We start from the raw sequence: 54,961 nt of genomic DNA on the forward strand, positions 1-54,961 counted from the left end.
AAGCCTCTCAGCGCCGATGGTACTGCAAGGGGGACCTTGTGGGAGAGTAGGACGCCGCCGGACTCAACGTTGCAACACCAGGGAACCCCTGACCATCACGTGGTCAGGGGTTTTCTGCGTTCCAGGGGCCCTTCGAGCTCGACGGGCGCTCCGTGGCACAGCGGCACGTAGCGTTTCGCGGCCCGGCGGCCCGGCGGCCCGGCGGCGCGGCGGCCCGGCGGCCCGGTGGCCCGGGGCGTTCGAGGTCTCGATCTCAGGGCAGGAGGCCGAGTTCCATCGCGCGGGTGACGGCTCGGGTGCGGTCGTTGACGCCGAGCTTCTCGAACACGTGCCCGAGGTGCGTCTTCACGGTGGTCTCGCTGAGGAACAGCGCACGGCCGATCGCGGGGTTCGAGTTGCCCTGTGCGACGAGCTGGAGGACGTCGAGTTCGCGGGGCGAGAGCGACGGACCCGAGGGTGCGGAGCCGGTGGTCCTGCGCACCAGGGCGGCGACGGCTGAGGGCGCGAGGGCGGTCTCTCCGCGGGCGGTGGCCCGGACACCGGCGAGGATCTCCGACTCGGGAGCGGCCTTGAGCAGGTAGCCCGCGGCGCCGGCCTCGATCGCGGCGAGGATCTGGTCGTCGGACTCGTACGTGGTGAGGATGAGGACGCGGATGCCGGGCTCCTGCGCGAGGATCTGCGCCGTGGCCACGTCGCCGTTCATGCTCGGCATCCGGAGGTCCATGAGCACGACGTCAGGGCGCTCGGCGAGTGTGACGGCAACGGCTGCGTCGCCGTCACTCGCCTGGCCCACGACCTCGACGTCGTCGGATTCCTGCAGCAGAGAGACGATGCCGCTGCGCACGATCGGGTGGTCGTCGGCGACGACGACGCGGATCACTGCGTGACTCCGGTCAGGGGCTGCACAGCACCGGTGCGATCCGGTGCGACGGTCGATGGGAGCGTCACGTCGACGACCGTGCCGTGCCCGGCCGCCGACGTGATGGTGCACGTCCCGCCGGCGAGGGCGAGTCGCTCGCGGAGCCCACGGAGTCCGTGGCCCGCGGTCGGTGAGCCCGTGTCGAAGCCGGAGCCGTCGTCGACGACGCGCAACCCGACCTGGTCGGGTGCCACGGTGAGGTCGACCTGCACCGAGTCGGCGTCGGCGTGCGTGCGGACGTTGGCCAGTGCCTCCTGACCGGTGCGGAGCAGCACCACCTGCGTGTCGCGGTCGAGCACGCATTCCGGAGCGGTGACCGCGACCGGGATGCCGGTCTCGCGGGTGAAGCGTTCACCGAGGCGGTGCAGGGCGGCAGCCAGTCCGTCGCCGGCGATGCCCGCGGAGCCGGCGGCGACGAGGGTGCGGGATTCCTCGAGGGCGGCGCGGGCGGACTCCTCGAGGATGGTCAGGCGTTCGTCGAGTCGGTCGACACGGTCGGCGGCGAGGTCGCCACGAGCACGTTCGGTGAGCATCACGATGCCCGCGAGGTTCTGGGCGACGGTGTCGTGCAGTTCGCGGGCGAGACGTTCGCGTTCGCTCGTCACGCCGGCGCGTCGGTGCGCCTCGGCGAGGGAGTCCTGCGTGGCGCGGAGCTCGTCGATGAGCTGCCGTCGTTCGTCGGAGAGCCGTGCGATGCGCGTGATCCACAGTCCGAGGGCGCAGGCTCCCGCGACACTGATCGACTCGACGAGAAGCGTGCCGACGAGACCGGACGGCCCCGAGGCGATCTGCAGGCCCACACCGGACGCGACGCCGATGAGGACGGAGACCGCGACGGCTGTGCGCACCCGTTCGACTTGGCACCAGGCAACCGGGAACAGGACACACTGGATGAAAGCGGTGCTGGGGACGACCGCGGGCAGGACGAGAGCGACGGCGACGAGCAGTGGGACGAAGCCCGCCGCCGCACGGGGCGTCTCGTACCCGCGCCACCCGTAGCCCACGTAGGCGATCGCGAGGACCCCGAGTGCCGCGAACGCCGGCCAACGAGTCGACCACGGGGTCCAGTCGAGCGCAGCGATCACCAACACGAGTGCGATCGTGACCCCGACCGCCACGTGCAGGCCCCAGTTACGGTGCGCTGTGGTCCGGTCCATCGCACCAGCATCCCATCGACCGGCAGCTGAGCGGACGTTCTCCACAGCCGGCATCAGGAGTCCTTGCGGTTCCACCGGAACGTCAGGAGACAAACGACGACGCCCACGACGAGCCACGCTGCCAGGATGAGTGCTGCCCATCCCAGGTGCCACGCGCCGCCCGGCTCTGCCGAAGCGAACTGCGACGGCAGGAACACCGACCGCATGCCCGACGCCATCCAGCGCAGCGGGAACGCGCCCGCGACGTCCTGCAGCCAGACGGGCAGCTGGGTGAAGGGCAGGTACACCCCGGAGATGAACTGCAGGACGAGCACCACGGGGACGATCGTCGCCGTGGCACGTCGGCCCTCGCGGGGGAGCGCCGAGATCGCGATGCCGAGGACACTGCTGACGGCGATGCCGAGGAGCACGATCCACGCGAACGTCCACCAGCGGCCACCGTCGGTGGGCAGGTCGACACCGAACACGAGCCGTGCGACCGCGAGGAGGATCGCGGTCTGCAGGATGCTCGTGACGAGGACCATCCCGATCTTGCCGGCGAAGTAGGACAGCACGGGGAGCGGGGTGCCGCCGAGGCGTTTGAGGGTGCCGTCGCTGCGCTCACCGGCGATGTCGACGCCGAGCGACTGCGTCCCGGAGAGCAGGATGCCCGTCGCGACCAGACCGGGGAGGTAGTAGGTGGCGTAGTCGACGCTCGCGCCTGGGCCGGGTCCGATCTCCGGCGCGCTGCTGAACGCGACCGAGAAGAGCGCGAGCATCACGATCGGGAAGAGGAACGTGAAGAACACCGAGTCGGGTGCGCGGAAGTAGGAGCGGATCTCGTAGCCGACGCGGTGCGCAGCGATCGTCGCGGTGTTCATCGGCTACCGACCAGTCCGAGGTAGACGTCCTCGAGGGACGGGCGGATGACTTCGAGTTCGTGCATGGCGTCCGGGTTGCTCCGGATGTGGGCGGCGGCGTCGTGCGTGCGCGTTTCGCGCAGGGTGCCGTCGTCGTCGCGCCACCGGACGACCGGGGTCCGTGCCTCGGCGCCGCCGATCTCGTCGATCGGAGCGATGTCGAGGAGCTGCCCGTCGGCGATCACCGCGGCTCGGTCGGCGAGGTGTGCGGCCTCGTCGAGGTAGTGCGTGGTGAGCAGGATCGTGGTGCCCTCGGCCTGTACCCGTCGGAGCAGGTCCCAGAACGTGCGTCGGGCCTCGGGGTCGAAGCCGGTCGTGGGCTCGTCGAGGAAGAGGACCTCCGGTCGGCCGATGATCCCGAGCGCCACGTCGACACGTCTGCGCTGGCCGCCGCTCAGTCGGCTGATGCGGGTGTTCCGCTGCGACTCCAGCCCCGTCGCGGCGAGGAGCTCGTCGACGCTGCGGTGCCGCGGGTAGAGGGTGGCGAAGTGCCGCAGCTGCTCCGCCACGGTGACGTTCGGCGACTCCGCACTGGTCTGCAGCACGATGCCGACGCGGGCGTTGTGGCTACGGCTCGCGTGCGCGGGATCGTGGCCGAGGATCCGGACGTCACCGCCGGTGCGGGAGCGGTACCCCTCGAGGACCTCGACCGTGGTCGTCTTGCCGGCGCCGTTCGGGCCGAGGAGGGCGAACGTCTCGCCGCGGGCGATCGTGAAGGACACGTCGTCGACGGCACGCTTGCCGGTGGCGTACTGCTTCTCGAGGTGGCTGACCTCGATGGCTGGGGTGTCGGACATGGGTCCAGCCTGACGCGCGGTGCAGTCCGGCGGTTCGACCGGTCCGGTGGACCCGCATCCTCCGATCGGAGGATGTGGCCGGTGAGGACGGTCGGACGGGAGGCGCGGGGCGGACTGGTGCCGTGCCTCCCGTCCGGCCCGTGGTCAGGACCCGACGGCCGACCGTAGGAAGGGCGCGGTCCTGCTGTCAGCGGAGGCGGCGACCTGGGCCGGCGTGCCGGCGGCGACGACGCGGCCGCCGTCGCCGCCCCCGGCCGGTCCCATGTCGACGACGTGGTCCGCCTGCGCGACCACCGACATCACGTGCTCGACCACGACCACCGTGTTGCCCGCGTCGGTGAGCTGCTGCAGCTGCGCGGTCAGGAGTTCGACGTCCGCGGGGTGCAGGCCGGTGGACGGCTCGTCGAGCAGGTACAGCGTGTGGCCCGAGCGTGCCCGCTGGAGTTCCGCGGCGAGCTTGATGCGCTGGGCCTCGCCTCCGGAGAGCTCCGGCGCGGGCTGGCCGAGCCGGAGGTAGCCGAGGCCGACGCTCCGGAGGGCGGTGAGCGCACGGGCCGCCGCCGGGAGGTCGGCGAGTGCCGCCGCCGCTTCGTCCACGGTCATGCCGAGGACGTCGGCGATGGTCGAACCCGCACGGCGGACATCGAGCGTCTCGGCGTTGTAGCGCGCACCGTGGCACTCCGGGCACGGCGCCCAGCTGCCAGGGAGGAAGAGGAGCTCCACGGAGACGGAGCCCTCGCCCTGGCAGACCTCGCAGCGGCCGCCCTCGACGTTGAAGGAGAACCTTCCGGCGGTCCAGCCGCGCTCCCTCGCGTCCGTCGTCGCCGCGAACGCCTGGCGGACCGCGTCGAACATGCCCGTGTAGGTCGCGAGGTTCGAGCGCGGAGTGCGGGCGATCGGCTTCTGGTCGACCTCGACGACGCGGGTGATGAGGGGGTGCTGGGCTGCGACGGCGGGGAGCACCCCGCCGACGAGGGACGACTTGCCCGAGCCGGAGACGCCCGTGACTGCGGTCATGACGCCGAGGGGCAGATCGAGGTCGAGGTGGTCGAGGTTGTGGAGGGTCGCGTCGCGGATCTCGAGCGTTCCGACCGACTCGCGCTGCTGGTGGACCGGGCGGTCTCCTGACGGCTGGAGGTAGCGGCGGGTGACGCTCTCCTCGACCTCCGCGAGTCCCTCCGGTGGTCCGCTGTAGAGGACGCGACCACCGCCGGAACCCGCGGCGGGGCCGACGTCGACGATCCAGTCCGCACCTCGGACGATGTCCATGTCGTGCTCGACCACGAAGACGCTGTTGCCGCCGGCGCGGAGGTCGTCGAGCACCCGCACGAGCGACTCGGTGTCCGCCGGGTGGAGGCCCGCGCTCGGCTCGTCGAGGACGTAGACCACGCCGAACAGCCCCGAGCGGAGCTGCGTCGCGATGCGGAGCCGCTGCGTCTCGCCGGGCGACAGGGTCGGCGTCGCACGGTCGAGCCCGAGGTAGCCGAGTCCGAGGTCGATCAACACGGCGATGCGGCTGCTGAGGTCGCGCGCGATCGTTCGCGCCACCTCGGACCGCTCGCCCGAGGTCACCGTGCTCTGCGCCGGGGTCGGGTCGGTCAGCTCAGCGACGGCGCGGAGGACCCCGGCGAGCTCGCTCAGCGGCAGGGCGTTGAACTCGGCGATGCTCAGCCCGCCGAACGTCACCGCGAGGGCCGCCCGCGTCAGACCGGACCCGCCGCACAGCTGGCACGGGCCGGACTCCACGAACCGCAGGGCCTTGTTCCGCTGCGTCTCGCTCTGCGAGTCCGCGAGGGTGTGCAGCGTGTACTGCCGGGCGCTCCAGAAGCGGCCCTTGTAGGGCTTCGCGACGCGGTCGCGCTTCGGGTGCACCTCGACGACCGGCTGCTCCTCGGTGAAGAGCAGCCAGTCGCGGTCGGCCCTCGGCAGGTCCTTCCACGGCCGGTCGATGTCGTAGCCGAGGACCGCCGTCACGTCGCGGAGGTTCTTGCCCTGCCAGGCACCCGGCCAGGCGGTGATCGCGCCCTCGCGGATGGACAGTGCGGGATCGTGGACCGCGGAAGCCTCGGTCACCTCGTGCGCGGTACCGAGACCGTGGCAGCGCGGGCACGCGCCCGCGACGGTGTTCCGCGAGAACGAGTCCGAGTAGAGCTGCGTCGCGCCCTCGGGGTACGTGCCGGCGCGCGAGTAGAGCATCCGGACCGAGTTGTTCAGCGTCGTCAGCGTGCCCACGGTCGAGCGGGAGCTCGGGGCGCCGTGCCGCTGCTGCAGGGCGACGGCCGGGGGCAGGCCCGTGATCTCGTCGACATCGGGCGTGCTGCCCTGCGCGATCAGCCGCCGGGCGTACGGGGCGATGGACTCGAGGAAGCGGCGCTGGGCCTCGGCGAAGACGGTACCGAACGCCAGGCTCGACTTGCCCGAGCCGGAGATGCCCGTGAAGGCGACGATGCGGTCGCGGGGGATGTCGACGTCCACGTCGCGGAGGTTGTGCTCGCGGGCGCCGCGGACGCGGATGAAGCCATCGGGGGTGGGTGTGCTGTCGGCGGGCTGGTCGTGCGTGGCGGGCATTCGTTCGAGCGTAGGCGGAGCGGCTGGGCGGCGTTCGCGGCTGGGCGGCGTTCGCGGCTGGGCGGCGTTCGCTGCTGGGCGGCGTTCGCTGTGGGGCGGCGTTCGCCGCGGGGCGGCGTTCGCCGCTGTCGGCGTTCGCCGCTGGCCGGCCTGGAGGCGCGGGGCCGGCCCGTCGTCCAACGGAACGCGGACTGTGGTTGCGCACAGCAACGATCGTGATATGTTGCCGGTGGGGGTCGTCGCGGAGGGCGCGACGACGGAAGGGGAACGATGGCCGCGCTGAATGTCTCGTACAGCACGCTCGACCAGGTCTCTGACGCGCTCGACCATGCGACGTCGACGTTCTCAGAGGACTCGATGCCGACCGACGGAGGATCCTTCGGCGCCGACGACGTCGCACAGGCGTTCGCCGCCTTCCGCACCTCGCAGCAGCGGTCCGCTGCGTGGCTGGCCGACACGAGCCGCACCCTCGCGCAGTACGCGCACGACACCAAGTCACAGGTCGCCGATGCAGACCTCGACCTCGCACGCAAGGCCGGGACGACGAAGTGACCGCCGACCCCTTCGCCGGTGACCCCCGCGCCGTCAAGAAGCTCTCGACCGCACTCGCCGACCACCAGGACGACATCCGCCGGGGCGCCACGAAGGTCGCGCGTACTGCCGACGACGCCGCGGACTGGACAGGTGCGTCGAAGGACCGCTTCGCCGCCACCGTCGGGACGATCCCGCCCGCCGCGCAGCGGATCATCGGTCGGCTCGACGCCGCGATCGACGTGCTCGACACCTACGCCGACGCGGTGCAGCAGATGCAGGACGAAGCCGAGCGGATCCGGGCGTCGCAGCTGACGACCGCGATCGACAGCGCGGCCAACGTCGTCGCGCTCTCCTCCGCGACGACCGCGGCGTCGGCGAAGGACGCCACGGAGGCCGACGGCCGCCGAGCGCAACGGCTGCAGTCCGACGCGGACGACCTCGCAGCCACCGCCGAGCGGCTGCAGGGGGAGTGGGACGCGCTCGTCGAACGACGGGCGGCCGCCGACCGAGCAGCGGCGTCGGGGCTGTCCGACACGGACGTCCTCGGCATCGCGCCCTCGTACGCCGGCTCGCTCGGGGCGATGAGCGACGCGGACTTCCTCGCCGCGGTCGCCGGGATGCCGCCCGAGGTGCTCGCGGCGCAGGACAAGTCGGTTGCCGACCGCCTCGCGTGGATGCCTCCCGAGACCGTGCAGGCGTGGTGGGACGGCCTCGGTGGCCGGGGGAGCGCCGGGGAGCACTCGGCGGCGCAGGACGCGTTGATCACGGCGTTGCCAGCGGTCATCGGGAACCTCAACGGGGTGCCGTACTGGGCGCGGGACCAGGCCAACCGGTTGGCGGCGCAGCGGGCGTACGCGCAGGCGGAGGATGCGCTGCGGACAGCGCGAGATCGGTACACGAAGTCGATCGGGACTGCCGGGCAGGGAGCAGCTGGTCACGCCCTCGGAGACGCGCTGGAGCGGCGCAACCAGCTCAAGAACTTCACTGCCGGAGCACGCACGACACTGCCTCTGGACGAGTCGACGCCGCGACAGATGGTGACCTTCCACGACGAGCAACCACCACTGGGTGCGTTCTCCGTCGGTGACCTCGACACCGCGGACGGCGTCAGCTTCGTCGTCCCGGGGATGGGTTCGTCGCTCGCTGACACGACGCAGTACCTGCGGGCTGCCGGGAACGTGGTCCTCACGCAGCAGCAGGGCGGGTCCGAGAACACCGCAGTGGTGTCGTGGCTCGGGTACGAAGCGCCGCCGAACGCCGCGACGACCGGCAACACGGGCGTGTTCGGCGAGTCGTACGCCGAGCGCGGCGCCGCCAAGCTCGCGGAGGACCTCCGAGGCTTCCACGCGACACGCCCAGACGCGCAGCTCGACGTCGTCGCGCACTCGTACGGTTCGACCATGGCCGCCATCACGCTCCACGACAACCCCGACCTCGGCGTGCACTCGTTCACCACGCTCGGGTCGGCGGGCATTCCACGGGACATCCCGAACGCCGCAGCGACCCACGCGGAGCACATGTACGCCGCGCAGGCCGCCGAGAAGGGCGACGTCGCCTTCATCGGCCGCAAGTACAGCATGCGGCTCGATCCGGCCGACGGATTCGACGGAGCAACACGGATCACTGCTTTCGGTGATCACGGCGTGAACATCCACGGCTTGCTGGCAGGGCCGGGGACGAACGATCGCGGGTACCTCGACCTCGGTACTCCGACGCTCGCCGGCGTGGCGAAGGCAACGGCGCCGTGAGCACGCAGCAGCGCAGTGCGCTCGTCATCACGATGGCGAGCGTGATCATCGTCGGCCTGACGGCCTGTGCAGGAGGGAGCCAATCGATGCAGACGCCGAAGGATGCTCAGACCCACGCTGTCCAGTTCCTCCGCGAGAGCGAGCAGATCGTGGACGTGCAGTGGCCCGAAACTCCGAAGCCCGTCGCCGAGCGTTGTGACGGCGGCGTCCGGTTCCAGTACACCGCCACCGTCAAGAGCGACAACGACGCGAAGGCCAATGCGCGAGCGTTGGCAGCTTTCTGGAAGTCCGAGGGGCTTTCGGTCTCTCCGTCCGAGACGGACTTCGGCAGCAGCGGCAACCGGCTGTACTCGGCGACGGCCGACCGCGACACCGGTCCCCGGGCCGCGTACCAGATCAGTGCGACGTCCCTCGTGGTCCAGGTGACGTCCACCTGCGCCGAGGGTTCGGTCGACGACCACGACGAGTGACGCTGATGAGGCGTCCGGCCGCGGCGCTCCTCATCTCGCGCCGAGTGGACCTGACGGACAACTTCGGTGCGACCGTTATGGAGACGGACGGAGCGGCAACGGTGAACCTGCACGATCTCGCTGCGAGACCAGGAACGGACGACCACGAGTACCTCGACGTCGGTACCAAGACACTGTCGGAGACGGCGAAGGTGACGCTGCCTTGATCCGCTTCGCTCAGAGAATTGCCGCGGTTGTGGTGGGAAGCGCATTGATCGCGATCACTGCGAGCGGATGTGGAGGACAAATGAACGCTGTGAAGCCGTCTGATGCGAAGCGGGAGGCGACGAGTCTGCTCCGCGCGACGATGCAGCAAGAGGAGCTCGCGTGGCCAGACGTTCCTGAATCAGTCGCAATGCGTTGTTCGGACGGTGGGGAGGGTGTTCGGTTCCAGTACCTCGTGCACGTCGAGCACTTCGAGGATGCGAGTGCGCTCGCTGCAAGGCTCGAGCAGTACTGGCAGGGGCGCGGTCTCGAGGTCAAGTCGTCGGAGGAAGACCTCGGCAGCAAGTACGGGACGGTGTACTCCGCGACAGCGCGTGCGGCTTCGGGCCCGTCCGGTGCGATCGAGGTTTCGCGAGTCGGCGTGAACTTGTACGTCGACTCACCGTGTGCCGAAGGTGACATCGCAGACTACGAATGAACGCCGCTCTTCCGCGAGCCCACGCAGTGCCTGCGCGCCGCCATCGCGCTCCACGAGCGCCTCGACCTCGGCATGCGTTCGCTCAGGATGCTCGAGTCCGAAGGCTCCCTCGAGCGCACAGGACGACGCCGCGACCCATGCTGAGCACTTGAACGACATTCAGGCCTTCGAGCGATCGAACATCGCTGACATCCTGCATCACGCCCGGAAGCGCCGCAGACTTGCCGTGTCGGCGATCCTGATGTCCGCCATCGCCGTGCTCGCCGGGTGCGCAGCAGGAGGGAAGACCATGACGCCTGGAGAAGCCCGACAGAGCGCGCTCGCGCTCCTCAGCCAGACGACGAAGACCGCAGATCTTGAGTGGTCGACGCCCGGCGATCCGACGGGCAAGAAGTGCTCGGATGGCGTCAGCTACCAGTACATGGTCCACGCGCCGATCGAGTCGAAGCAGCACGAGCTGGCTGATGGCCTGGCGGAGTACTGGCGCTCGAAAGGTCTCCACGTCGAGCGGAGTCAGCAGGACTTCGGCGAGTCGTACGGCGATGTGTACGCCGCGACGGCCAAGGCTGACGGACAACCCGGTGCTGCGTTCGAGATCACGAGGAGCAATGCCCTGGTCTACGTCAATTCGCAGTGCGTTGTAGGCGACCCCGACGACGAATGGCGAGCGATGTGAGGGAGTGCCGGGCCGCAGCAGTCGAGCTGTTGCGGAAGACGGAGGCGGCGGTCGACCTACCGTGGCCGGACACTCCGGAGCCGTCTGCCGAGGAATGCCCAGGTGGCGTCGGATTCAGCTACTTCGTGTCGATGAAGACCGCCACGGATGCTCGCTCGGTTGCACATACCTTCCAGCGTCTGTGGAGATCGGAGGGGCTGACGGTCGATCCGTCGAAGAATGACTTCGGCGGCGACGGTGGGATCCTGTACTCGGCGACAGCCGATGCCGTCGGAGCCGCGGGAGCCGCCTACCAGGTGAACACAAGGTCGGTCGTCGTGCGGATCACCTCGCCGTGCGCCGACGGGTCCGTGAACGACTACGGCGAGTGACGATGTTGCCATGGACCGCCCGAGCCGACCGGGCGAGATCGAAGATGCACAGGCGAGTGCCCTACCGTCTGCTCGCGCGAGGCGTCCCGGTGCTCCTCTCGGTCGCCGGCGTCGCCGCCCTCAGCGCATCCTCCTCCGCCGGGCCGACCCGTCCTGCTTCCGTCGACGCGGCCAAGGCGCAGGCGGTGTCGGAACTCCGGTCGGTCCTCGCGCTCGCGCCCTACACTTGGCCGCAGAACGTTCCATCGCCGGTGGCGAACGACTGCGAGGTCGACGGGCGCAAGGCAGTCCAGTTCAGCTACTTCGTCGAGGCGCTCCGGCCCGCCGACCCGGAAGCGCTCGTCGGCCAGACTGGAGCGCACTGGAAACGGGAGGGCTATGAGCTCTCGACAACCCGCACCGAGATGGACCCCGAGACCGGCACGGTGTCGGCAGTCGTCGCACGCGCCGACGTTAAGCCGCGTGCGTCGATCGCGGCTGCGAAGGTCCGGGCCCACGTCAGCGTTGACTCGCTCTGCGTCGCGGGCGATCCCGATCACCATCGGTAGCCGACGACCTCACCTCCGCCGACCTCACTGTGGCCGCCGCGCTCACCGCAGCCGCGTGGACGCGATCCCGCCGTCGACGTCGATCGTCCCACCGTGCAGGAACGCCGCCTCGTCCGACACCGCCCACCGCACTGCCCTCGCGATGTCGATCGGCTGGACGGGTACCCCGGCAGGCGTCCCCTGCGTCATCGCCGCCAGGACGTCCGCAGAGCCGGCGTTCCCCGGCGTCGCCGTCGCACCCGGCGCCACCGTCACGACCCGCACCCCGCGCGGCCCGTACTCCGCCGCCCATGCCCTGGTGAGCTGCTCGACCGCGGCCTTCGTCGCCGGGTAGAGCGCCATGAACGGGACGCCGACGCGGGCCATCCACGAGCCGATGTTCACGACGGTGCCGCCACCTCGCGCCGCCATCGCCGGCGCGAGGGCTCCGACGAGGACGTGCGGTGCCCGGACGTTGGTCGCGAGCAGGGCGTCGAGGACGTCGTCGGGCAGCGACTCCGTCGGGCCGCCGGGGTAGACGCCGGCGTTGTTCACGAGGACGTCGACGTGTCCGCCCAGCAGCTCACGGGCGCCGGACGCGAAGGCACGAACGCCCGCCGCGCTCGCCGAGAGGTCGGCGACGATGGGCACGGCTCGCCCTCCGTCGCGCTCGATGCCCGCGGCGACGGCTCGGGTGCGTTCCTCGTCGCGGCCGTGGACGGCGACGGTCATGCCGCCGGCGGCGAGTTCGCGGGCGATGGCCTCGCCGATGCCGCTCGAAGCGCCGGTCACGAGGGCGGTGCGAGGGCGGGACTGTTCGGTGGTCGTTGTCGTCATGATCCGATGCTCGGCTGGGGCGGACCACCGCGGGTTGCCGGATCCCACGGGAACGTTGCCGGATCCTGTGCGGCCTTCCTGACGTCGGTGTCGCTGCGTAGCGTGGAGACGTGGACACCCTCACCGCCCAGCACCTCGACCGCGCCGCCGAGATCGCGTCGCGGCACGCTGCTGTGCTCTCGCGGGTGTCGACCGCCGACGTCGTCGCCCGGCCGGCCTCCGTGCAGCGTGCCGAGGCGCTCGGGCTGACCGTCTCCCGCGTCCACGAACCGACCGGACTCTTCGACCGGCGGTACGTGCCGTCGCTGTCGGTGGTCCTCCGCGGGCGGAAGCGTTCGATCGTCGGTGACGACGACCAGGAATGGGGTCGCGAGCGGTTCATCATCACGCCCGTCGACTTGCCCGTCATCGCCGGGGTGGTCGACACGTCCGGGGACGACGGCTTCGTCTCGGCCGTTTGGAAGCTCGACCCCGTCGTCGTCGGTGAGGTCGTTGCGTCGATGTCGACCGCCGCCACGACGACCAACCTCGGAACCGACGGCCCGCCCCGGCTCGGGACGTGGACCGCACCGCTCGCCGACGCGTTCAGTCGGCTCCTCGCCCTCCTCGGCGCGCCAGAGGACATCCCCGTCCTGTTCCCGCTCGTCTCCCGCGAGGTGGTCCTCCGCCTCCTCCAGACCCCGCAGGCACCGCGCATCACGGCAGCGCTCGACGGCGGGGGAACGGCCTCCGTCGTGACCGAGGCGACGGCGCTCCTCACCGGCAGGATGGCTGAGCCGTGGCCGATGGAGCGCCTCGCTCGGCAGCTCCGGGTCAGCGAGTCGACGCTCTTCGCCCGCTTCAAGCAGGCGACCGGGATGTCGCCCACGCAGTACCTCAAGCGGACGCGGCTGGGAGAGGCGCGACGGCGGATGGTCCTCCACGCGGACTCCGCTGCTCGCGCGGCTGCGGCGGTCGGCTACCGCAGCGCCTCCCACTTCTCGCGGGACTACCGGGAGGCGTACGGGCGGCCGCCCGCCGCGGACGCGGTGGCGGCGCGGGAGCAGCTGGCGCTCGCGCCAGCCGTGTAGCCGTCAGGCCGTCCGTCGGGAGGCGCGGGGCGGCGGTGATCCGTGCCTCCAGTCCGTCTCGTGGCCGGCTCGCCGCCGGACGGGAGGCGCGGGGCGGCGGTGATCCGTGCCTCCAGTCCGTCCTGTGGCCGGCTCGCCGCCGGACGGGAGGCGCGGGGTGGTGGTGAGCCGCGCCTCCAGACCGGCTGTGGCTGCGCTGCGCATCCGCGGGTAGACCGGATGGGTGAAGGTCGTCGGAGTCGAACAGTTCGGAGGGCCGGAGGCCCTCGCCGTCCACGAGGTGCCGGAGCCGCACGCCGGTGCCGGGTCCGTGCGCATCCGGGTCGCGGCGTTCGCCGTGAACCCGACCGACACGGGCGTGCGTGCCGGGCAGCGCGATGCGAGCGGAGCCGAGCCGCCGTACGTGCCGGGCATGGACGCGGCAGGAGTGATCGACGAGGTTGGGCCGGACGTGAGCGGGTGGGCTGTCGGCGACGAGGTCATGGCGATGGCGCTGCCGCTCAGCGAGCACGGGGGTGCGTACGTCGAGGAGCTCGTCGCTCCGGTCGGGTCGTTCACGCGGGTGCCTCGCGGGACACCGCTGCCGCTCGCCGCCTCGATCCCGATGAACGGTCTCACCGCGCTGCAGATCCTCGGGCACCCGGCGTTGACGCCCGGGCAGACACTCGCCGTGCCCGGTGCTGCGGGGCTGCTCGGGAACTACCTCGTGCAGCTCGGGAAGGCTGCGGGGCTCACCGTCATCGCCGATGCGGCTCCGGCGGACGAAGCGCTCGTGCGGTCGCTCGGGCCATCGCACATCGTGCCGCGGGGGTCGGGGTTCGCGGACGCCGTCCGTGAGCTCGTGCCCGACGGGGTCGATGCGCTCGCCGACGCTGCGGTGCAGCGGTCCTCCGTGGTGGACGCCGTGCGGGACGGTGGGACCTTCTTCGACGTGCGGGGTTGGGAAGGCGACGGGTCGCGCGGGATCGAGTTCGTGCGGGTGATGGTGTTCTCGGAGTACCGGTCGTTCGACAAGCTCGAGCAGCTGCGGCACGCGGTGGAGAGCGGGACGCTGACGCCGCGGGTGGCTGAGGTGCTACCGGCAGCGCGGGCTGCGGAGGCGCATGCGCGGCTGGAGGCGGGTGGGACGCGGGGGCGGTTCGTGTTGACGTGGTGATCCGCGGGCGCTACCCACGGGCGTCGTGGCCTGGAGCTCTCCGGCCGACCGTTCGGCCGGCCATGAGCGCGGTGCGCCGCTGCTAGTGTGCCAGCATGGCAGATGAGGGGCTGCGCGAAGAACTCCGTGAGTTCGTCGCCGAGCGCGATTGGGCGCAGTTCCACTCGCCCGAGAATCTGGCGAAGAGCATCTCGATCGAAGCAGGTGAACTGCTCGAGTGCTTCCAGTGGGCCTCCGAAGCCGACACTGACCGGGTTCGTCTCGAACTCGCTGACGTGCTCACCTACTGTCTCCTCCTCGCCGATCGCCTCGGGCTCGACCCGGCCGAGATCATCGGCGAGAAGCTCGCCGTGACCCGAGACAAGTACCCGGTCGACCGAGCGCGCGGACGGAGCACGAAGTATGACCAGCTTTGAGGTCGTGCAATGGCCCTTCAACGAGCAGCACCTTCGACTGTGGCGGGATTCTGACCCTCGCTTCCTGAACTGGCCCGTCGTGTACATCCTCGACGACGGGAAGCGTGTGTACGTCGGCGAGACGCTCAACACCGCGTCTCGGATGCGGCAGCATCTCGACTCGGAAGAGCGTCGGTCGCTCAAAGCGGTCCGCCTCGTCCTCGACGGCACGTTCAACAAGTCGGTGTGCCTCGATCTGGAGTCGCAGCTCATCGGGTTGTTCGCTGGTGACGACAAGTACACGGTCCTGAACAGCAACAAGGGTGTCGTCAACGCGGACTACTACGACCGAGAACGGTACCGGAAGACCTTCGAGGACGTCTTCGAAGCGCTCCGTGATCAGAAGCTCTTCACGCGGAGCATCGCGGAGATCGAGAACAGCGAGCTGTTCAAGCTCTCCCCGTTCAAGGCGCTGAACCGTGATCAAGCCATCGTGATGGAGGACATCCTCGAGGGCCTCTTCGACGACATCGTTTCTGGGGCACGAAGCACCATCGTCGTCCAAGGTGATCCGGGGACGGGCAAGACGATCGTTGCCGTCTACCTCTTGAAGCTGCTGCGCGACATCGCGAACGGCACCGGCGTGGACGAGATCGACGGAGACTCGATGTTCTCGGACTACTTCACCGAGGAGAACCGACAGCGTCTCTCGGAGTTCCGCGTCGGCCTCGTCGTACCGCAGCAAGCGCTCCGTGCATCGTTGAAGCGCGTGTTCGGGAAGACCCCCGGACTCGAGAAGACCATGGTGCTCACCCCGTTCGACGTCGGGAAGAGCGTGGAGAAGTGGGACCTGCTCGTCGTCGATGAGTCCCACCGGCTGAACCATCGAGCGAACCAGGCGTCAGGTCCACAGAACAAGCGCTTCGGTGAGATCAACGAGCGGCTCTTCGGCTCTGACGAGGATCACTACACGCAGGCCGACTGGATCCGGGATCGGAGTACGCACCAGGTGTTCCTGCTCGATTCCGAACAGAGCGTTCGGCCGGCGGACCTGCCGCAACAACTGCAAGCCGACATGATCCGGGACGCCCGTCAGAGTGATCGCTACTACCGGCTCTTCACCCAGATGCGGGTGCAGGGTGGTGCCGACTACGTTTCGTACGTCCGAGCGATCATGCGGGGCGAGTCGCCGGAGCCGAAGACCTTCGGCGAGTACGAGTTCCGCATGTTCGACGACCTCGGGGACATGCACGAGGCGATCCGTGCTCGCGATGACGAAGTGGGGCTCTCACGTCTCGTCGCTGGGTACGCGTGGGAGTGGAAGAGCAAGCACGATCGGCAAGCCATCGACATCGAGGTCGATGGGCAACGCCTCCAGTGGAACCAGACGCAGAAGGACTGGATCACGTCGCCCGGGGCAGTGGACCAGGTCGGCTCCATCCACACGGTGCAGGGGTACGACCTGAACTACGTCGGAGTGATCATCGGCGCGGATCTCCGCTTCGATCCGCTGGGCCAACGGCTCTGGTTCGACCGGTCGAACTACTTCGACAAGAAGGGGATGGAGAACAATCCTCGGCTCGGTATCACGTACACCGACGATGACCTCCGTCGTTTCGTGGCGAACATCTACGCGGTCCTCCTGACGCGCGGGGTTCTGGGTACCTTCGTGTACGTTGCTGATCCTGATCTGCGCCGTCACTTGCGGAAGTTTCTCCGACGCACATCGACCAGGGACCCTCACCACAGGTCGCGAGTCACTCGGCTCGACTCCGACGACTTCGATCGCGAGCCCGTCGTCCGCTGGAGCGTGCCGCGCACCGGGCGATCCGGTTCCATCGGTCGATCTCCCGCTCGACTCTCGTCGCAGCAGCCCCCGGGTCTCCGTGCTCCCAGAACCGAAGGACGCGCCATCCCTCGGACATGAGGATCGCCTCGTTCTGCGCGTCCCGCTGCCGGTTCGCCAACAGCTTCCGCCGCCACAGTTCGGCAGGTGTGCGTGCTCCTCGCAGTAGTGCCAGAAGCACCCGTCGACGAACACCGCGACCCGGGCGCGTGGGAAGACCAGGTCAGGACGTGCCCGACATCGCTTGCTCACCTGGCGGTCCACGAAGAAGCGTCGCCCGCGGCGGTGGAGCTCGCGTCGCAAAGCGAGTTCGGGCGCCGTGTCTCGTCGGCCGAAGCGCGCCATGTGCCGTCGTCGTGCCTCGTCCGCCTCCCAGCGCTCCATCACGAGCAGAGTCGCCGCTCAACACGACGTCCGACGAGCGGTGCCGTCGTGTTGTGGCCGAGCCCTCACCGGAGCTGACTGTGCAGGAACGAGACTGCTACTGGTGCTCGATCCGCCGGTACGTCCCCGCCGGCTTCCCCGGCCCCTCCGCACGCTTCTCGTCCGTCGCCGCGAGCCCCGGCAACATCGCCCTCCGGAACGAGTCCGGCTGCAGCGCCCGCCCCATGACGGCTTCGTGCACCCGCCGCAGCTCGGTCATCGTGAACGGCTCCGCCACGAGCCCCCGCGGGTCCGGCGCCGCAGCGTAGAGCGCCCGCAACGAGGCCACTGCGAACGCCACGATCTCGCCGTGCCCGTGCACCATCCCCGTCGCGTCGTCGACCGGGACGAGCCGCGCCCGCGAAGCGTCCAGCTCGGGCGACAACAACGACGTAGCGGGCACCACATCGAGGTGCGCCACCGACAACACCCATCCCCGACTGTCCCGCTCGGGATCGTCGAACACGTGCAACTGCGACGGCGCCAGCCCGGTCACGCCCGCCTTGTCGGACAGCGACCGCAACACCGCCGCAGCCAACCGCTCGCCTTCGTGCACGAACGTCCCCGGCAGCCGCCAGTCCCCGTCGACGGCATCGCGCACTTGGAGGACCGACAGCGGTTCCCCCACAGGCACGGTCAGGACGGCTGTGTCCACAGCCACCGACGGCCGCGGGTAGTCGACCAGGCGCTTGCCGGAAGAATCGCGGTACACAGACGGAGTCACGCCGACGAGTTTACGCACACTTGCGCAAATCACAATGACGTGGAACAGTGGGAACCAGTTAGCGCAGAACTGCGCAAACCTCGACCGGAAGGCAGGCGGCCATGAACCCCACCACCCGCGACCGCGCGCTCGGCGCCGTCCTCGGCTCCGCCGCGGGCGACGCCCTCGGCGCCGGCTACGAGTTCCGTCCCGCCGTCCCCGAACCCAGTCCGATCCGGATGGCTGGCGGCGGCTCCTTCGGCTGGACGCCGGGGGAGTGGACCGACGACACGAGCATGGCCGTCCCGATCCTCCGCACCCTCGCCCGCGGCGGCGACCCCGCCAGCGAGACGGCCCTCGACGGCCTGGTGGCCGCCTGGGCCGACTGGGCACGCAACGCGCCCGACGTCGGCATCCAGACACGCAACGTACTGACCGGCCTGGAGGCACGGGTCGCCTCAGCAGCGCGGGCTGCGGCCCGGCAGGAGCATGAGTACAAGGGGCGGTCGGCTGGCAACGGCTCGCTCATGCGGACGGCGCCCCTGGTGCTCGGGTACCTGACGGGAGAGGTCGACGAGGTGCCCCGGCTGGCCGAGGCCGCGCGGGCGATCAGTGACCTCACGCACTACGAGTCCGATGCGGGGGACGCGTGCGTGCTCTGGTGCGTGGCGATCCGGAAGGCGGTCCTCACGGGCGAGCTCGACGCCATGGCGGGCCTCGACCTGCTCGACCTCGACAAGCGTCGGCTGTGGGTGGACCGGATCGTCACGGCGGAGCACTCGGAACCGGTGGACTTCACGGACTCGAACGGCTGGGTCGTATCGGCGTTCCAGGCCGCGTACGCGGCAGTCAAGCGGAGCTCGAGCCTCGAGGACGCCCTCGTCCGAGCGGTCCGCACCGGGAACGACACGGACACGGTCGCAGCGATCGCGGGCGGTCTCGCCGGGGCGTTGTACGGGGCCAGTGGCCTCCCGGCCGAGTGGCGCGAGCTGCTGCACGGCTGGCCGGGGCTCCGCGCGGACGACCTCGTTGCGCTGAGCGAGCAGGCGCTGACCGCTCGCGCAGCGGCGGCCTGACCGCTCCGCAAGCGGCGGCCGACATGACGGCCGGCGTCGGAGGGTTCGATGGGGGGACTCTCCGGCACCGGACGGGCGTGGCGGGGGGTGATCCGCGCCTCCAGGCCGACCGCGAGCCGCCACGAGGAGTCAGAGAGCGGCGCGCGCCCGCTCGACTGCGTCGATGAACCGTGGGATGCCCCACATCAGGAACGTCGGGGCCATCCCGCTCCGCATGGTGACCCGGACCTTCTTGCGGAGGCCGCTCGAGACGTCGTCGAGCCGAGTGATCTCCTGCACGGGGATGCCGAAGCGGGTCCCGGGAGCGTAGTTGATCGGATGCGCTGCGAACCAGAGGACCTCGGGCGTGAGTGTGACCCGGCCGCCGATCTCGAACCGGCGGATCGCCCCGCGGACGTAGCCCGGGACGATGTCGGCGGCGCCGGAGTCCTCCTCGTCGGGGAGGTACGTCGCGAGCTTCCCGAGCAGGACCGTGGAGGCGTCGGTGAACGGCACGGGCTACCGGCTCCCGACAGCAGCGAGGTACCGGCGGGCTCCGCGGATGTGCCGGACGAACGACACGCTGAGCCCGATCGCGACCAGGACGAGTGCGCCGAAGAAGATGCGGGCGAAGCCGGACGCCCACGGATCGTCGTTGATGATGTTCGGCAGCTGCGCGCCGCCGATCCCGAGGTAGAGCAGCAGGAACTGCCCGAGGTCGACCGGGAGCGTGACGACCGCTCCGCGAGCCCAGTCGGCCGCACGGTGAGCAACGTCCGAACTGGTCGGCTCGATCGGCTGCCCGGAGTACACGGCCCGACGCACCGTCCGGCGATCAGGCCTGTCCAGCTCCCGGACGGGCCACTGCATCGACGGTGCGAGCCGAGACGCGATCGTGAACAGCGAGACCGCTCCGCTCAAGCCGCCGATGCTCAACCCGACCCCGACGATGATGAGCAGGCTCCTGAGCGCCGACTCTCCGTCCGCGAGGAAGACACCCACGATCGCCCCGACGACGAAGCCGCCGATCGCGATCAAGATCGTCCGCCGCCACGCTCGGCGAGCGATGTCCTCGTAGTCCCCCATGCGCTCCACCCTACGAGGAACGTCGGTGCAGCAGCCCGCCGATCGGCCCCTGCAGCAGCAGGAGCAGCACCCAGAACAGCCCGACGTCGGGGAAGAGCACGGCCAGCACGAGGGCGGCCGCGAGGAGCCCCGCGGCGATGAACCCCTTGTCCCGCGTGGCGAGCGGCGTCGACAGCAGTTCGGGCGAGCGGCGCAGCGCGAACTCGATCGCGGTGAGCGACAGGCTCGTGACGAGCATCGTGCCGAGGTAGACCGCGTACGCGATCCGGTCGGTGTCGCCGGCGTCGAGCAGGTTCGCGGCGAACGGCAGGAACACGATGCTGATGAGCCACACGAAGTTCAGCCGCAGCACGAGCGGGTTGTACGACTCCACATGCTCGAACACCTGGTGGTGCAGCCGCCAGAACCGCGAGATCACCCAGAACGTGACGACGAACTCGACGATGGAGCCCCAGTGCTCACGGAGGAGTTTGCCGGCGCCGGACGCTCCGTGAACCTCACCCGCGAGGTCCACCAGCGGCAGGATCAGCAGCGTGATCGCGATGGCGACGGTCGCGTCCGAGAAGTTGACGAGTCGGTCGAGGCCGCGTTCGGTCCGTGCCGGTGCGCTCATGCGGTGAGTCTAGGGACGCACCTGGATGTAGTTCCGCGATCCGGCTCAGTCGAGGACCACGCTGATCCGGTGCCCTCGGGGTCGACCGAGGGGGAGGGGCACCGTTCCGAGGACGGCGACGCGGTCGTCGGCCGGGAGGTCCCGCAGGACGATGGCGACCTCGCCGCAGTACCGGCCGGCGGCGGGCAGCTGCACGGTGACGGCGCCCGCGGGTCGTGGCTGGCCGCCGACGTCGGGGAGGGGCAGAGCGGCGAACCGCTCGCGCGAGTGCTCCAGCCGGATCATCGCTGCAGCGGCATCGGGTCGTTCACGGTCCGGGACGGCCAGCGCGCCGATGACCGCACGGTGCACGCCTGGAGCGGCTCGACCGTCGAGGACGACGACGTCATCGCGCACCAGCGTTCCGAGCCGATCCCATGCGTGCTCCGTCAGCGCGGGGTCGCCGACGTACACGTCGTCGACGCCCGCCTCGAGGAGGGCACAGGCCTGGAAGAGCGGCGGGGTTTCCCGGTGCTCCTCGACGGTCGGCAGGCCTTCCCCGAGTGGTCCGCGGCGGGTGGCGTCGCCGGCCACGAACGCTCCGACTCGCCAACCGAACCGCCGCGCCACGTCGACCGACTCGACCACGGAGGAGTGCGACAGCCCGGTCCACTGCCTGGGGTAGAAGTTGTGGACGAGTTCGACGTCGAGGTCGGCGAAGGGTTCGAGGTCGGCGGCGCGGAGCGTGCTCGCGTTGAGAGCGATCGGCAGCACGTCCGCGATCGCTCGGATCGAGGACTCGGAGAACCCGAAGTCGATGCGGGCGCGGGCGACGCCGATCTCCCGGAGGAACGTCCACGGGTCGTCACCGAGAAGTCGAGCGGTGTTCGGGGAGACGTCGGCGAGGACGGCCAACCCGGCCTTCCGTGCGGCCGAGACGACCGCGGCCGATGTCGCCCGGGCTGCCGAAGGGGAGTCCTCCGGGATGTGCAACGACGTGAACGCGAGTGTCGCACCTGCCCCAGCCGCAGCCTCGAACGTGGCGGCTGCCAGAGGAGCGTGCGCCAGGTACGCACTCGCGCCCAGGCGCATCAGCGGGCCGCGCTCGCGGCGGTTCCGACGCGTGCGTCGTCCACGTCGATCGGCGCGTCGGGCGCCACGGGATCACCCGCCGGAGCGGACGACTGCGCCTCGAGGTCGGCCCGCACCGACGCGGAGACGCCGAACAGCATCGTGGCGACGAACCCGACGACGTAGGCGACGATCAGCCCCGAGCCGTACCCGAGCAGCGCCCACCCGAACCCGGACGATCCGTTCAGCAGGGGCAGGAGCGAGAGGTCGGAGGCTCCGATCGCGATGGCTCCGACGGTGTGTCCGAGTTGGTCGAAGAGTCCGACCACGCCGCCGCCGAACGCGCCGCCGATGCACGCGGTGATGAACGGCCGGCCCAAGGGGAGCGTGACGCCGTAGATGAGGGGCTCGCCCACACCGAGGAACCCGGCGGGCAGCGCGCCGCGGATGGTCCGCGACAGCGCCTCGTTGCGGCGGAATCGCAGCCAGAGTGCGATCGCCGCCCCGATCTGTCCGGCGCCTCCCATCGCGAGAACCGGGAGCAGGACGGTCCACCCGGTCTGGTCGATGAGGGTCGTGTGGATCGGGGTGAGCGCCTGGTGCATGCCCGTCATGACCAGCGGCAGGAAGAACCCGCCGAGGACGAACCCGGCGAAGGCCCCACCGTTGGCAAGGAGCCAGGTCGCGGCCACGCCGATCGCCGAGGCGACGACACCCGCGACGGTCATGAGCACACCGAGGGTCACCGCGCCGGCGACGAGGACCGTGATGGTCGGCACGACGATGAGGGCGATCACGTCCGGCGTCACGCGGCGCATGCCCCGCTCGACGTACGCGGCGAGGATGCCGCCGGCCATGGCTCCGAGGACGCCGCCCTGCCCGGGCGCAAGCTGTTCGCCGAAGACGCTCACGTTCGCGACACCGGCTGCGACGACGATGCCGCCGACCGCGCCGCCGAGGATCGGGGTGCCGCCGAACTCCTTCGCGGCGTTCATCGCGACGAACACCGCGAGCAACGACAGGAAACCGGACGAGAGCACCGCGAGGAACGGCGTGAGCCCGGGCAGCCAGCCGAGGTTCGTGAGGATGCCGTTGATGCCCGCGATGAGCCCGCACGCGATGAGCGCCGGGATCAGGGGGATGAAGATCGCCGAGATCTTCCGGACGGCCCGCATCGTGCGGCCGTCCGTCCTCGACCGGGCCGCACTCTTCATCGCGGCACCGCGCGCGGCGAGCTCCTCCGGCGTGACCGACGGCGCGGGACCGGACGGTTGCGCGCGCAGTGCCGAGAGGTCGTTCGCCACCCGGTCGACCAGCCCCGGACCGAGGACGATCTGCAGGTTCGACCCGGCGGCGATCGCGGCCATGACGCCGTCGGTCGCCTTGAGGTCGTCGAGCGCCACGTCCTCGGTGGAGACCACCTCGACGCGCAGACGGGTCATGCAGTTCTCGACGTCGGCGATGTTCGCGGACCCACCGACGGAGTCGAGGATCTGCTGTGCGAGTTGCTGTGCATCGGCCATTGATGTGCTCCTCGGGGAAGGAATCGGGTGGTTGGTCAGATGACGGCGCGGAGCGAGCCGCCGGCATCGGAGAGCCGAGTGCGGGCGTCCTCGGCGGACGAGCCGGTGAGGATCATCGCGACGGCGGTCTTGACCTCTCCGTCGGACTCCGAGAGTGCGGCCGAGACGTCGGCGTCAGCCGCGCCGGTGATGTCCTGCACGAGGGAGAACGCGCGTGCGACGAGCTTGTCGTTCGTCGCACGGACGTCGACCATGCGGTTGCCGAAGGTCTTGTTGCTGCGCACCATCGCGAGCGTCGTGAGCATGTTGAGGACGAGCTTCTGTGCGGTGCCCGCTTTGAGCCGGGTCGACCCGGCGATGAACTCGGGGCCGACCACCACGTCGATGGCGACGTCGGCCTCCCGCCCCGCGGCCGAGTCGGCGTTGCACGCCACCGCGACGGTCGTGGCGGAGCGGCGGCGTGCCTCCCGGACGGCGGCGACGACGTAGGGCGTCCTGCCGGACGCGCTGATCCCGACGACCACGTCGTCCGATGTGAGGCCGAGGGCGTCGAGGTCGCGCACGGCGGCGTCCTCGTCGTCCTCGGCGCCCTCGACCGCGGTGGTGAGCGCGACCGGTCCGCCGGCGATCACGCCGACGACCTGGCTCGGGTCGGTACCGAAGGTGGGTGGGCACTCACTGGCGTCGAGGACGCCGAGTCGGCCCGGCGTGCCGGCTCCGACGTAGACGAGGCGGCCGCCCCGCGCGAACGCATCGGCGATGAGGTCGGCGGCTCGGGCGATGGCCGGGAGGCACGGCTCGACCGCCAGGGGCACGCTGCGGTCGAGCGCGTTCATGCGTCGGGCGGCGTCGAGCGTCGAGATCGTGTCGATGTCGGAGAGGGAGGCGTCCACCGCCTCGGTGGTGAGGGTCCGGAGTTCGTCTCGGAGACCGGTCGTCATGGTGCTTCAGCTCCGGTGGTGGGTGCGGACGGCGGTGCGGCTGCGGGCGAGCAGCGGCTGGGAGGTCTCGTCGGTGCGCTGGGCGACGACGATGAAGAGGGCGTCGACGATGGCGAGCTGGCTCATCCGGCTGCCCATCGCTGCGGGTCGGAGGTCGCTCTCGGCGCCGGACACGCCGAGCAGGACGTGGTCGGCGTACCGGGTCAGCGGCGAGGACGCCCGGCCGGTGAGGGCGATCACGGTGGCGCCCTGGGCCGATGCCTCGGCGGCGACCTCGAGCGCCTCGGTCGTCGTGCCCGAGTGGCTCGTGATGACGAGGACGTCGCTCCGGCCGAGCACGCTCGCGAGCGTCAGCGCGTTGTGCGGGTCGTCCGCGATCGAGCTGGTGATGCCGATGCGTTCGAGTTTGAGGTGCAGGTCGCGGGCGACGACCCCGCTGGCGCCGACGCCGTAGAGGACGACACGTCGGGCCTCGCTGACCGCGACCGCCGCGAGCTCGAGGGCGGTCGGGTCGAGCGCCGCGCGGGTGTCGCTCATCACCGTGCGGACGTCTTCGGTGACCTTCGCGATCACGGTCGCGACGTCGTCGTCGACCGCGACGCCGGCGTGGATCTCGGTCTCACGTCGCTCGTGGGCGCTCCGCTCGAGCGCGCGGGTCATGCTGCGTTGGAGTTCGGCGTAGCTGTCGTACCCGAGGTGGCGGGCGAACCGTGACACGCTCGCCGCGCTGACACCGGCACGGAGTGCGAGGTCGGCGGCGTTGCCGGCCGCGGTGGCGCGGGGGTCGTCGAGCACGGTTTCGGCGATCGTCCGCATCCCCGCGGGCATCGCCGCCGCCTGGCTCCGAACGAGCGCGAACGCGTCCGCGCGATCGGAGCGTGGGGAAGCGGTCGAGCTCGGCATGCGGCAATGAAAGCACATTGCGCAACACACCGTAAAGGGTGAAAGGAGATTTCCTCTGCAGCGAGGTCTGCCTTGCGGCGGTGAGCCGTGCCTCCAGGCCGCTCGTCCGCCGTCAGGCGGTGGTGCGTCGCGGACGCAGGACGCCCGCGCGGACCAGCCACACGTAGAGGATGCAGCCGATGCAGACGTCGAAGACGGCGTTGAGGAACGCGGCGACAAGGGCGACTGCCGCGCCGACGGGTGCGGCGTACGGGACGCCGACGAGGGCGAGGAGGAGTGCGACGGCGGTGACGAACAGACCGACCTGCTGGGCGAAGGTCGGGGGCTCCGGGGCCTCGAGTTCGGCGGGCGGGCCAAGTCTCGGGCGGACGAAGCGGCGGAAGAGCGCGCCGTAGGGGTGGCGTCGGATGCCGCCGATGCCTCCGACAGCGAAGAGCACGACGATGACGGCGAGCAGGACGATCCCGACGGCGTCCGTCTCGGGGATCAGCGTGAGCACGATCGTCACCGCGAGGAGGACGGTCGTGATCGCGGCGCCGAAGCGTGGGGAGCGCGGGTCGATGCCGGTGGTGGTGTCGCTCATGCGGGTTCCTCCTGGAGGACGGCGGCGAGTGCTGCCGAGAGTTCGGCGGGACGGGGCGGGCCGCCGAAGCGGGTGCGGACGGTGCGGTCGGCGTCGACGAGCAGGACCGTCGGGGTCTGCATGACGCCGTAGCGGGTCGCGACCTCGGTGCGCTCGGCCACGTCGACCTCGAGGCGTTCGACCCCGTCGTGCCGGGCGGCGAGGGCGTCGAGCTGGCGGCGGGTGCCGGGGCACCGGGCGCACGTGGGCGTCGAGAACTGGACGAGGGTGGCGCGGGCGCCGAACGCCTCGGTGGGGGCGAGGCCGTCGGCGGTGGTGCTGGTGGTCCTGCTGGTCGAGCGCGCGCGGCCGGTCGAGTTCGCCGCCTCGCTCTGCACGGTGCGGGCACGGCCGGTCCTGCTCCGGAGGACGAGGCCGAGCACGGTGGCGACGGCGAGCACACCCACGAGGACGGCGACGGCCGTGACGACGGTCATGGGAGGACGGTACGGCGGCTCGTCGTCGACCGGAACGGTCGTGACGCCCCGTGACGTGGTGCAGGCTGGTGCTCATGAGCGACCTCCTCACGATCTTGTTCGTCTGTGTCCACAACGCGGGCCGTTCCCAGATGGCAGCCGGGTACGCGCGGGCGCTCGGCGGGGACCGGGTGCGGGTGCTCTCGGGCGGAAGCGAGCCGGGGTCCGAGATCAACCCCGTGGCCGTGGCGGCGATGGCGGAGGAGGGGATCGACATCACCGGGGCGGTACCGCAGCTGCTGCAGACCGCTGACGTCAAGGACTCGGACGCGGTCATCACGATGGGGTGCGGGGACGCGTGCCCGATCTTCCCCGGGAAGCGGTACGAGGACTGGGAGCTGACCGACCCGGCGGGCAAGGGCATCGAGGAGGTGCGGCCGATCCGCGACGACATCAAGCGGCGGGTGTCGGCGTTGCTCGAGTCGCTGCTGCCGGCGTCTGCGTCCGTGACGCCTGGGCGCTACCGGCACTTCAAGGGTGGGGAGTACGAGGTCGTGCTCGTGGCGAAGGACGTCGAGACCGAGGAACCCTTGGTCGTGTACCAGGCGCTCTACGGGGAGCGGGGGCACTGGGTGCGGTCGCTCGCGGACTTCACGGCGTGGGTGTCGCGGGACCGGTACGAGGGGGCGCGGTTCGCGCGGGTGGACGGCGACGACGAGTGTGTCGGGGGCCGCCCCTAGGCTCGCAGAGCACCACGAGAGACCGGGGGACCGCATGCAGATCACCACCGACGGCAGCGTCCTGCTCAGCCCGAGCGACCTGTCGACGTGGGCGGCGTGCGAGTGGGCGTTCCTCCGACGGCTCGACGCCGAGCTCGGCCGCGGGGAGCCCCTGCCCGAGGTCCACGACGACATGCTCGAACGGACCGCTCGGCTCGGCGACCAGCACGAGCTGGACTACCTCGAGATCCTCAAGCAGACCCACGAGGTCGTCGAGTTCGACCGTCCGGACCCGGCCGGGTACGTCGCGGCAGCGCAGGCAGCGTTGGACACCCTGCGCACTGGCGCCGACGTGCTCTACCAGCCCACGTTCCACCGAGCCGCGGCCCCGGACGCCCCGGGCTTCATCGGCTTCGCGGACTTCATCATCCGCAACGCCGCGGGGGAGTACGAGGTCTACGACACCAAGCTCGCCCGCCACGCCAAGATCAGCGCGCTCCTGCAGCTCGCCGCCTACGCCGAGCAGATGCAGGCGCACGGCATCCCGACCGGGCAGCAGGTCCACCTCGTCCTCGGCGACCGCAGCACCACCACCCACGACCTCGTCGACATCGCGCCCGTGTACCGGACCCAGCGCGCCGAACTCCAACGGGTGATCGCCGAGCGGATGGCAGCCCGCGACGAGCTGGCCTGGGGCGACCCGCGCTACAGCAGTTGCGGCCGCTGCCCGATCTGCTCGACCCAGGTCGCCGACCACCGCGACCTCGTGCTCGTCGCGGGTATGCGCCTCGACCAGCGGACGAAGCTCATCCGTGCCGGGGTGCGGACGATCGACGACCTGGCGGACCGCACCGCGGCCGTGCCGGCCATGTCGCGATCGACGCAGGACCGGCTGGTGCGTCAGGCACGCCTCCAGACCGAGTCCGAAGCATCCGGCGGCCGCGCGCCCGTCTTCGAGGTGGCGGACCCGCGCGCCCTCGACGCGATCCCGGCTCCGAGCCCGGGCGACGTGTTCTTCGACTTCGAGGGCGACCCGCTGTACACCGAGGACGGCGTGCACTGGGGCATCGACTACCTCTTCGGCCTCGTCGACCCGGCGGCCCGCTTCACGGCGTTCTGGGCGCACACGCTCCGCGAGGAGCGACAGGCGCTGGTCGACTTCCTCGAGTTCGTCCGGGTCCGCCGCGAGCAGTTCCCGGACATGCACATCTACCACTACGCGGCGTACGAGCGGACGCACCTGCTGTCCCTCGCCGCCCGGCACGGGGTGGGGGAGGACGCGGTGGACGACCTCCTGCGCGCGGGCGTCCTCGTCGACCTGTACCCGATCGTGCGCAAGGCCCTCGTGGTCGGCAGCCACAGCTACTCGATCAAGAAGCTCGAGCCGCTCTACATGGGCACCGATCTACGACTGAGCGACGTCACGAACGCCGCCGACAGCATCACGGCCTACGTCGACGCGATCGAGGAACTCCGCAACGGGGACGCCGCGGCCGGGCAGCACATGCTCGACGAGGTCGCCGACTACAACGCCTACGACTGCCGCTCGACGCTGCGGCTCCGCGACTGGCTGCTGTCGTTGCGCGCGCAGGCGCCGGCTCCGAACGTCGACGAACCGGCCGAGTTGCTGCCGCCGATCCCCGTCGATCGTGAACCGAACCCGGTGTACGCGGCGCTCGCCGCTTCCCTCGAGGGTGTCGATGCCCTCGACCGAACGCCCGACCAGCAGGCGCTGGCGCTCGCCGCGGCCGCGATCGACTACCACCGCCGCGAGGCCAAGACCTTCTGGCAGGACCACTTCGACCGCCTCCGCAACCCCGTGGACGACTGGGCGGACACGCGCGACGTGCTCGTGGTCGAGCGGGCGTCGGTCGAGCGCGACTGGGGCACGCTGCCGCGCGCCCGGTCGCAGTCACGGGAGATCCGGTTGTCGGGGACGCTCGCGCCCGGCTCGCGGATCCGGCCTGGAGGCACGCCACACCTCGTCTACGACGACCCACTCCCGCCGTCGGTCGCCGCTCCGGCGCCGGGGTCGAAGGGTGCGTCGGCTCGCGCGGTCGTGCTGGAGGCGTTCGACAACGGTGACGCCTTCGAGGTCGTCGTGAAGGAGAGCCTGCCGGTCGGCGGAGGGGAGCCCCACCACGACTTCCCGGTCGCGCTCGCTCCCGCAGCGCCACCGAGGGCCAAGCCGCAGCCCGAGGCGATCGCCGAGTGGGGCCAGGAGGTCCTCGACGCCCTGCCGTCGATGCTGCCCGACCCCGCGTTCGACCTGCTCCGCCGGGTGCCGCCGCGCGGGCCCATCGCGCCCGTGCAGGGCGACGACACGGTGTCGGCGGTGGTGACGACGCTGCTCGGCCTCGACCGTTCCTCCCTGGCGATCCAGGGGCCGCCCGGCACGGGCAAGACCTACGTCGGGTCGAACGTCGTCGCCCGACTCGTCCGCGAGCACGGCTGGCGCGTCGGGGTCGTCGGGCAGTCGCACGCGACCTCGGAGAACTTCCTCGCCGCGGTCGTCGCCGCCGGGGTGCCCGCCGACCGGGTCGTGAAGGTGCCGCGCTCGGGATCGGACGCCGAGGACCTCGACGCCGCGGCGTGGACGCCGGTGAAGAACAACGCCGCGGTCGCCGCGTTCCTGGGCTCCTGCGCCGAGACCGGCACCGGGGGCGTCGTCGGCGGGACCGCGTGGACGTTCGCGAACGAGGGCACGATCCCACGGCGCTCCCTGGACCTGCTCGTGGTCGACGAAGCGGGGCAGTTCTCGCTCGCGCCGACGATCGCGTCCTCGATCGCCGCGACCCGACTGCTCCTGCTCGGCGATCCGCAGCAGCTGCCCCAGGTGTCGCAGGGGTCGCACCCGGAGCCCGTCGACGTCTCGGCGCTCGGCTGGCTGACCGACGGCGAACACGTGCTGCCGCCGGAGTTCGGCTACTTCCTGGCACGGACCCGGCGGATGGAGCCTGCGCTCACGGCTTCGGTGTCGTCGCTCTCGTACGACGGGCAGCTGTCCTCGATGGCGTCCGGACGGCACCTCGACGGCATCGACGCGGGCGTGCACCCGGTGCCGGTCCTGCACGCGGGCAACACCACGTCGTCCGCTGAGGAAGCCGCGCGCGTGGTCGCCCTCGCCCGCGACGTGATCGGCCGGTCGTGGACGGACGACGCCGGTGCGCGGCCACTGACGGACGAGGACGTCATCGTCGTCGCGCCGTACAACGCACAGGGAGCGCTCATCCGCCAGGAGCTCGACCGCGCCGGACTCACCGGCACCCAGGTCGGGACGGTCGACATGTTCCAGGGGCGCGAGGCCGTCGTGTCGATCGTGTCCCTCGCGGCGTCCAGCGCTGCCGACATCCCGCGTGGTCTCGACTTCCTGCTCATGCCCAACCGGCTGAACGTGGCGCTGTCGCGGGCGAAGTGGGCGGCGTACCTCGTGTACTCGCCGGCGCTGACGACGGGGCTGCCGCCGTCGATCGCCGGGTTGTCGTTGCTGTCGCGGTTCATCGAGCTCGTCGAGCCCGTGGCTGGTTCAGGGAAGGTGGACGGATACCGCCGCTGACGGTGCACGCTGGTGAGCCCGAGCCGCGAACCACGCCACAACGGGGTGTCTCGCGCCGGTCAGCTCGATGCGATGACCGAGGTGCTCGCCGCCGTGCTGGCTGCGACCGTCGCGAGGATCGCGGCCATCTGGATCTCCTCGAGCACCGCCTTGACCGCCGGGCTCGCCCATGCTCCCGAGGTGATCTCCGTGACGAGATCCCGGTCCACCTTGCCGAACTGCTTGCGGAGCGTACTCGTGGCGTCCAGCAGGCCGATGACGGCTGCGGCGAACGGGGTCGGCTCACTCCGACGGGCGAGCACGTCCGCGATCGTCGAACGCACGAGGGCCTCGGGCCCGCCGTCCCGCTCCGGGTACTTTGTGGTGGGGAAGATCCCGAGCGCCTTGCCCTGCTCGATCGACAGGAGACCCCGTTCGGTCAGGCCCGCGAGGACCGCGTCACGCAGCGGACGCTTCCCGAGGCGTTGCACCCACCACTTCGCCTTCCGCGGCGTCCCCGATGCTGCGACGGTGCCGACGGTCTCGTCCAGGACGGTGTCGCCGGTGGCCGATCCGTCGACGACCGTGACCAGTCCGTCCCGGAGGGAGACGGATCCGCGCAGGGCGAGGTCGGCGAGGACGGCTCCGGCGAGCCCGAGGTCGAGCGTCTGCACATCGGTGGCCTTGCGGCCGTCGGGCTCGAGTTGGAGCAGCGCGAACGCTTGGGGGACGGTCAGCATCTCGGCCATGAGCGCAGCCTGCCACCTCCGGCAGCGCACGGCCGAGCCTCGCCGAGAACGCCCAGGACGTGGGTCAGCCGGACTGCACGGTACCGATCGTCGAGCTGTAGGTGACCACCGAGCCGTACGACGAGCCCACCAGTGTGATCGACCAGGCCGACCCGTCGGGTGCGACGGAGTAGACCACCCGGGTGGCCTCGGGGAGTGGCGCGAGGACCACGCCGTCCGAGGTCGTCAGTCGCCCGGGACCCTCAGCACGGAGGAGCTGCGCGGGGTACGGGCCTGCGCCGTACTGCTGCCGCATGGTGAACGCGAGGGTGCCAGCGGACTGCGCGAGAGCACTGCGCTCCTGGTCGGCTGTCCCGGATGCTGGCTCCTCGATGGCCGGTACCGGCACTGCGGCGCTCGACTGCTCGGAAGGAGCGGCCGACGGGGTCCGCGGAGCGGTCGGTGCAGGTGCAGATGCGGTGGTGGTCGGCATGAGTGACTCGGGTGCCGACTCGCTCAGGTCCGCTCCCACCGCCGGCAGGGACAACGCCGGCAGCGTGACGCCGATCCCGGTGAGGGCGAAGGCGAGGAGCCCGTACAGCATCAGGACCGTGCCGAGCCCGCCGAGGAACGATCCGCCACGTCCGAACGCCCGCGACGCGGCTGATCCCCAGCGGGCTCGACGCACGGCGTGCACGCCGAAGACGATCGCGCTGATGCCGACGGTGGAGACGATGAAGCCGCTCGCGACTCCGTCGTGTTGCGGTGCGGCGACCGCGAGGACGACGCTTCCCGTCCCGAGCACCATCGAGAGCGCGGCGAACGCCCACGGACGGGTCTGGGGAGCGGGCCGAGCAGCGGTGAGCAGCGGTGACGGCGCGTACAGGGGACGCGAGGTCGATCGCCGGGTCGGTGGTGCGTCGTTCGACCCCGACGGCGACCAGTCCCTCGGTCCCGGTCCGCCCAACGCCATGTGCGCCCCTCTCGCTGCTGCTCCATCGTGGCGTGACGGGCAGGTACTGAGGGATCCCCAGAACTGGGAGGGTGTCGCTGGCTGCAGACGTCAGGCGTCGTCGTCGGTCGGGACGCCGCTCCGCATCTGCTCCCGTATCACGGCGAGGACGTCGGCGTGCAGGAAGTTCGCGTCCGCCGTACTCGTCGGGTCGACCACGATCCCGAACTCCTCCGGGAGCGCGGTCACGAGCTCGTGCATCGGCACCGGGCGTCCCTCGGTGTCGGGCAGGCCGGCCGCGAGGTCCGCCGGGTCGGTGAACACGGGGACGAACGGCTTCTCACGGATCACCACGTGCGCGACACTGCCGCCGTCCGGAGTGCCTTCCGGCTTCCACGGGACCCACGCTGCGCTCCGCAGGAAGCCCGCGGGCGAGGCCGCCATCCTCCGACGGAGTTCCGCGGCCTCGGTCGGTGGCGCCTTGTCGACGCCGTGGCCGAAGGCCGACCCGTGCTGCTCGTTGGTGCTCATGCGTTCCCCTCCAGGGTGTCCGCCGACCATGCTGTCACGGTCAGCGGACACGTCGGAGCCGAGCCGTGCCTCCAGGCGGCTGCCTGATGCGCGTGCCGCGCGCTCAGTACTTGGCGGACTGCCCGCCGTCGATCGGCACGACGGTGGCGTTGACGTAGGAGGCGTCGTCGGAGAGCAGGAACGCGACGACCGCGGCGATCTCGGGGGCCTCGCCGTAGCGCTTGGTCGGGTTGACCTGGATGAACTCCTCGGCGGCTGCACGCGGGTCCGTGGGGTTGATCTGCTTCATCGAGTTCTCGACCATCGGTGTCCAGATCGCGCCGGGAGCGATGGCGTTGATGCGGATGCCGTACTGGCCGTACTCGACGGCGGAGTTGCGGGTGAGGCCGACGACGCCGTGCTTGGCTGCGGCGTAGCCGGACTGGTTGCCGATGCCGCGGATGCCGCCGACGCTCGCGGTGTTGACGACCATGCCCGAGCCCTGCTCGCGCATGACGCCGAGCACCTTCTCGAGGCCGAGGAACACGCCGCGGAGGTTGATCGACACGACCTTGTCGAACTCCGCCGCGGTGAAGGACTCGGTCGGGTTCTGCTTGCCCTCGATGCCGGCGTTGTTGAAGAAGCCGTCGATGCGGCCGAAGTGTTCGGTCGTGTCGAGGACGTACGCGTCGACCTGCGACTCGTCGGAGACGTCGGCGACGGTGGTGAGGACGTCGGCGTCGGGGGTGACCTCGAGAACGGCGGCCTTGGTTGCCTCGAGGCCCTCGGCGGAGACGTCCACGAGGGAGAGCGCGGCGCCCTCGGACGCGAGTCGGACGGCGGTGGCGCGACCGAGGCCGGAGCCGCCGCCGGTGATGAGGACGACGCGGTCGGTGAATCGGCTGGTGGACATGGGGGCCTCCTGAGGTCTTCGGCGGTGAAGGGCTCGGGGTCCGCGCCCGGCGCGGGCAGCGAGTCCGTACGATGCGTCTGCATCGCGAGTAATACTACACCTGTTGTCTAGGTGGACCTCAACGGAGATGAGTGATCCCCAGAAGTGGGGTGCGCGCGGGCTGGTGGACCCCTGGGAGGGTCGTTGCATGGGGGAACACACGACGACCACGGCACGCGGCGGCGCGAAGCTGACGCTCCGAGCGCGGAAGCCCGGGTACGCGGTGATGCAGGAGTGCCTGGCGATCCAGGCGGACGGGCCGGGACTGACCCGGTGGCAACGGTTCACCGGCGCGGATCCGCTGCGCGCGGAGGCGGGTTCCTGGTACAAGGGCGCGCTGGGTGAGCGGCAGGTGGCGGCGGAACTCGAGGCGCTCGGCCCGGAGTACACGGTCCTGCACGCGGTACCGGTCGGTAGGCGGTCGACCGACATCGACCACGTGGTGGTCGGCCCGACCAGAGTGTTCTCGATCAACACGAAGAACCACTCCGGACACACCGTCTGGGTGGGCGGCCGGACCCTGCTCGTCGACGGTCACCGGACGCCGCACATGCACCGGGCACTCCAGGAGGGCGAGCGGGCGACGGCGCTGCTCTCCGCGGCCGCCGGCGGACCGACCCCCGTGCAGCCCGTGATCGTCGTCGCCGCGGAACGGCTCCGCTTCGGCGACAAGCCCCCGGCAGCGGTGACGCTCGAGCCCGCGCAGGTCGGCGCGTGGATCGCCGGTCTGCCCCGGGTGCACTCCACGGAGGCCGTCCGGTACCTCTCGATGCTCGCGGAGGAGCGTGGCACCTGGCACGTCGACGCCGTCGTCGTCCACGACACCCTGCGGCACGTGCAGCGGTTCGAACGGCTCGAGCGGGACATCGCGGCCGCGACCGCTCGGCGTCGGTTGCTCCGGCGTGCGCTGGGCCTCGGCGTGCTCGCGCTGCCGGCGGGAGCTGTGCTCGGGTACTGGTGGGCAGTCGCCGCGGGTGCCCTGGCCGCGGGCGGCTGAGGCGCGTCAGCAGCGGCCGAGCACCCGCACCATCGCGTCGTGCTCGGCGGGTGTCACCCACAGGCGGTACTTCGCCTTCACCGTGACCTGGTGTCCGACGTAGGTGCAGCGGAACCCCTTCGCCGCGGGCAGCCAGGTCGCGGCGTCCCCGGAGCGCTTCTGGGCGTTCGAGTGCTGGTCGACGGCGAAGAGGTTCTCCGGGTCGTTGGCGAGGGCCTCCCGCGAGGTCTGCGACAACTGCTGTGCACCCGTCCGCCAGGCGTTCTCGAGTGCGACCACGTGGTCGATCTGCACCTCGGTCGACGTCGTCTGTCCGCGGGTGAACGCGATCGTCCCGCCGGTGTACGGCGACACGAGCGTGCCCGTCGTCACCCTGCACGGCCCCTGCCGGACGACCTCCGTGAGGTCGCGGGCGAGCACGTCGTTCCTCGTGTCGCAGCCGTTGTGGTCGACGTCGAGCCACGCGGTGCCGAAGTCGGCCGTGCGGTCGTAGCCGGTCGCCGGCGCCTTCCCCTTGACCGGCAGGGTCGCGAGGAGCCGGAGCGACGCTGCCGCGTCGGGATCCGGACTGGAGGCACGGCTCGGCTCCGACGCGGCACTCGCGCTGGCGGTGCTGCCCGGTCCGGGGTCGCCGGTCGCGCCCGGTCCACTGGTCGCGTCCGGTCCGCTGGTCGCGGCATCGTCGGCCTGCGCGGGCGGCAGCAGCCCGGCGGAGTGGAGGGCGTACCCCGCGATCGCGAGACCGAGGACGAGGAACACGGAGGTCGCGCTGGTGCGTGCGCGGCGGCGGGACGGCATGGGGGGCGGGACTCCAGGTGGTGCTGTGGGGCTGTGGTGCAGAGGACGGTGCGCGGGCCGGGGTCAGGCGAGCAGGGACCGGATGTCGTCGGCGGACAGGTCGTCCGCGAACAGCGCGTCATCGTCGATCATCGTGGCGAACAGCTCGGCCTTCTTCGCGGCGAGGGCGAGCACCTTCTCCTCGATGGTGTCCTCCGCGATGAGCCGGTTGACGTTCACCGATCGGGTCTGACCGATGCGGTGCGTGCGGTCGACGGCCTGGTTCTCGGCGGCGGGGTTCCACCACGGGTCGAGCACGAACACCGTGTCGGCCTCGGTCAGGGTGAGGCCGAAGCCCCCGGCCTTGAGCGAGATGAGGAACGCGGGCGCGGTGCCGTTCCGGAAGCGGTCGATGACCTCGGGCCTCCGGCGCGTCGACCCGTCGAGGTACTCGTAGCCGAGGCCGCGGGCGTCGAGTGCCTCGGCGACGATCCGGAGGAACGAGGTGAACTGGCTGAACACGAGCGCGCGACGACCCTCGGCGGCGAGCTGGTCGAGTTCGTCGAGCAGCAGGTCGAGCTTCGCGGAGGGGATGTCCGAGACCTCGGCGGGCGCGTCGAGATCGCCCGACGGTGCCGCGGTCGGCACGAGGGCGGGGGAGAGCGCGAGCATCCGGAGGAGCGTCAGGGACCGGAACACGATCATGCGGTTGCGGGGTAGATCGTCGATGAGGTCGAGGACCTTGAGGCGCTCGCGGTTGAGCGTGCGCTCGTAGAGCTCGCGGTGCGCCGGGTCGAGCGTCACCCGGACGACCTGCTCCTGCTTCGGCGGGAGGTCTGCCGCGACGCTCTCCTTCGTCCGCCGGAGCATGAGCGGCCGGATGCGACGCCGGAGTCGCTCGGTGAGCTGCCGACGGGCGTCGCCGCGGAGGTCCGGCGAGCCGAGCGGCTTCACGTAGTCGTCGCCGAACCGCGTCCACGAGGACAGCAGCCCCGGAGCCACGACGTGGAACAGCGCCCAGAGGTCGGTCAGGCCGTTCTCGAGCGGCGTCCCCGTGATCGCGAACTTCACCGGGGCACGGAGGTCCGTCACGACGCGGTGGACCTGCGACTGCGGGTTCTTCACGAACTGGGCCTCGTCGAGCACGAGCGCGGACCACGACTGCTCCGACCACGCCGCGGCGTCGAGCCGGAGCAGGGCGTACGAGGTCACGACGACGTCGGACTCCGCGGCCGTGCGGGCGACGAGCGTCGGGTCCTTCAGCGAGGTGGACGTCACCGCGGACACGCGCAGGGACGGGACGAACCGCGCGGCTTCAGACGCCCAGTTCCCGACGACCGACGTCGGCGCGACGACGAGGAACGGGGCGCCGGACGGCGCCTCTGCCCGGGCCGCGGCGATCATGGCGAGCACCTGGAGCGTCTTGCCGAGGCCCATGTCGTCGGCCAGCACCCCGCCGACGCCGTGCGACCGGAGGAACGACAGCCACGCGTACCCGGCGTGCTGGTACGGCCGGAGTTCGGCGTGCACCGTGTGCGGCACGGGGGTGTCGGCGGGTGGGGTCGCACCGAGCAACCCCGCGGCGATCGCCTGCCACCGTTCGTCGTGGGAGGTCTCGTCGGCGAGCTGGTCGAACTCGGACCAGAGCCCGGCCTGCAGCGGGGTGATCGTCATCGGCTGGTCGGGCTCCCACTCGCCGAGGTCGCGCGCCTCGTCGATGAGCTCCTTGAGCCGGTCGAACGCCGGGTCGGCGAGGGACAGGTACGAGTTGTCGATGAGCTTGAGCCGCCGAGCACGCCCCGCGAGCGCACGGAGCAGCGGTGTGAACGGGATCTCCTTGCCGTTCACGCTCACGATGATCCCGAGGTCGAACCAGTCGTGCTTCTCGGACGGCATCGTCGTGACGCGGATGTTCGGCCGGCCGCTCAGCCGCTCGTAGTCGAGCCGTTCGCCCTGCACCACCGTGCGGACGCCGTGCCCGGTCAGCTGGGGGAGCAGCTCGTTCGCGAACACCGCGACGTCGGCCCCGTCGACCACACCGTCGACGAACCAGTCGAGTCCGCCGCCGGGGCCGACGGGTGCGTCGTCAGCGGCGCGGACCTCGGTGAGGTCGGGGAGGGGACCGTGCAGCGCTGCCGGGTCCTTCCGGCCGTCGACGTGCCACCGCCACTGCAGGTGCACGCGGTCGTCCGTCCGGGGGGCCCGCGCGGGCTCGAAGGTCGCCGTCAGCACGAGCTCCGGGGTGCCACGCTCGGGCAGCTCGACGGAGCCGTCGGAGCTGACGAGCCCGCGGGCGCCGCGGAGCCGCGGGGACCAGTCGGCCAGGAACTCGGCGACCTCGGCCTCGGGCACGGTGATGCGAGCGCCCTCGACGAGCATGCGTCGCTGGTCCTCGGGCACGGGCTCCGGGGTGGGTGCGAGCGAGACCTGGAACGCGGGGCTCTCGCGGAAGGCGTAGACGCCGTGGTCGCCGATGGTCCGCGCGGCCCCGGCGACGACCGGACGCCCGTCGATGACCGCGCTCGCACCGATCACGAGGCCGCCCTCGGAGCGCGCGGTGTCGAGCAGCACCCGGGCCTCGGACCCGAGTGTCACGCCGCCGGCCTGCTTGCCGGTGACGAACGCGACCCCGAGCACCTCGGCCTGCCGGAGCAGCGGCCAGAGCAGCGGGCTCTGGAAGTCGTCGAGGTGGATCCAGTCGCTCTCGCCCGGGAGCCCCGCCAACGCCCCGGCGCGGTGGAGTGCGGCGAGCTGGAGGAACCACGCGTGCTGCTCCGGCGTGAGCCCGAGCCGGTTCTGCGAGTACGGCAGCGTGCTCCAGGTCAGCTGCCCGCGGACCCAGTTGCCGGCGTCACTCCGGGTGACCGGCCGCACGCCGAGCCGCACCGTCCGCGACGCCGCGGGCAGCGACCGATCGGCCGCACGCGCCCGCGCGGCGAAGCGCGCCGTGACCCCGTCACGCAACTCGAACTGCAACCCCATGGGGGTGCCCTGCGGCGCGACCGCCTGCTCGGTGTCACCGGCGAGGCGGGCGACCTCGTGCCTCCAGTCCGGGGCCGGCGGAGCCGGGGCCTGCGGCTTCGGACCGGCGGCCGCTGCGAGGGAGCGGGCGTTGACGGTCAGGAGCGCCGCGGCGACGTGCTTGCAGTCGCCGCCGAGCGGGCAGGAGCACGAGCTGCGGACCGGTCGGATGAACTCGCCGCGGGCCGGGGTGGTCTCGATGCGGACGTCGTACGGTTCGTCGGCGGTGCCGGAGACCGACGCGGTGACCGTGCTGTCGTCGTCGTGCCAGGCGGCGTCCTCGACCAGGCCCGCGCGGACGACGTCGCGGGCACGCCCGAACGCCTGCGGTCCGACGAAGCGGATGACGTCGACGGCGTCGATCATCGGGGCGGCTGGCACCCGTCAATCGTGCCAGCACCCACCGACGTCCCGTTCTGGGGGAGACGGCGCGCGCCGAACGGGGGCAGGATCGACGGCATGCTGCAGTCCCTCGTGTACATGAGTTCGGCCACCACCCCCTTCGAGGAGACCGACCTCGACGCCGTGCTCGAGCACGCGCGCACCCGGAACACGGCCGACGGGCTGACGGGGCTGCTCGTCGCGCGGGACGGCCGGTTCATGCAGCTGCTCGAGGGGCCGTACGACCAGGTGATGGCGACCTACCGGCGGATCCTCGACGACGACCGGCACGAGAGCGTGGTGCTGCTCGCGGAGGAGTCGATCCACACCCGTCGCTTCCCGGAGTGGTCGATGGCGTACGACCGCGGGGACCAGGGCACCGAGCCGCCCGAGGGGTTCAGCGACTTCCTCCCGGAGGGGGACCGGAGCGCGGATCGCAGCCGCTCGCGGGAGCTGCTGCGGTGGTTCCGGTCGCACCCGATGGCCGACCCGGCTGCCGCGAAGGGCAAGCACCGTCAGGACGCCTGAGCGCGGCGGCACCTGTCGGGCGCGCCGGCTACTCCGGCGCATCCGGCGCGTCAGCGCTCCGCGGCGTCGGACGCGGCCAGCTTGCTGTGCTTCCGCGAGTACCCGAGGTAGACCCCGAGCCCGATCGCGAACCAGATCGCGAACCGCACCCACGTCTCCCACTGCAGGAACGTGACGAGCCACAGCGACGCGATGACCCCGATCGCGGGGATGACCGGCATGAACGGGAGCTTGAAGGTCCGGGGCAGGTCGGGCTGCCGGTAGCGCAGCACGATCACGGCCGAGCACACCACGACGAACGCGAGCAGGATGCCGATGTTCGTGAGCTCCGCGACGATGCTGATCGGCAGCAGGCCCGCGAGGACCGCGGCCGCGATGCCGATGATCCACGTGACGCGGGTCGGGACGTGCCGCTTCGGGTCGGTGTGCGCGAACCACTTCGGCATGAGGCCGTCGCGGCTCATCGAGAACCACACCCGGGACGCGCCGAGCATGAACGTCAGCAGCACGGTGATGATGCCGACGATGGCGCCGATCGCGATGACGTTCGCCACCCCGCCGAGCCCGACCGACGCGAACGCCGACGAGAAGCCCGAGGCCGGGTCGATGTCGGTGTACTTCTGCATGCCGGTGAGCACGAGCGTCGCGAGGACGTAGAGGACCATCGCGATGCCGAGGGACAGCAGGATCGCCTTCGGCATGTGCTTCCGGGCGTCGACGGACTCCTCGGCTGCGGTGGACATCGCGTCGTAGCCGAACACGGCGAAGAACACCGTCGCGGCACCGGTCATCACGCCGCCGAACCCGAACGGGAAGTACGGCTGGTAGTTCGCGCTGTTGATGTGGAACACGCCGAGCACGACGATGAGCACGACGAGCCCGACCTTGATGCCCACGGCGACGAGCTCGAACCGCGCGGCGCTCCGGATGCCCCGGGTGAGGACGAACGCCGTCAGCAGGCAGAGGATGATCGCGAACACGTCGATCACGTGCCCGTCGCCGGTACCAGGCGCACCGAGCATCCAGGCGGGCAGGTCCACGCCGAACTGACCGACGAGGAACCCGACGTACCCGGAGATCCCGATCGCGACGACGGCCACGATCGCGGTGTACTCGAGCAGCAGGTCCCAGCCGATGAACCACCCGACGATCTCGCCGAGCACCGCGTACCCGTACGTGTAGGCGCTGCCGGCCTTGGGGATGAGCCCGGCGAACTCGGCGTACGACAGTGCGGCCGCGGCGCTCGCGACCCCGGCCACGAGGAACGAGATGAGCACCGCGGGGCCCGCGACCCCGTGCGCGACGGTGCCGGCGAGGGTGAAGATGCCCGCGCCGATGATCCCGCCGATGCCGATCGCGGTGAGCTGCCAGAGACCGAGGTGTCGCTTGAGGCCGCCCTCCCCGCCGGCCTCGTCCTCGATCGTGTCGATGGGCTTCCGGCGGAACAGGGTCGCGCGTGGTGACGTCGATGTCATCCGCCCACTCTGCACCTCTCGGCGGACTCCGGACCGTCGGCGGTAGAACGGGGGCATGCGCAGACCACAGCGGATCGAACCCGGGCCCGGCCAGGAGTCGGTGTGGGACTACCCCCGCCCGCCCGCCGTCGAACCCGTGGCGAAGCGTGTCGTCGTCCGGCTCGGCGGCGTCGTCGTCGCGGACACGACCAACGCCGTGCGGGTCCTCGAGACCTCGCACCCGCCCGTGTACTACCTGCCCGTCGCCGACCTCGCGGACGACGCGCTCGTGCCGGCGGAGGGTTCGAGCATGTGCGAGTTCAAGGGGCGTGCGCGGTACTTCGACGTCCGGGGCGGTGGTGTCGCGGCCCCGCGTGCGGCGTGGAACTACCCGACGCCGGAGCCGGGCTACGAGCAGCTCCGGGACCGGGTCGCGATCTACCCGTCGGCGATGGACTCCTGCGAGGTCGGCGGCGAGGTCGTCCAGGCCCAGGAGGGTGACTTCTACGGCGGCTGGATCACCTCGGAGGTCGTCGGTCCGTTCAAGGGCGGGGCGGGCACGTTCGGCTGGTGACCGGACGCGGGCGCGCGCGCCGCGCGTCGGTGTGGCGCGCTGCAGGCTCGACGCGGTCGCGTGTCCGTGTGGTGACCACGGACCGGCCGGGAGGCGCGGTGCGGGCCCGGCCCGTGCCTCCCGGCCGGTGGGTGGGCGCGTCGGGCTGGCGCGCCGCGGAGGAGCGACAGATCCCGGGGACGTCGCGCCGACCACCCCACAAAAGCGACAGCTCCGAGTCATCGCCCGGTGGTGTTTCGTCGCTTTCGCGAGAGCGACCGCGCCGCGCCGCGCCGCGCGACCGTCAGCGGTTCGCGTACGGCGACCAGAACGGCGGCGGGAACGCCCCTCCTGTGACGAGCACGAGGACCTGCCAGTAGAGCATCACGAGGCCGAGCAGGCACACGACGCCGCCGATGCACGACCACACGCGCACCCCCCGCCGACGTCCGGCGATGCGGATCGCGCGCCAACCGCACAGCACCCCGACGACGGCGAAGACGGTCCCGAGCGCGAGGTGCTTCGCGGTCCCCTCTGCGGGCAGGAACAGGCCGAGGTAGAACGACACCGGGGCCAGGACGACGGCCACGGTCGCGGGGACGGCGGGCGGCTCGTGGTCCCGGGCGACTGCTGCCATGCACCCGACCGTACCGACGGCGGACGCGACCCGCCCGCCGTCCTCGCGCGCGACGGATGTGTCCGACTCCCGCCGGTCGCCGAGCGTCCTGGCGGCGCGACGAGCACGATGGAGGCATGCGCTCCTTCCTCCGGGTCCTGCTGGGACTCTTCCTCGTGTTCGCCGGCGTCTCGCACCTGACGTTCGCCCGGGAGGACTTCCGTGCCCAGGTGCCCGAGTCGCTCCCGCTCGACACCGACGCCGTGGTGCTCGGCTCAGGTGTGGCGGAGATCGGCCTCGGCTCGGCGCTCTTCCTCGCGCCGCGCTCGGCCCGTCGCCGCGTCGGCACGATCGCCGCGTGGTTCTTCGTCGCCGTGTTCCCGGGCAACGTCGCGCAGTGGCTGAACCGTCGGTCGGCGTTCGGCCTCGACACCGACGCCAAGCGCATCGGCCGGCTGTTCGGCCAGCCGCTGCTGATCGCCGCCGCCCTGTGGTCGACGCGCGGGCAGCGGCCGGCGTCGGTCTCGCGGTCCGGGTCGTGACCGGCATGGGCACGGCAGCGCGCAGCCCCGACCCCGGTTCGCCGGCGGACGTGGTCGACTCCTCGTCCGTCACCACCGGCCGGGAGGCACGACACCCCTTGGCAGGTGGTCGTCGCGTCTCGGACGTGGTCGCTTCGGTCGTGCTGCTGGTCGTCCTCGCGCTCGAGGCCGTCGTCGCCGGGTGGGCGATCGTCTTCCTCTCCCTGGCGTTCGGGTCGTGCAACGCTCCGGGGAACAGCTGCAACGTCGCACTCGGGGGAGCGGTGGTCTACGTCGGGCCGGCGCTCGTCGGCCTCATCGCGCTGGTCGTGATCGTGTGGGCGGTGTTCCGGATGGTCCGGCGTCGGATGGCGTGGCCGGTCCCGGTGGTGGGCATCACGGCGATCGTGGTCGTGTTCTTCGCCTGCCGGCTGCTCGTGGACGCGGCGGTCACGCGCGGGATCTGACCTCTTCCTGCACGGGCCGTCGGCAGCGTCGTGTTCTCCACAGATGTGCGTCCGGGGCCGCTTTGCTGGGTGGGCTGGCGGGACGCTGGGGGCATGCCAGACACCGACATGATCGACCGCCTCACCGACGAACCCGTCCGGACCGACGGCGACGTCCTCGACCTCGTCCGCACGCTCATCGGTCGCCCGCTGACCCGACAGTGCTGGGTCGTCTTCCTCGCCGAGCGGGGTGTGCCCATCCCGCTGCTCCTGCCCGTCTCCGACCTGCCGTACCAGCCGGACGAGCGCGTGGACGACTTCGCCGCGCTCATCGCCGACGTCACCGAACAGGTCGGCGCGGACGACGTCGTCGTCGTGTGGGAACGACCCGGCAACGAGCAGGCGCACGCCGTCGACTGGGAGTGGGTTGACGCGGTCGCGTGCTCCTTCGGGGAGCGGCACGTGCGGCTCCGCGGGCAGGTGGTCGTGCACGACCGCGGCGTGGAGATGCTCGAGCTCGACGAGGTCACGGCGTGACCCGCACCGACCCGTTCGCGTTCGGCCAGCTCAGCCCTGCGGTGCGGCGTCAGCCCTGCGGTGCAGTGTCGGGGACCGTCTCGCCGGTCAGGCCCTCGACGACGGCCTTGGCCTCGGGCCAGAACTTCGCGTAGTGCTCCGGGTCCGCGTTGATCTGCACCGCGTGGGCCATCTCCGTGGGGGTCATCGTCTTCCAGCCGGGGATCTTCACGAGCTTCGCGTAGAACCTCGACGCGGCCGTGTACGGGTCCATCCGCTGCTCGTACGTGCCCCAGGCCCCGTTGTCACGCTGCTGGAAGAGCCCGCGGCTGTCCGGCCCGGCGGCGTCCCCGTGGTCGAGGTTCACCAGGCTCGACTCGCCGATCGCGGTCATCACCCCGACGGCCTGGGTGTGCGGCCCGATGCCGAGCGCCTTCGCCGCCTGGATCACTGACGCGGCGTTCACCAGGCGGTCCTGGCAGAAGCCGGCGATCGGCCCGGCCGGCACGGCGATGCCACCGACGGTCTTCGTCGCTGCCGCGGGGCACGTGGGAGCGGCGACCTCGGCGGAGCGAGCCGCGCCGGACAACGAGTTCACCGCGACGACGACGAGCACGACCACGCCGATGACCGCGGCCACGACGCCCGCGCCGAACACCGACGCGAGCGTGATGCCGACGCGGCGCATGACGGGTCCTCTCGGGCGGGGGCGGTTCGGAGCATGACGAGGGTACGTGCACCTCCTGGAGAACCGCTCCCGCCCGATCGGGTGTCGTCCGTCCCGCGTCAGGTCACTCGTCGCGGCGTCGCCGGAACCAGCCTGCCGCCGCGCCGGCGAGGACCACGACCATCCCGATCGAGATCGCGAAGATCAGGTCGACGCTGTCCATCACACGTCTCGGCTGTCGGACGCGTCCCGGTCGCGCTGTACGGCCGTGGGCTCGGTCACGAGTCCGGTCGGCGCCTTCTCGGCCTGCTTGCGCCCGTGCGTGAACCACGTCACGAGCCACAGCACGATCCCGAGCGCGAGCAGCCCGCCGGCGATCTCGTACTGCTGCGGGTCACGACCGGACGACCACGGCAGCACCAGCCACACGCAGGTGACCACGCCGATCACGGGGATGATCACGCCCGCCCGGAAGTGCCGGTGGTCGACCTTGTCGCGCCGGAGCACGAGTACGGACAGGTTGACGACCGCGAACACCGAGAGGAGGAGCAGCGACGTCGTCCCACCGAGCACCACGACGATCGGCGAGTCCGGGTTGAGCGACACCCAGCCGATGAGCGCGAGCGAGATCAGCGTCGTGAAGACGATCGCGGTCGACGGGGTGCGGCGTGCCGGGGAGACGCGAGAGAGGAACCCGGGGAGCACGCCCTGCTTGCTCATGCCGTACAGGAGGCGAGACGCCATCATCATGTTGATGAGCGCGGTGTTGGCGACCGCGAACATCGAGATGAACGGCAGCAGCGCCGCGATCGGGAAGCCGGGGGCCGCGGTCTGCACCACGGTCACGAGGGGCGTCTCGTTGCCCGCGAGCTCACCGATCGGCACGACGGCGACGGCGCAGATCGACACGAGCACGTAGATCACGGCCGTGATGCCGAGGCCCGTGAGCATCACCTTCGGGAAGATCCGGGAGGGGTCCTTCGTCTCCTCGGCCATGTTCACCGAGTCCTCGAAGCCGACCATCGCGAAGAAGGCGAGCGACGTCGCGGTCGAGATCGAGAGCAGGAGCGTCTTGTCCTCCGGGGTGTCGAACATGACGACGCGCGAGAAGTCCGCGTTGCCGCCCGCGATCGCCCAGAACCCGATGAGGATCACCATGACGAGACCGGACAGCTCCACGAGCGTCAGCACGACGTTCGTCTTCACACTCTCGCTGACACCGCGGAAGTTGACCGCCATCACCAGCAGCATGAAGCCCATGCCGATGAGCATCACGACCGCGTTCGGCAGCTCGAGACCGAACCCGGCGCCGAGGTTCGCCGCGAACGCCCGGGAAGCCGTCGACGCCGACGTGATCCCGGAGCACATCACGATGAAGGTGACGATGAACGTGAGGAAGTGGATGCCGAACGCCTTGTGGACGTAGAGCGCGGCACCGGCAGTCTGCGGGTACTTCGTGACGAGCTCGAGGTACGAGAACGCCGTCAGGAGCGCCACCGCGAACGCGATGAGGAAGGGGAGCCACGCTGCTCCGCCCACCTCCGCCGCGACCTGACCGGTGAGCGCGTAGACACCCGTGCCGAGGATGTCGCCGACGATGAACAGCAGCAGCAGTTTCGGACCGATGACACGCCGGAGCTCGGTCTGCTCCCCGGCGGGACGGTCCTTCGTGGTGGTGGCCATGCACCACCATCTTCCGGGGGACATCACGCTGTCCGGTCTCACAGGGTTCTCCCCGCTGATCGCAACACGCCCGTGTCCTGTGCGACGCACGCCGATCGGGCACGTGCTCGGCGCCCGATGGCTACGCTCCGGTCCATGGACGCCGAGACGAACACCACCGAAGAACCCGTCGAGTTCGCCGACTTCGCTGCGAAGCTGCTCGTGCTCGACGTGCTCTGCTACGACCTCGGCGTGCTCGAGCCGTACGACGGCGACGCCGCGGGGGAGACCGACGAGGACCTCGGTGTCGACGGGCAGGACGACCGGGCACGCGAGTACTACGACGACCTCGACCTGCTGCCGTCGCACCTCGCGCTGGTCACCGAGCTGACGGTCGACACCGACCTCGAGGTCCTCCAGGACGTGCACCCCGGGTGGGAGGGGTCCGACGACCGCTACGACGTGCAGAACTGGGACGACCTGCTGGACCTCCCGGCGCTCGAGGTCGTGTACGCCGCGGCACCGTTGCCCGCGCACGTCGCCGACGCGTTCGCCGCGAAGGACGTCGAGGTGCGCTCCGCCTGACGTCGCCGCCGCCCGAGACTCGGCTGCGCGGACACGTTCGTGACCCGCACACCGCGAAACTGTCCGCCGAGCCGAGTCTCGGGGTCGGGCGCGCGGGCGCGGCCCGTCGTCAGCCCTCGCGGAGCGCGCGCATCTCCGCGGTGAACTGCGCCGCACCGCCCTGCGCCGGGTGCCGCACGGCGACGGCGTCGATCCCCGCGAGCGCGAGCGCCCCCTGCGCCTTCCGCCCGACGGCCACGACACGGACATCGGTGCCGGCCCCCGCCGCGCCCGTGCCCGCGCCGACGCCCCGCAGCGTCCGCAGGGCATCGAGCAGCGCGAGCGCGACGGGTGCCCCCGCGCGGACCTCCGCCGGCCGCGGCGTCCGGTTCGTCAACCGGTCCGGCGCGGCGAACGGGTGGTGCGGGAACACCGCCCACGCCACCGGCAGTGGCCCGCTCCACTCCTCGAGGACGGCCTGCACCACCCGCGACGACGCCTCCCACGGCGCGGTCGGCTCCGGCGGCACGAGGTACTCCGGCCCGAGCTCCCGCACGCTCGTGAACGGCACGCCCGTGTTCGTCATGCCACGCCACCCGGGGCCTCAGCGACGAGCAGCATCGTCGCCGAGCGCCCGACGGTGTCGAGGTACGTGGCGAGGTTCGCCCGACGGAGCCGACCGTCAGCGGTCCCGACGTCGTACAGGGCCTCGGCGTCCGGAGCCACGGGCACCGCGTCAAGCGCCGCCCAGAAGGGGTCGAACACGTTGACGGCCACGGGGCTACGCCCGCCCGAGGACCCGGCGGTACACCTGCTCGAGACCGGCCGCCGACCGCTCCCAGCTCAGCCGCTCCGCGTGCTCCCGACCCGCCGCAGCCAACGCCGCCGCGTACCCGGAATCGGTCAGGATGCGCGCGATCTCCGCAGCCCATACCCCCGGGTTGCGGGACTCCAGCACCACCCCGGTCTCGCCGTCCACCACGGCCTCCCGGAGACCACCGGCAGCGGCGGCCACGACGGGCACCCCGGACGCGGAACCCTCGAGCGCGACGAGACCGTACGTCTCCGAGTGCGACGGGACCAGCACCGCTGCCGCGCCACGGAACAGGAACGCGAGGTCGGCCCGAGACTGCGGACCGACGAACGTGACGCGGTCGGCGATGCCGTGCTCGGACGCGAGCCGACGCAGCTCCGCCACGTAGTCGCCCGCCTCGCTCGAGGCGTCGCCCGCGATGACGAGGGTGGGTCGGGCCTCCCGGTCGATGCCCGCGATCGCCTCGATCGCCAGGTCGAGCCCCTTCAACGGTTGGACGCGTGCGGCCGCGACCACGTACGGGACGTCCGCGCGACGCGCGCCGGCCGCTGCCGGACGGAAGACCGAGCCGTCGACGCCCGGTGGGACGATCCACACCCGGCCGGCGTCGCCGCCGAGCCGGTCGCGGACGGTCTCCGCCTCGGCCGAGGACACCACGACGACCGCGTCGGACTCCCGCGCGAGCAGCTGCTCGCCGGCGGGGCGTCCCGCGGACTCCGGCCGCTCGCCCTCGGACAACGGGGTGTCCGACGCGGCCGCGATGGAGTGGAACGACTGCACGTGCGGGATGCCCCGCTCGCGGGCGACCGGCAGCGCCGCGACGCCCGAGAACCAGTGGTGCGAGTGCAGGACGTCGTACGGACCGAGGTGCGCCAGCTCCTCGCGGAACGGCTCGATGAAGGCGTCGTGCTCGCCCTTCGGCAGCGGCTCCGCGGGACCCGCCGACAGGAAGCGCAGACACACCCCGGGCACGAGCGACACCGAGTCCGGTTGCGTCGGCGAGGACCGCCGCGTCACGATGTCGACGTGGTGGCCGCGGTCGGCCAGGGCCTCGGCCTGGTGACGGACGACGACGTTCATGCCGCCGACCTCGCCGGAGCCGGGCTCGTCACCGGGGGAGGTGTGCAGCGACACCAGCCCGATGCGCAGGGGATCGGTGGTCGTCGTCACGTGTCCAGCCTACCGACGGGGCGCCGCTGGGACGCGCGGGCGGGCGCCACCACGACGGGCCGTCGGCCCGCCTCGTCCGGCGGCTCCGCCGGGTCGACCGGGAGGCCCGGATCACGTCCCAGCACCTGCACCCGTCCGTCGCCGTGCCGCTCCCAGAACGCGGCCGTCCAGGCGCACAGGGCCCCGTCGAGCAGGTCCTCCCGGTGCTTGTGCGTCGGGCCGTGCACCCCCGACGGCTCGGCCAGCCCAGCCGTCAGCGGATGCGAGTCGAGCAGGAGCGGCGGGTCGAGCGGCGTCGTGCGGAGCCGGTGCACGAGCGCGTCGAACGCCACCGCGCGGCGGGCCCGGGCCTCGGCGGAGGGGACCCTCTTGTCGAGGCGCTTGTACCGGGGGCGTTCGACGTCGTGGCCGAGCTCCTCGACGCCGACGAGGGTCGTGTACGGGTAGCACTCGAAGACCGCCGGGCCGGTGCGCTCCCGCATCGCGGCCGTGCTGTCCACGTACCCGACGCCGAGCGTTGTCAGCCGTTCGAGCAGTCGGGCGCCGGCGCTCGCCGCGGACGCGAGGTTCGTCGGGTTCGCCGCGACCTTCCACCGGCCGTAGCGCTGCCCGACCTGCCGTTCGGCCTCGCGGATGCCGGTCGCGTTCGTCACGACGAGGGAGGCGTCGACGGCGACGAGCGTGCGCGGGCCGAGGTGCTGTGCGATCCACTCGGTCACGGCGTCGACCCCGCGCGCCCAGCCGGCGTCCGTGATCGACCCGTCGGCTGCCATCGCCACGAGGCCGGTCTCGTTCGCGGGCTTCCGCGCCGAGCCGAGCCCCCACGCCAGGTCCACCCCGAGGTACGCCGTCACCCGACCAGCGTGCACCCGCACGCCGGATGTCCCCGCAACGCGGTGATCCCGTTCGGGGGGTACGGCGCGCATGGCCGCTTCCCGCATCCTTGAGCGTCGATCGACAACAGGGAGGATCCGCGATGCGCTGGGGAACGATGACGACCAAGGCGAAAGCGACGGTCGTCGTCGCGATCGCCGCAGTGATCTGGGTCGGCGGTGTCGGGTCCGCCGGTGCGCTGGTCGGCGCGGTCGTGTCGAGCGCTCCGACCACGGCGTCAGCACCGTCGGCGCAGGCGAAGCCGCTCCTCGAGACGCCCGCGCCGACCCGCCGCTCCACGCCGACTCCGACTCCGACTGCGACTCCGACTCCTGAGACGGTCGTCACCGAAGTGTCTGAGCGGACGCCGGTGCCGTTCTCGCGGACGACCGTCGAGGATGCCACCGTTCCGAAGGGCGAGTCGCACGTCACGACCGCCGGTGTTGACGGCGAGAAGACGACCTACTACCGGGTCACCACCGTCGACGGCGTCGAACAGGAGCGCGAAGAGGTCCGGGAGGAACTGAACCGCGCGCCCGTCGCTGAGGTGACGACGATCGGAACGTACGTCGCTCCTGCACCCGCACCGGCACCGGAGCCGTCCGATTCGTCACAGCACGAGCTCATCACCCCCGGTGCGTTCTGCTCGAGCGCGGAGAGCGGTGTCGTGGCCCAGGCCTCGAACGGACGGTCGTACCAGTGCGGCGGCCACGGGCCGGACGGGAACGGACGTCTGCACTGGAACACCATGTGACATCCCGTCGGAGCACCGGCAGGCAGGCCCGTGTACCTTCCGCTGCATGGCGAGCGAGGCGACGACGCTGACGGTTCCCGGCCCGGACGGTGACCGCGAGGTACGCATCAGCAGCCCCTCGCGGGTGCTGTGGTCCGAGCCGGGCATCACGAAGCTCGAGCTTGCGGAGTACCTCGTCGCGGTCGGGGACGCCTTCGTCCGGGCGAACGGCGACCGGCCGATCTCCCTACAGCGGTTCCCGGGCGGCGTCGACGGGGAGGACTTCTTCTCGAAGAACCCGCCGAAGGGCGCCCCGCCGTACGTCCGCGACGTCGAGGTGACGTACCCGAGCGGCCGGCGGCACCCGCAGCTCGTGGTCGACGAGCCGGCGGTCGCGGTGTGGGCAGCCCAGATGAACACGGTCGTGTTCCACCCGTGGGCGTCTCGTGCCGGCGACCCGGACCACCCCGATCAACTCCGCATCGACCTCGACCCGCAGCCGGGGACGGGCTTCCGCGACACGGTCCCGGTCGCGCACGAGCTTCGGAAGGTCCTCGCCGACGTCGGGCTGACCGCGTGGATCAAGACGAGCGGCAACCGCGGCCTGCACGTGTTCGCGCCGGTGCGACCCGAGTACGAGTTCCTCGACGTCCGGCACGCCGTCATCGCCGCCGCACGCGAGCTCGAGCGCCGGATGCCGGACCGGGTGACGACGGCGTGGTGGAAGGAGGAGCGCGGGCAGCGGGTGTTCGTGGACTTCAACCAGGCCAACCGCGACCGCACGATGGCCGGCGCCTACAGCCCGCGGGCGCTGCCGCACGCGAGCGTCTCGACCCCGATCGCGTGGGAGGAGCTCGACACCGTCGATCCCACGGGGTTCACGGTGCGGTCGGTGCCGGGCCGGCTGCGCGAGCACGGCGACCCGTGGGAGACCATGGACGAGGTGCCCGGGGACGTCGGGCCGCTGCTCGCCTGGTGGGACCGCGACCTCGGAGACGGCCTCGGTGAGCTGCCGTTCCCACCGGACTTCCCGAAGATGCCCGGCGAGCCGCCGCGCGTCCAACCGTCGCGCGCGAAGAACGCGGCGAAGCAGGTCGAGAAGGACTAGTTGCGCTCGTCGACGACGGGCGTGCTGTCGTCCACCCGGGTCGTCCGCATCGGCAGGCTGACGCTCGCCGTGTTGAGTCGCGTCAGTCGCGACCAAGTGCCGCGGTGCGTCTCACTGATGCCGTCGATGACCATGGTGTCCTCCTTGCCCCCGAGGTTACTAGGTAGCCTAACTAAGTCGAGCATAGGAGCGGAGATCGGACAGGACAACCCCTACTCGAGGACCGCTCGGAGGTCCCAGGCGACGGGCACGTCCAGCTGGTCGTAGACGCACGACCGCGGGTCGCGGTCCGGTCGCCACCGCTCGAACTGCACCGTGTGACGGAACCGGTCGCCCTCCATCTGGTCGTAGCGGACCTCCAGCACGCGCGTCGGCTCCAACCGGACGAACGACGTGTCGCGACCCGACGAGAAGCGTGACCGTTCCCCGTCACCGGTGACGGGCCTCCCGTCCGGATCCCGGAGGACCACCGGGTCGAGCTCCTCGACCAACTCGACCCGTCGCCTGTCGGAGAAGGCGGACACGCCGCCCACCTGGCGGAGTTCCCCGTCGGCGTCGTACAGCCCGACGAGCAGGGAGCCGACCCCGTGCCCGCTCTTGTGGACGCGGTAGCCGATCGCGACGACGTCAGCGGTGCGGTGGTGCTTGACCTTGAGCATCGTCCGCTTGCCCGGCTCGTACGGTCGCGCACGGGGCTTCGCGACCACGCCGTCGAGTCCCGCACCCTCGAAGGTCGTGAACCACTCGCGTGCGAGGTCGACGTCGAGCGTCGTGCGCGTGACGAACAGCGGGTCGGACAGGTCCCCGCCGAGCTGTTCGAGCCGCTCCCGGCGCTCGTCGAACGGATGGTCGAGGAGGTCCTCGCCGTCGACGGAGAGCAGGTCGAACGCGACGAACTGGGCCGGCGTCTCCCGACTGAGCTTCGCGATGCGGGACTCCGCCGGGTGGATGCGCTGCGACAGGGCGTCCCAGTCGAGGTGCTCGGCACCCGGTTCGCCGGAGCGCAGGACCACCTCGCCGTCGAGCACCACCGGGTCGCCCCGGCCGCCGAGCTGCGTGCGGAAGGCCTCGACGAGCTCGGGGAAGTACCGGGTGAGGGGCTTCGCGCCGCGGCTGCCGATCTCGACGTGGTCGCCGTCGACCGTCACGATCCCGCGGAAGCCGTCCCACTTCGGCTCGTACCGTAGACCGCCGCGCACACTGTCCGGCTCGGGGACGGTCGGGACGGCCTTCGCGAGCATGGGTGCGGTCTCCATGCGGCCTGTCTACTCGCGTGGGGCCGAGTGATCGGTTCGTTCCGTGGCCGATCCGGTGCGCGGTCCCCGGGCATCGCGCACCGGATCGGCCACCGGCAGGATCGACGTCCCGCTGCGTGTGCGTCCGGCCCCCAGGCGCGGTCGCGGTCCGCCTGGAGGCACGGTGCGGGTCCGGCGGGCCGCGCGCGGGCGCGTGCGCGGCCGGCCTGGAGGCACGGTGCGGGTCCGGCGGACCACGCGCGCGGTCACGGAGCCGGCAGGCGGAGCGCCTGCGGGACGAGCGCCGCGGTACCGACGACGAGCACGACCCCGATGACGACCGCACCCGTCTGCACGCCGGCACCGCCCGCCACCGCCGAGAAGCACGAGCCGAGGGCGATGGCGGTCTGCTGCGCCGACACGAGCACCCCGCCGCCGACACCCGCGGATCCCTCGGGCACCTCGCTGAGGACCGAGCGGAAGAGGCACCCGACGCCGAGCGCCTGCCCGCACCCCACGAGCGCCAGTCCGACCCCGAGCACGACGAGCAGCACGACCTGCCCGGGGCGCACACCCGACGGGTCGATCGCCACCAGCGTCCGCCACCCCCACGCGAGGACTGCGAGCACGACGGCGAGGCCCGCTGCCTCGACGACGAGTCCGCCGACGAGCACCGCGCGGCCGGAGCGGGCCAGGAGCGCGGGCACCCGTGCCGAGGACACGACGTACGCGATCATCACCGGCGAGATCGCGACCCCGGCGGCGAGCGGACCGAGCCGGAGCCCGTCCTGCGCCACGATCGAGAAGGCGAACATGAACGTGCCGAACAGCACGAAGAACACCACGAGCGCCGGGAGTCCGCGTCGCATCGACGTCGCTCCGCGGATGAGGTCGACCGGCAGGAACGGTGACACGCCGCGGCGGGGGGCGACGACCGACCACCGCACGAGCACGACGCCCGCGACGACCGAGACTCCGAGCGCGATCCAGGTCCACCACGGCCAGCCGCTCGCCGGGCCCTCGGCCAGGGCGACCAGCAGGGCGCCGAGCGCGACCGCGAACGAGACGGTGCCACGGAGGTCCGCTCCGACCCGCACGGCCGACCGGGAGCGGGGGACCGCCCGCCGGACGAACAGGAGCGCGACGAGCCCCACGGGCACGTTCACCAGGAACACCGCCCGCCACGACAGCGCGGACACGAGCAGACCACCGAGCAGCTGCCCCACGATGGAGGACACCCCTCCGGCGGCGGTGTACAGCGCGACCGCCCGACCGCGTGCCGTCCCCGTCATCACCGCGCGGAACGTCGCGAGGGTCTGCGGCACCATGAGTGCGGCGGACGCTCCCTGCAGGACCCTCGCCGTCAGCAGCGCCCCGGTGGTCGGCGCGAGACCGGCGGCGAGCGAGGTCACGGTGAACGCTGCGAGGCCGACGACGAAGAGGCGACGGCGGCCGTACTCGTCGCCCAACCGCCCGCCGAGCACGAGCAGGACGGCGTAGGCGGTGCCGTACCCGGCGACCACGAGCCCGAGGGCCGCGGGGGAGGCTCCGAGGTCGCGGCGGATGGTCGGCAGCGCGACGTTGACGATGAAGAAGTCGAGGCCGGCGAGGAACGGGCCGACGAGGAGGACGAGGATACCGCCGGCCCGGATCGTGTCGGGAGCCTGCGTGCGGGGTGCTGTCGCGGTCGTCATGGGGGTAGCGTCGCGCTCGTGACATCCGGGTACCAGACCACTACTGACACCGGTACCGAAACCACCAGGCTCGACGCCCGGGAACTCGGTGCCTTCCTCCGCTCGCGGCGGGCCCGCGTCACACCGGCCGACGTCGGTCTCCCCGACGGGGCACGGCGGCGCACGCCGGGACTCCGCCGCGAGGAGGTCGCCCAGCTCGCCGGCATCAGTGCGACCTGGTACACCTGGCTCGAACAGGGCCGACGCATCAACGTCTCCGAGCAGGTGCTGCAGGCCGTGGCCCGGACCCTCCGCCTCGACCGGCACGAGCGGGCGCACCTCTTCAAGCTCGCCGGTGCGTCCCCGCCGACGGGAGCGGAGGAGCACGCCGTCGACGCCGCGACGCTGCGCGTGGTGCACGCCGTCGAGCCGTGGCCCGCCTGCGTGCAGAACGCCCGCTTCGACGTCCTCGCCTGGAACCGCGGGTACGGCAGGCTCATCGGCGACCTCGACCGCGTCCCGCCCCTCGACCGCAACTCGGTGTGGCTGATGTTCACCGACCCCGACTGGCAGGCCGCGCTCGTCGACCGGGACCGGCTCGCCCGCCAGTCCGTCGCGCGCCTCCGGTCACGCTGGCCCGAGCACCGGGACGACCCCGCCTGGCGCGCCTTCGTGGAGCGGCTCGGGGCGGCCTCCGAGGAGTTCGCCCGCCTGTGGGACTCCCGCGACGTCACCGAGGCGGTGACCGAGCGCAAGCAGGTCCTCAACTCGGACGTCGGCCGCCTCGACTTCGAACTCGCCACCTCGTGGCTGAGCCCCGCCGTCGGCACCCGCCTCGTGGTCTTCACGCCGGCGGACGACGACACGGAGCGCCGGCTCCGCGACCTCGTCGCGTGACGCTCCGGCCTGGAGGCACGGTGCGGCTCCGGCGCGACGGCGTCCGTCGCTAGGGTGGGCGCGTGACGACCGTGCCCCCGCCGGCAGCGCCGGCACCGGAACCGATCAGTCCCGTGCAGGCCGCGGCGCTCCGCGACGGCGTCCTGCCCCCGACCGAGGAGATCCGCCCCGGCCTCTGGACCCTCGCTGTCCCGTTCCGCTTCGGCGTACCGGACGCCACCCTCGTCTACGTCGTCGAAGGAACCGACGGCGTGCTGACCCTGATCGACCCGGGGTGGTCCGCCGACGACGACCTCGCCGTGCTCCGCGAGGGACTGGCCGCGATCGGACGCTCGCTCGACGACGTCGGGCTCGTCGTGGTCACGCACCTGC

At 71.4% G+C, this 54,961-nt stretch carries 59 protein-coding genes and 2 pseudogenes (1 of these 61 cut by a window edge); 27 read left to right on the forward strand and 34 right to left on the reverse strand.

Translation table 11 applies throughout. The features are described from left to right. Positions 1-253: 253 nt before the first annotated feature. From ACIPYW_RS15975 to ACIPYW_RS15995, 5 genes are all read right to left on the reverse strand, one after another. A complete protein-coding gene (locus tag ACIPYW_RS15975) occupies positions 254-880 on the reverse strand; it encodes a response regulator (protein ID WP_400415256.1) in 627 nt (208 codons plus the stop codon). Further along, positions 877-2,076, reverse strand: a complete 1,200-nt coding sequence (locus ACIPYW_RS15980) for a sensor histidine kinase (RefSeq protein WP_400415258.1) — start codon at positions 2,074-2,076, stop codon at positions 877-879. The genes ACIPYW_RS15975 and ACIPYW_RS15980 overlap by 4 nt, the downstream gene beginning before the upstream one ends. A gap of 53 nt (positions 2,077-2,129) precedes the next feature. Next, positions 2,130-2,936 carry an ABC transporter permease gene (locus tag ACIPYW_RS15985; protein ID WP_400415260.1) on the reverse strand — a complete coding sequence of 269 codons (807 nt, stop codon included), beginning with the start codon at positions 2,934-2,936 and terminating at the stop codon, positions 2,130-2,132. Then, a complete protein-coding gene (locus ACIPYW_RS15990; protein WP_400415262.1) occupies positions 2,933-3,772 on the reverse strand; it encodes an ABC transporter ATP-binding protein in 840 nt (279 codons plus the stop codon). Before ACIPYW_RS15990 ends, ACIPYW_RS15985 begins: the two co-directional genes overlap by 4 nt. Positions 3,773-3,916: 144 nt before the next feature. Beyond that, entirely contained in the window at positions 3,917-6,340 is a 2,424-nt protein-coding gene (locus ACIPYW_RS15995; protein ID WP_400415265.1) for an ATP-binding cassette domain-containing protein, read from the reverse strand. A 270-nt stretch (positions 6,341-6,610) separates the two neighbouring features. Here ACIPYW_RS15995 and ACIPYW_RS16000 point away from each other — a divergent pair, with 270 nt between their 5' ends. The 8 genes from ACIPYW_RS16000 to ACIPYW_RS16035 all read left to right on the forward strand — a co-directional run bounded on the left by ACIPYW_RS16000 (position 6,611) and on the right by ACIPYW_RS16035 (position 11,369). Next, positions 6,611-6,892, forward strand: coding sequence for a hypothetical protein (locus ACIPYW_RS16000; RefSeq protein ID WP_400415267.1), 282 nt, complete (start codon positions 6,611-6,613; stop codon positions 6,890-6,892). Continuing rightward, positions 6,889-8,622 (forward strand): alpha/beta hydrolase, encoded by a 1,734-nt coding sequence (locus ACIPYW_RS16005; protein WP_400415268.1) that lies wholly within the window; start codon positions 6,889-6,891, stop codon positions 8,620-8,622. The genes ACIPYW_RS16000 and ACIPYW_RS16005 overlap by 4 nt, the downstream gene beginning before the upstream one ends. Next, positions 8,619-9,092, forward strand: coding sequence for a hypothetical protein (locus ACIPYW_RS16010; protein WP_400415270.1), 474 nt, complete (start codon positions 8,619-8,621; stop codon positions 9,090-9,092). The genes ACIPYW_RS16005 and ACIPYW_RS16010 overlap by 4 nt, the downstream gene beginning before the upstream one ends. Positions 9,093-9,097: 5 nt before the next feature. After that, positions 9,098-9,298 (forward strand): hypothetical protein, encoded by a 201-nt coding sequence (locus ACIPYW_RS16015; RefSeq protein WP_400415272.1) that lies wholly within the window; start codon positions 9,098-9,100, stop codon positions 9,296-9,298. 80 nt (positions 9,299-9,378) lie between these two features. Continuing rightward, entirely contained in the window at positions 9,379-9,774 is a 396-nt protein-coding gene (locus ACIPYW_RS16020; protein ID WP_400415274.1) for a hypothetical protein, read from the forward strand. Positions 9,775-9,922: 148 nt separating this feature from the next. Continuing rightward, positions 9,923-10,450, forward strand: coding sequence for a hypothetical protein (locus ACIPYW_RS16025; protein WP_400415277.1), 528 nt, complete (start codon positions 9,923-9,925; stop codon positions 10,448-10,450). 125 nt (positions 10,451-10,575) lie between these two features. After that, on the forward strand, positions 10,576-10,821 hold the full coding sequence (locus ACIPYW_RS16030) for a hypothetical protein (protein WP_400415279.1): 246 nt from the start codon (positions 10,576-10,578) through the stop codon (positions 10,819-10,821). An 89-nt stretch (positions 10,822-10,910) separates the two neighbouring features. Then, a complete protein-coding gene (locus ACIPYW_RS16035) occupies positions 10,911-11,369 on the forward strand; it encodes a hypothetical protein (protein WP_400415281.1) in 459 nt (152 codons plus the stop codon). Between the two features lie 42 nt (positions 11,370-11,411). Here the strand turns inward: ACIPYW_RS16035 and ACIPYW_RS16040 are convergent, their stop codons facing one another. Further along, positions 11,412-12,185: an SDR family NAD(P)-dependent oxidoreductase gene (locus tag ACIPYW_RS16040; RefSeq protein WP_400415284.1), complete on the reverse strand. Its 774-nt coding sequence runs from the start codon at positions 12,183-12,185 to the stop codon at positions 11,412-11,414. A gap of 110 nt (positions 12,186-12,295) precedes the next feature. Here ACIPYW_RS16040 and ACIPYW_RS16045 point away from each other — a divergent pair, with 110 nt between their 5' ends. From ACIPYW_RS16045 to ACIPYW_RS16060, 4 genes are all read left to right on the forward strand, one after another. Further along, the gene (locus ACIPYW_RS16045; protein WP_400415287.1) at positions 12,296-13,255 is read left to right on the forward strand and encodes an AraC family transcriptional regulator N-terminal domain-containing protein; all 960 of its coding nucleotides are present in this window, start codon (positions 12,296-12,298) and stop codon (positions 13,253-13,255) included. Between the two features lie 223 nt (positions 13,256-13,478). Then, a complete protein-coding gene (locus ACIPYW_RS16050; protein WP_400415290.1) occupies positions 13,479-14,411 on the forward strand; it encodes an NADP-dependent oxidoreductase in 933 nt (310 codons plus the stop codon). A 95-nt stretch (positions 14,412-14,506) separates the two neighbouring features. Then, positions 14,507-14,827, forward strand: a complete 321-nt coding sequence (locus tag ACIPYW_RS16055; RefSeq protein WP_400415291.1) for a nucleotide pyrophosphohydrolase — start codon at positions 14,507-14,509, stop codon at positions 14,825-14,827. A gap of 79 nt (positions 14,828-14,906) precedes the next feature. Then, on the forward strand, positions 14,907-16,733 hold the full coding sequence (locus tag ACIPYW_RS16060; protein WP_400415293.1) for a DNA/RNA helicase domain-containing protein: 1,827 nt from the start codon (positions 14,907-14,909) through the stop codon (positions 16,731-16,733). 144 nt (positions 16,734-16,877) lie between these two features. Here the strand turns inward: ACIPYW_RS16060 and ACIPYW_RS16065 are convergent. Together ACIPYW_RS16065 and ACIPYW_RS16070 are read right to left on the reverse strand one after the other, a co-directional pair. Further along, a pseudogene (locus tag ACIPYW_RS16065) lies at positions 16,878-17,036 on the reverse strand (very short patch repair endonuclease); the annotation flags it as partial. Between the two features lie 97 nt (positions 17,037-17,133). Further along, entirely contained in the window at positions 17,134-17,799 is a 666-nt protein-coding gene (locus ACIPYW_RS16070; RefSeq protein WP_400415295.1) for an NrtR DNA-binding winged helix domain-containing protein, read from the reverse strand. A 101-nt stretch (positions 17,800-17,900) separates the two neighbouring features. On the opposite strand from ACIPYW_RS16070, the gene ACIPYW_RS16075 reads away from it, so the two are divergent. Continuing rightward, entirely contained in the window at positions 17,901-18,854 is a 954-nt protein-coding gene (locus ACIPYW_RS16075; protein ID WP_400415296.1) for an ADP-ribosylglycohydrolase family protein, read from the forward strand. A gap of 129 nt (positions 18,855-18,983) precedes the next feature. Here the strand turns inward: ACIPYW_RS16075 and ACIPYW_RS16080 are convergent, their stop codons facing one another. The 9 genes from ACIPYW_RS16080 to ACIPYW_RS16120 form a co-directional block, all read right to left on the reverse strand. Next, entirely contained in the window at positions 18,984-19,349 is a 366-nt protein-coding gene (locus ACIPYW_RS16080) for a hypothetical protein (RefSeq protein ID WP_400415298.1), read from the reverse strand. Positions 19,350-19,352: 3 nt separating this feature from the next. After that, the gene (locus ACIPYW_RS16085) at positions 19,353-19,919 is read right to left on the reverse strand and encodes a hypothetical protein (protein WP_400415301.1); all 567 of its coding nucleotides are present in this window, start codon (positions 19,917-19,919) and stop codon (positions 19,353-19,355) included. Positions 19,920-19,929: 10 nt separating this feature from the next. Continuing rightward, positions 19,930-20,532 (reverse strand): TMEM175 family protein, encoded by a 603-nt coding sequence (locus ACIPYW_RS16090; RefSeq protein ID WP_400415302.1) that lies wholly within the window; start codon positions 20,530-20,532, stop codon positions 19,930-19,932. A 45-nt stretch (positions 20,533-20,577) separates the two neighbouring features. After that, positions 20,578-21,603, reverse strand: coding sequence for a MupG family TIM beta-alpha barrel fold protein (locus tag ACIPYW_RS16095; protein ID WP_400415304.1), 1,026 nt, complete (start codon positions 21,601-21,603; stop codon positions 20,578-20,580). Beyond that, complete coding sequence (locus tag ACIPYW_RS16100; protein ID WP_400415306.1) at positions 21,603-23,105, reverse strand: PTS transporter subunit EIIC; 1,503 nt, start codon at positions 23,103-23,105, stop codon at positions 21,603-21,605. The genes ACIPYW_RS16095 and ACIPYW_RS16100 overlap by 1 nt, the downstream gene beginning before the upstream one ends. A gap of 35 nt (positions 23,106-23,140) precedes the next feature. After that, complete coding sequence (gene murQ, locus ACIPYW_RS16105; protein ID WP_400415309.1) at positions 23,141-24,046, reverse strand: N-acetylmuramic acid 6-phosphate etherase; 906 nt, start codon at positions 24,044-24,046, stop codon at positions 23,141-23,143. A gap of 6 nt (positions 24,047-24,052) precedes the next feature. Next, entirely contained in the window at positions 24,053-24,949 is an 897-nt protein-coding gene (locus ACIPYW_RS16110; protein ID WP_400415311.1) for a MurR/RpiR family transcriptional regulator, read from the reverse strand. Between the two features lie 112 nt (positions 24,950-25,061). Further along, complete coding sequence (locus ACIPYW_RS16115; RefSeq protein WP_400415314.1) at positions 25,062-25,532, reverse strand: DUF4395 domain-containing protein; 471 nt, start codon at positions 25,530-25,532, stop codon at positions 25,062-25,064. After that, positions 25,529-26,008, reverse strand: a complete 480-nt coding sequence (locus tag ACIPYW_RS16120) for a TlpA family protein disulfide reductase (RefSeq protein WP_400415316.1) — start codon at positions 26,006-26,008, stop codon at positions 25,529-25,531. Before ACIPYW_RS16120 ends, ACIPYW_RS16115 begins: the two co-directional genes overlap by 4 nt. Before the next feature lie 74 nt (positions 26,009-26,082). Between ACIPYW_RS16120 and ACIPYW_RS16125 the strand changes: the two are divergent. The 3 genes and pseudogenes from ACIPYW_RS16125 to ACIPYW_RS16135 form a co-directional block, all read left to right on the forward strand. After that, positions 26,083-26,484: pseudogene (locus ACIPYW_RS16125) on the forward strand (arsenate reductase ArsC); the annotation flags it as partial. Between the two features lie 9 nt (positions 26,485-26,493). Next, positions 26,494-26,727, forward strand: coding sequence for a DUF1653 domain-containing protein (locus ACIPYW_RS16130; protein ID WP_400415455.1), 234 nt, complete (start codon positions 26,494-26,496; stop codon positions 26,725-26,727). A gap of 34 nt (positions 26,728-26,761) precedes the next feature. Further along, entirely contained in the window at positions 26,762-30,262 is a 3,501-nt protein-coding gene (locus ACIPYW_RS16135; RefSeq protein ID WP_400415319.1) for a TM0106 family RecB-like putative nuclease, read from the forward strand. Between the two features lie 59 nt (positions 30,263-30,321). On the opposite strand, the gene ACIPYW_RS16140 is transcribed toward ACIPYW_RS16135, so the two are convergent. The 4 genes from ACIPYW_RS16140 to ACIPYW_RS16155 form a co-directional block, all read right to left on the reverse strand. Then, on the reverse strand, positions 30,322-30,990 hold the full coding sequence (locus tag ACIPYW_RS16140; protein WP_400415321.1) for a GPP34 family phosphoprotein: 669 nt from the start codon (positions 30,988-30,990) through the stop codon (positions 30,322-30,324). A gap of 64 nt (positions 30,991-31,054) precedes the next feature. After that, positions 31,055-31,942, reverse strand: a complete 888-nt coding sequence (locus ACIPYW_RS16145; RefSeq protein WP_400415323.1) for a hypothetical protein — start codon at positions 31,940-31,942, stop codon at positions 31,055-31,057. A 90-nt stretch (positions 31,943-32,032) separates the two neighbouring features. After that, the gene (locus ACIPYW_RS16150) at positions 32,033-32,452 is read right to left on the reverse strand and encodes an SseB family protein (RefSeq protein ID WP_400415324.1); all 420 of its coding nucleotides are present in this window, start codon (positions 32,450-32,452) and stop codon (positions 32,033-32,035) included. A gap of 103 nt (positions 32,453-32,555) precedes the next feature. Continuing rightward, complete coding sequence (locus tag ACIPYW_RS16155; RefSeq protein WP_400415326.1) at positions 32,556-33,344, reverse strand: SDR family oxidoreductase; 789 nt, start codon at positions 33,342-33,344, stop codon at positions 32,556-32,558. Positions 33,345-33,531: 187 nt separating this feature from the next. Here ACIPYW_RS16155 and ACIPYW_RS16160 point away from each other — a divergent pair, with 187 nt between their 5' ends. Next, positions 33,532-34,380, forward strand: a complete 849-nt coding sequence (locus ACIPYW_RS16160; RefSeq protein WP_400415328.1) for a nuclease-related domain-containing protein — start codon at positions 33,532-33,534, stop codon at positions 34,378-34,380. A gap of 6 nt (positions 34,381-34,386) precedes the next feature. On the opposite strand, the gene ACIPYW_RS16165 is transcribed toward ACIPYW_RS16160, so the two are convergent. Together ACIPYW_RS16165 and ACIPYW_RS16170 are read right to left on the reverse strand one after the other, a co-directional pair. Continuing rightward, the gene (locus tag ACIPYW_RS16165) at positions 34,387-35,178 is read right to left on the reverse strand and encodes an HNH endonuclease family protein (protein ID WP_400415330.1); all 792 of its coding nucleotides are present in this window, start codon (positions 35,176-35,178) and stop codon (positions 34,387-34,389) included. Positions 35,179-35,241: 63 nt separating this feature from the next. Next, positions 35,242-38,559: an SNF2-related protein gene (locus ACIPYW_RS16170; protein ID WP_400415331.1), complete on the reverse strand. Its 3,318-nt coding sequence runs from the start codon at positions 38,557-38,559 to the stop codon at positions 35,242-35,244. A gap of 78 nt (positions 38,560-38,637) precedes the next feature. Between ACIPYW_RS16170 and ACIPYW_RS16175 the strand changes: the two genes are divergently transcribed. Continuing rightward, a complete protein-coding gene (locus ACIPYW_RS16175) occupies positions 38,638-39,087 on the forward strand; it encodes a BLUF domain-containing protein (protein ID WP_400415334.1) in 450 nt (149 codons plus the stop codon). Between the two features lie 50 nt (positions 39,088-39,137). Here the strand turns inward: ACIPYW_RS16175 and ACIPYW_RS16180 are convergent, their stop codons facing one another. Further along, positions 39,138-40,562, reverse strand: coding sequence for an amino acid permease (locus ACIPYW_RS16180; protein ID WP_400415336.1), 1,425 nt, complete (start codon positions 40,560-40,562; stop codon positions 39,138-39,140). A 55-nt stretch (positions 40,563-40,617) separates the two neighbouring features. Here ACIPYW_RS16180 and ACIPYW_RS16185 point away from each other — a divergent pair, with 55 nt between their 5' ends. Beyond that, the gene (locus ACIPYW_RS16185; RefSeq protein ID WP_400415339.1) at positions 40,618-41,115 is read left to right on the forward strand and encodes a DUF427 domain-containing protein; all 498 of its coding nucleotides are present in this window, start codon (positions 40,618-40,620) and stop codon (positions 41,113-41,115) included. Positions 41,116-41,398: 283 nt separating this feature from the next. Here the strand turns inward: ACIPYW_RS16185 and ACIPYW_RS16190 are convergent, their stop codons facing one another. Beyond that, entirely contained in the window at positions 41,399-41,731 is a 333-nt protein-coding gene (locus tag ACIPYW_RS16190) for a hypothetical protein (RefSeq protein ID WP_400415341.1), read from the reverse strand. A 116-nt stretch (positions 41,732-41,847) separates the two neighbouring features. Between ACIPYW_RS16190 and ACIPYW_RS16195 the strand changes: the two genes are divergently transcribed. From ACIPYW_RS16195 to ACIPYW_RS16205, 3 genes are all read left to right on the forward strand, one after another. Further along, the gene (locus ACIPYW_RS16195) at positions 41,848-42,252 is read left to right on the forward strand and encodes a hypothetical protein (protein ID WP_400415344.1); all 405 of its coding nucleotides are present in this window, start codon (positions 41,848-41,850) and stop codon (positions 42,250-42,252) included. Beyond that, positions 42,201-42,698 (forward strand): hypothetical protein, encoded by a 498-nt coding sequence (locus ACIPYW_RS16200; protein WP_400415346.1) that lies wholly within the window; start codon positions 42,201-42,203, stop codon positions 42,696-42,698. Before ACIPYW_RS16195 ends, ACIPYW_RS16200 begins: the two co-directional genes overlap by 52 nt. 93 nt (positions 42,699-42,791) lie before the next feature. Continuing rightward, on the forward strand, positions 42,792-43,214 hold the full coding sequence (locus ACIPYW_RS16205) for a hypothetical protein (RefSeq protein WP_400415348.1): 423 nt from the start codon (positions 42,792-42,794) through the stop codon (positions 43,212-43,214). Positions 43,215-43,263: 49 nt separating this feature from the next. On the opposite strand, the gene ACIPYW_RS16210 is transcribed toward ACIPYW_RS16205, so the two are convergent. Then, positions 43,264-43,881 (reverse strand): hypothetical protein, encoded by a 618-nt coding sequence (locus tag ACIPYW_RS16210; protein ID WP_400415350.1) that lies wholly within the window; start codon positions 43,879-43,881, stop codon positions 43,264-43,266. 201 nt (positions 43,882-44,082) lie between these two features. Then, complete coding sequence (locus ACIPYW_RS16215; RefSeq protein ID WP_290132181.1) at positions 44,083-45,543, reverse strand: APC family permease; 1,461 nt, start codon at positions 45,541-45,543, stop codon at positions 44,083-44,085. 135 nt (positions 45,544-45,678) lie between these two features. On the opposite strand from ACIPYW_RS16215, the gene ACIPYW_RS16220 reads away from it, so the two are divergent. Further along, complete coding sequence (locus tag ACIPYW_RS16220; RefSeq protein ID WP_400415351.1) at positions 45,679-46,107, forward strand: DUF6892 domain-containing protein; 429 nt, start codon at positions 45,679-45,681, stop codon at positions 46,105-46,107. Between the two features lie 109 nt (positions 46,108-46,216). Here the strand turns inward: ACIPYW_RS16220 and ACIPYW_RS16225 are convergent, their stop codons facing one another. The 4 genes from ACIPYW_RS16225 to ACIPYW_RS16240 are packed head-to-tail and all read right to left on the reverse strand — an operon-like array spanning position 46,217 to position 48,924. Next, complete coding sequence (locus ACIPYW_RS16225) at positions 46,217-46,672, reverse strand: hypothetical protein (RefSeq protein ID WP_400415353.1); 456 nt, start codon at positions 46,670-46,672, stop codon at positions 46,217-46,219. Next, on the reverse strand, positions 46,669-46,863 hold the full coding sequence (locus ACIPYW_RS16230; RefSeq protein WP_400415356.1) for a hypothetical protein: 195 nt from the start codon (positions 46,861-46,863) through the stop codon (positions 46,669-46,671). Before ACIPYW_RS16230 ends, ACIPYW_RS16225 begins: the two co-directional genes overlap by 4 nt. A gap of 4 nt (positions 46,864-46,867) precedes the next feature. Continuing rightward, positions 46,868-48,070, reverse strand: a complete 1,203-nt coding sequence (locus tag ACIPYW_RS16235) for a glycosyltransferase (RefSeq protein WP_400415357.1) — start codon at positions 48,068-48,070, stop codon at positions 46,868-46,870. Continuing rightward, entirely contained in the window at positions 48,067-48,924 is an 858-nt protein-coding gene (locus ACIPYW_RS16240) for a DUF429 domain-containing protein (protein ID WP_400415359.1), read from the reverse strand. Before ACIPYW_RS16240 ends, ACIPYW_RS16235 begins: the two co-directional genes overlap by 4 nt. A 122-nt stretch (positions 48,925-49,046) precedes the next feature. Between ACIPYW_RS16240 and ACIPYW_RS16245 the strand changes: the two genes are divergently transcribed. Further along, a complete protein-coding gene (locus ACIPYW_RS16245; protein ID WP_400415361.1) occupies positions 49,047-49,697 on the forward strand; it encodes a G5 domain-containing protein in 651 nt (216 codons plus the stop codon). Positions 49,698-49,743: 46 nt separating this feature from the next. Continuing rightward, a complete protein-coding gene (gene ligD, locus ACIPYW_RS16250; RefSeq protein ID WP_400415363.1) occupies positions 49,744-50,784 on the forward strand; it encodes a non-homologous end-joining DNA ligase in 1,041 nt (346 codons plus the stop codon). Here ligD and ACIPYW_RS16255 read toward each other — a convergent pair. From ACIPYW_RS16255 to ACIPYW_RS16265, 3 genes are all read right to left on the reverse strand, one after another. Continuing rightward, positions 50,781-50,969 (reverse strand): hypothetical protein, encoded by a 189-nt coding sequence (locus tag ACIPYW_RS16255; protein ID WP_400415365.1) that lies wholly within the window; start codon positions 50,967-50,969, stop codon positions 50,781-50,783. The genes ligD and ACIPYW_RS16255 overlap by 4 nt on opposite strands. A 27-nt stretch (positions 50,970-50,996) precedes the next feature. Then, positions 50,997-52,040: an ATP-dependent DNA ligase gene (locus tag ACIPYW_RS16260; RefSeq protein WP_400415367.1), complete on the reverse strand. Its 1,044-nt coding sequence runs from the start codon at positions 52,038-52,040 to the stop codon at positions 50,997-50,999. A gap of 245 nt (positions 52,041-52,285) precedes the next feature. Beyond that, positions 52,286-53,713 (reverse strand): MFS transporter, encoded by a 1,428-nt coding sequence (locus ACIPYW_RS16265; RefSeq protein ID WP_400415369.1) that lies wholly within the window; start codon positions 53,711-53,713, stop codon positions 52,286-52,288. Between the two features lie 18 nt (positions 53,714-53,731). Here ACIPYW_RS16265 and ACIPYW_RS16270 point away from each other — a divergent pair, with 18 nt between their 5' ends. Both ACIPYW_RS16270 and ACIPYW_RS16275 read left to right on the forward strand, forming a co-directional pair. Continuing rightward, positions 53,732-54,589, forward strand: a complete 858-nt coding sequence (locus ACIPYW_RS16270) for a helix-turn-helix transcriptional regulator (RefSeq protein WP_400415371.1) — start codon at positions 53,732-53,734, stop codon at positions 54,587-54,589. A gap of 62 nt (positions 54,590-54,651) precedes the next feature. Further along, positions 54,652-54,961, forward strand: the start of a protein-coding gene (locus ACIPYW_RS16275; protein WP_400415373.1) for an MBL fold metallo-hydrolase. It continues 734 nt past the right edge of the window; only the first 310 of its 1,044 coding nucleotides appear in the window; it begins with the start codon at positions 54,652-54,654; its stop codon lies beyond the right edge, outside the window.

The sequence above is a fragment of the Curtobacterium sp. NPDC089689 genome, assembly GCF_044749145.1.
GTDB lineage: Bacteria > Actinomycetota > Actinomycetes > Actinomycetales > Microbacteriaceae > Curtobacterium.

Excerpts from the sequence above, each read along its gene's own strand:
- ACIPYW_RS16245 (WP_400415361.1), top strand. The coding sequence starts at position 49,047 with ATGCGCTGGGGAACGATGACGACCAAGGCGAAAGCGACGGTCGTCGTC.
- ACIPYW_RS16165 (WP_400415330.1), bottom strand. The coding sequence starts at position 35,178 with ATGCCGTCCCGCCGCCGCGCACGCACCAGCGCGACCTCCGTGTTCCTC.
- ACIPYW_RS16185 (WP_400415339.1), top strand. The coding sequence starts at position 40,618 with ATGCGCAGACCACAGCGGATCGAACCCGGGCCCGGCCAGGAGTCGGTG.
- ACIPYW_RS16255 (WP_400415365.1), bottom strand. The coding sequence starts at position 50,969 with ATGCTCGACTTAGTTAGGCTACCTAGTAACCTCGGGGGCAAGGAGGAC.
- ACIPYW_RS16135 (WP_400415319.1), top strand. The coding sequence starts at position 26,762 with ATGCAGATCACCACCGACGGCAGCGTCCTGCTCAGCCCGAGCGACCTG.
- ACIPYW_RS16155 (WP_400415326.1), bottom strand. The coding sequence starts at position 33,344 with ATGTCCACCAGCCGATTCACCGACCGCGTCGTCCTCATCACCGGCGGC.
- ACIPYW_RS16150 (WP_400415324.1), bottom strand. The coding sequence starts at position 32,452 with ATGAGCACCAACGAGCAGCACGGGTCGGCCTTCGGCCACGGCGTCGAC.
- ACIPYW_RS16175 (WP_400415334.1), top strand. The coding sequence starts at position 38,638 with ATGCTGCAGTCCCTCGTGTACATGAGTTCGGCCACCACCCCCTTCGAG.
- ACIPYW_RS16195 (WP_400415344.1), top strand. The coding sequence starts at position 41,848 with ATGCGCTCCTTCCTCCGGGTCCTGCTGGGACTCTTCCTCGTGTTCGCC.
- ligD (WP_400415363.1), top strand. The coding sequence starts at position 49,744 with ATGGCGAGCGAGGCGACGACGCTGACGGTTCCCGGCCCGGACGGTGAC.
- ACIPYW_RS16055 (WP_400415291.1), top strand. The coding sequence starts at position 14,507 with ATGGCAGATGAGGGGCTGCGCGAAGAACTCCGTGAGTTCGTCGCCGAG.
- ACIPYW_RS15990 (WP_400415262.1), bottom strand. The coding sequence starts at position 3,772 with ATGTCCGACACCCCAGCCATCGAGGTCAGCCACCTCGAGAAGCAGTAC.
- ACIPYW_RS16100 (WP_400415306.1), bottom strand. The coding sequence starts at position 23,105 with ATGGCCGATGCACAGCAACTCGCACAGCAGATCCTCGACTCCGTCGGT.
- ACIPYW_RS16210 (WP_400415350.1), bottom strand. The coding sequence starts at position 43,881 with ATGCGCCGCGTCGGCATCACGCTCGCGTCGGTGTTCGGCGCGGGCGTC.
- ACIPYW_RS15980 (WP_400415258.1), bottom strand. The coding sequence starts at position 2,076 with ATGGACCGGACCACAGCGCACCGTAACTGGGGCCTGCACGTGGCGGTC.
- ACIPYW_RS16260 (WP_400415367.1), bottom strand. The coding sequence starts at position 52,040 with ATGGAGACCGCACCCATGCTCGCGAAGGCCGTCCCGACCGTCCCCGAG.
- ACIPYW_RS16145 (WP_400415323.1), bottom strand. The coding sequence starts at position 31,942 with ATGGCGTTGGGCGGACCGGGACCGAGGGACTGGTCGCCGTCGGGGTCG.
- ACIPYW_RS16190 (WP_400415341.1), bottom strand. The coding sequence starts at position 41,731 with ATGGCAGCAGTCGCCCGGGACCACGAGCCGCCCGCCGTCCCCGCGACC.
- ACIPYW_RS16090 (WP_400415302.1), bottom strand. The coding sequence starts at position 20,532 with ATGAGCGCACCGGCACGGACCGAACGCGGCCTCGACCGACTCGTCAAC.
- ACIPYW_RS16215 (WP_290132181.1), bottom strand. The coding sequence starts at position 45,543 with ATGGCCACCACCACGAAGGACCGTCCCGCCGGGGAGCAGACCGAGCTC.
- ACIPYW_RS16095 (WP_400415304.1), bottom strand. The coding sequence starts at position 21,603 with ATGCGCCTGGGCGCGAGTGCGTACCTGGCGCACGCTCCTCTGGCAGCC.
- ACIPYW_RS16085 (WP_400415301.1), bottom strand. The coding sequence starts at position 19,919 with ATGGGGGACTACGAGGACATCGCTCGCCGAGCGTGGCGGCGGACGATC.
- ACIPYW_RS16115 (WP_400415314.1), bottom strand. The coding sequence starts at position 25,532 with ATGAGCGACACCACCACCGGCATCGACCCGCGCTCCCCACGCTTCGGC.
- ACIPYW_RS16015 (WP_400415272.1), top strand. The coding sequence starts at position 9,098 with ATGAGGCGTCCGGCCGCGGCGCTCCTCATCTCGCGCCGAGTGGACCTG.
- ACIPYW_RS16020 (WP_400415274.1), top strand. The coding sequence starts at position 9,379 with ATGAACGCTGTGAAGCCGTCTGATGCGAAGCGGGAGGCGACGAGTCTG.
- murQ (WP_400415309.1), bottom strand. The coding sequence starts at position 24,046 with ATGACGACCGGTCTCCGAGACGAACTCCGGACCCTCACCACCGAGGCG.
- ACIPYW_RS15985 (WP_400415260.1), bottom strand. The coding sequence starts at position 2,936 with ATGAACACCGCGACGATCGCTGCGCACCGCGTCGGCTACGAGATCCGC.
- ACIPYW_RS16180 (WP_400415336.1), bottom strand. The coding sequence starts at position 40,562 with ATGACATCGACGTCACCACGCGCGACCCTGTTCCGCCGGAAGCCCATC.
- ACIPYW_RS16205 (WP_400415348.1), top strand. The coding sequence starts at position 42,792 with ATGCCAGACACCGACATGATCGACCGCCTCACCGACGAACCCGTCCGG.
- ACIPYW_RS16265 (WP_400415369.1), bottom strand. The coding sequence starts at position 53,713 with ATGACGACCGCGACAGCACCCCGCACGCAGGCTCCCGACACGATCCGG.
- ACIPYW_RS16220 (WP_400415351.1), top strand. The coding sequence starts at position 45,679 with ATGGACGCCGAGACGAACACCACCGAAGAACCCGTCGAGTTCGCCGAC.
- ACIPYW_RS15995 (WP_400415265.1), bottom strand. The coding sequence starts at position 6,340 with ATGCCCGCCACGCACGACCAGCCCGCCGACAGCACACCCACCCCCGAT.
- ACIPYW_RS16110 (WP_400415311.1), bottom strand. The coding sequence starts at position 24,949 with ATGCCGAGCTCGACCGCTTCCCCACGCTCCGATCGCGCGGACGCGTTC.
- ACIPYW_RS16120 (WP_400415316.1), bottom strand. The coding sequence starts at position 26,008 with ATGACCGTCGTCACGGCCGTCGCCGTCCTCGTGGGTGTGCTCGCCGTC.
- ACIPYW_RS16160 (WP_400415328.1), top strand. The coding sequence starts at position 33,532 with ATGGGGGAACACACGACGACCACGGCACGCGGCGGCGCGAAGCTGACG.
- ACIPYW_RS16000 (WP_400415267.1), top strand. The coding sequence starts at position 6,611 with ATGGCCGCGCTGAATGTCTCGTACAGCACGCTCGACCAGGTCTCTGAC.
- ACIPYW_RS16040 (WP_400415284.1), bottom strand. The coding sequence starts at position 12,185 with ATGACGACAACGACCACCGAACAGTCCCGCCCTCGCACCGCCCTCGTG.
- ACIPYW_RS16225 (WP_400415353.1), bottom strand. The coding sequence starts at position 46,672 with ATGACGAACACGGGCGTGCCGTTCACGAGCGTGCGGGAGCTCGGGCCG.
- ACIPYW_RS16140 (WP_400415321.1), bottom strand. The coding sequence starts at position 30,990 with ATGGCCGAGATGCTGACCGTCCCCCAAGCGTTCGCGCTGCTCCAACTC.
- ACIPYW_RS16075 (WP_400415296.1), top strand. The coding sequence starts at position 17,901 with ATGAACCCCACCACCCGCGACCGCGCGCTCGGCGCCGTCCTCGGCTCC.